Annotated in this window: 49 protein-coding genes (1 of these 49 only partly in view); 14 read left to right on the top strand and 35 right to left on the bottom strand. The window is 55.0% G+C overall.

The annotated features are described in order from the left end of the window. The 9 genes from tuf to fkpA all read right to left on the bottom strand — a co-directional run. The coding region (tuf, locus tag BLU64_RS15015; protein ID WP_074729266.1) for an elongation factor Tu at positions 1-1,157 on the bottom strand (1,157 nt) is incomplete at its 3' end. Positions 1,158-1,225: 68 nt separating this feature from the next. After that, positions 1,226-3,334, bottom strand: a complete 2,109-nt coding sequence (fusA, locus tag BLU64_RS15010) for an elongation factor G (protein ID WP_026744203.1) — start codon at positions 3,332-3,334, stop codon at positions 1,226-1,228. A gap of 95 nt (positions 3,335-3,429) precedes the next feature. Beyond that, entirely contained in the window at positions 3,430-3,900 is a 471-nt protein-coding gene (gene rpsG / locus BLU64_RS15005; RefSeq protein WP_009111198.1) for a 30S ribosomal protein S7, read from the bottom strand. 96 nt (positions 3,901-3,996) lie between these two features. Then, positions 3,997-4,371, bottom strand: a complete 375-nt coding sequence (rpsL, locus tag BLU64_RS15000) for a 30S ribosomal protein S12 (RefSeq protein ID WP_021013355.1) — start codon at positions 4,369-4,371, stop codon at positions 3,997-3,999. A 129-nt stretch (positions 4,372-4,500) separates the two neighbouring features. Then, positions 4,501-4,788 carry a sulfurtransferase complex subunit TusB gene (gene tusB / locus BLU64_RS14995; RefSeq protein ID WP_026744204.1) on the bottom strand — a complete coding sequence of 96 codons (288 nt, stop codon included), beginning with the start codon at positions 4,786-4,788 and terminating at the stop codon, positions 4,501-4,503. Positions 4,789-4,798: 10 nt separating this feature from the next. After that, a complete protein-coding gene (gene tusC, locus BLU64_RS14990) occupies positions 4,799-5,158 on the bottom strand; it encodes a sulfurtransferase complex subunit TusC (RefSeq protein WP_026744205.1) in 360 nt (119 codons plus the stop codon). A 14-nt stretch (positions 5,159-5,172) separates the two neighbouring features. Continuing rightward, positions 5,173-5,562 carry a sulfurtransferase complex subunit TusD gene (gene tusD / locus BLU64_RS14985; protein ID WP_026744206.1) on the bottom strand — a complete coding sequence of 130 codons (390 nt, stop codon included), beginning with the start codon at positions 5,560-5,562 and terminating at the stop codon, positions 5,173-5,175. Next, positions 5,562-6,284 (bottom strand): helix-turn-helix transcriptional regulator, encoded by a 723-nt coding sequence (locus BLU64_RS14980; RefSeq protein ID WP_026744207.1) that lies wholly within the window; start codon positions 6,282-6,284, stop codon positions 5,562-5,564. Before BLU64_RS14980 ends, tusD begins: the two co-directional genes overlap by 1 nt. Before the next feature lie 534 nt (positions 6,285-6,818). Then, on the bottom strand, positions 6,819-7,655 hold the full coding sequence (gene fkpA, locus BLU64_RS14975) for an FKBP-type peptidyl-prolyl cis-trans isomerase (RefSeq protein WP_026744208.1): 837 nt from the start codon (positions 7,653-7,655) through the stop codon (positions 6,819-6,821). A gap of 216 nt (positions 7,656-7,871) precedes the next feature. Between fkpA and BLU64_RS14970 the strand changes: the two genes are divergently transcribed. After that, complete coding sequence (locus tag BLU64_RS14970) at positions 7,872-8,090, top strand: SlyX family protein (RefSeq protein WP_026741328.1); 219 nt, start codon at positions 7,872-7,874, stop codon at positions 8,088-8,090. A gap of 21 nt (positions 8,091-8,111) precedes the next feature. Here BLU64_RS14970 and qhpR read toward each other — a convergent pair whose 3' ends face one another. After that, positions 8,112-9,155, bottom strand: a complete 1,044-nt coding sequence (gene qhpR, locus BLU64_RS14965) for an AraC-like transcriptional regulator QhpR (protein ID WP_074729264.1) — start codon at positions 9,153-9,155, stop codon at positions 8,112-8,114. A gap of 210 nt (positions 9,156-9,365) precedes the next feature. After that, on the bottom strand, positions 9,366-10,379 hold the full coding sequence (locus tag BLU64_RS14960; RefSeq protein WP_074729262.1) for a phosphotransferase enzyme family protein: 1,014 nt from the start codon (positions 10,377-10,379) through the stop codon (positions 9,366-9,368). Between the two features lie 299 nt (positions 10,380-10,678). Between BLU64_RS14960 and eat the strand changes: the two genes are divergently transcribed. Beyond that, on the top strand, positions 10,679-12,046 hold the full coding sequence (eat, locus tag BLU64_RS14955) for an ethanolamine permease (RefSeq protein WP_026744212.1): 1,368 nt from the start codon (positions 10,679-10,681) through the stop codon (positions 12,044-12,046). A gap of 91 nt (positions 12,047-12,137) precedes the next feature. On the opposite strand, the gene slyD is transcribed toward eat, so the two are convergent. From slyD to kefG, 4 genes are all read right to left on the bottom strand, one after another. Continuing rightward, entirely contained in the window at positions 12,138-12,710 is a 573-nt protein-coding gene (slyD, locus tag BLU64_RS14950; RefSeq protein WP_026744213.1) for a peptidylprolyl isomerase, read from the bottom strand. A 90-nt stretch (positions 12,711-12,800) separates the two neighbouring features. Continuing rightward, positions 12,801-13,004 (bottom strand): YheV family putative zinc ribbon protein, encoded by a 204-nt coding sequence (locus BLU64_RS14945; protein ID WP_026744214.1) that lies wholly within the window; start codon positions 13,002-13,004, stop codon positions 12,801-12,803. A 32-nt stretch (positions 13,005-13,036) separates the two neighbouring features. After that, on the bottom strand, positions 13,037-14,848 hold the full coding sequence (kefB, locus tag BLU64_RS14940; RefSeq protein WP_074729260.1) for a glutathione-regulated potassium-efflux system protein KefB: 1,812 nt from the start codon (positions 14,846-14,848) through the stop codon (positions 13,037-13,039). A gap of 1 nt (position 14,849) precedes the next feature. Further along, positions 14,850-15,401: a glutathione-regulated potassium-efflux system ancillary protein KefG gene (gene kefG, locus BLU64_RS14935; RefSeq protein ID WP_074729258.1), complete on the bottom strand. Its 552-nt coding sequence runs from the start codon at positions 15,399-15,401 to the stop codon at positions 14,850-14,852. 127 nt (positions 15,402-15,528) lie between these two features. Between kefG and BLU64_RS14930 the strand changes: the two genes are divergently transcribed. Further along, on the top strand, positions 15,529-17,433 hold the full coding sequence (locus tag BLU64_RS14930) for an ABC transporter ATP-binding protein (protein WP_074729256.1): 1,905 nt from the start codon (positions 15,529-15,531) through the stop codon (positions 17,431-17,433). Positions 17,434-17,473: 40 nt separating this feature from the next. Here the strand turns inward: BLU64_RS14930 and BLU64_RS14925 are convergent, their stop codons facing one another. After that, positions 17,474-18,079, bottom strand: coding sequence for a LysE family translocator (locus BLU64_RS14925; RefSeq protein WP_026744218.1), 606 nt, complete (start codon positions 18,077-18,079; stop codon positions 17,474-17,476). A gap of 108 nt (positions 18,080-18,187) precedes the next feature. Here BLU64_RS14925 and BLU64_RS14920 point away from each other — a divergent pair, with 108 nt between their 5' ends. The 3 genes from BLU64_RS14920 to BLU64_RS14910 all read left to right on the top strand — a co-directional run bounded on the left by BLU64_RS14920 (position 18,188) and on the right by BLU64_RS14910 (position 20,380). Then, a complete protein-coding gene (locus BLU64_RS14920; protein WP_244888430.1) occupies positions 18,188-19,153 on the top strand; it encodes a hydrolase in 966 nt (321 codons plus the stop codon). A gap of 1 nt (position 19,154) precedes the next feature. After that, positions 19,155-19,385, top strand: a complete 231-nt coding sequence (locus tag BLU64_RS14915; RefSeq protein ID WP_026744220.1) for a YheU family protein — start codon at positions 19,155-19,157, stop codon at positions 19,383-19,385. 125 nt (positions 19,386-19,510) lie between these two features. Further along, a complete protein-coding gene (locus tag BLU64_RS14910) occupies positions 19,511-20,380 on the top strand; it encodes a phosphoribulokinase (protein WP_074729253.1) in 870 nt (289 codons plus the stop codon). A gap of 36 nt (positions 20,381-20,416) precedes the next feature. On the opposite strand, the gene BLU64_RS14905 is transcribed toward BLU64_RS14910, so the two are convergent. Next, the gene (locus tag BLU64_RS14905) at positions 20,417-20,824 is read right to left on the bottom strand and encodes an OsmC family protein (protein ID WP_026744222.1); all 408 of its coding nucleotides are present in this window, start codon (positions 20,822-20,824) and stop codon (positions 20,417-20,419) included. Positions 20,825-21,146: 322 nt separating this feature from the next. Here BLU64_RS14905 and crp point away from each other — a divergent pair, with 322 nt between their 5' ends. Further along, a complete protein-coding gene (gene crp, locus BLU64_RS14900; RefSeq protein WP_026741314.1) occupies positions 21,147-21,779 on the top strand; it encodes a cAMP-activated global transcriptional regulator CRP in 633 nt (210 codons plus the stop codon). Between the two features lie 50 nt (positions 21,780-21,829). On the opposite strand, the gene argD is transcribed toward crp, so the two are convergent. The 15 genes from argD to pilM form a co-directional block, all read right to left on the bottom strand. Next, the gene (argD, locus tag BLU64_RS14895) at positions 21,830-23,062 is read right to left on the bottom strand and encodes a bifunctional acetylornithine/succinyldiaminopimelate transaminase (protein WP_074729251.1); all 1,233 of its coding nucleotides are present in this window, start codon (positions 23,060-23,062) and stop codon (positions 21,830-21,832) included. Between the two features lie 115 nt (positions 23,063-23,177). Then, positions 23,178-23,759 carry an aminodeoxychorismate synthase component II gene (locus tag BLU64_RS14890; protein ID WP_026744224.1) on the bottom strand — a complete coding sequence of 194 codons (582 nt, stop codon included), beginning with the start codon at positions 23,757-23,759 and terminating at the stop codon, positions 23,178-23,180. 167 nt (positions 23,760-23,926) lie between these two features. Further along, complete coding sequence (gene ppiA / locus BLU64_RS14885; protein ID WP_026744225.1) at positions 23,927-24,496, bottom strand: peptidylprolyl isomerase A; 570 nt, start codon at positions 24,494-24,496, stop codon at positions 23,927-23,929. A 241-nt stretch (positions 24,497-24,737) separates the two neighbouring features. Continuing rightward, entirely contained in the window at positions 24,738-25,742 is a 1,005-nt protein-coding gene (trpS, locus tag BLU64_RS14880) for a tryptophan--tRNA ligase (protein ID WP_026744226.1), read from the bottom strand. After that, entirely contained in the window at positions 25,739-26,443 is a 705-nt protein-coding gene (locus tag BLU64_RS14875; RefSeq protein WP_074729249.1) for a phosphoglycolate phosphatase, read from the bottom strand. Before BLU64_RS14875 ends, trpS begins: the two co-directional genes overlap by 4 nt. Further along, entirely contained in the window at positions 26,436-27,113 is a 678-nt protein-coding gene (rpe, locus tag BLU64_RS14870; protein ID WP_074729247.1) for a ribulose-phosphate 3-epimerase, read from the bottom strand. The genes BLU64_RS14875 and rpe overlap by 8 nt, the downstream gene beginning before the upstream one ends. Before the next feature lie 120 nt (positions 27,114-27,233). Continuing rightward, positions 27,234-28,064, bottom strand: coding sequence for an adenine-specific DNA-methyltransferase (gene dam, locus BLU64_RS14865; protein WP_026741307.1), 831 nt, complete (start codon positions 28,062-28,064; stop codon positions 27,234-27,236). Between the two features lie 77 nt (positions 28,065-28,141). Next, complete coding sequence (locus BLU64_RS14860; RefSeq protein WP_026744230.1) at positions 28,142-29,161, bottom strand: SPOR domain-containing protein; 1,020 nt, start codon at positions 29,159-29,161, stop codon at positions 28,142-28,144. A gap of 127 nt (positions 29,162-29,288) precedes the next feature. Beyond that, positions 29,289-30,374 (bottom strand): 3-dehydroquinate synthase, encoded by a 1,086-nt coding sequence (gene aroB, locus BLU64_RS14855; RefSeq protein WP_026744231.1) that lies wholly within the window; start codon positions 30,372-30,374, stop codon positions 29,289-29,291. 52 nt (positions 30,375-30,426) lie between these two features. Next, positions 30,427-30,948 (bottom strand): shikimate kinase AroK, encoded by a 522-nt coding sequence (gene aroK, locus BLU64_RS14850; RefSeq protein WP_026741304.1) that lies wholly within the window; start codon positions 30,946-30,948, stop codon positions 30,427-30,429. 316 nt (positions 30,949-31,264) lie between these two features. Then, positions 31,265-32,551 (bottom strand): DNA uptake porin HofQ, encoded by a 1,287-nt coding sequence (gene hofQ, locus BLU64_RS14845; RefSeq protein WP_074729270.1) that lies wholly within the window; start codon positions 32,549-32,551, stop codon positions 31,265-31,267. Then, positions 32,551-32,916, bottom strand: a complete 366-nt coding sequence (locus BLU64_RS14840) for a HofP DNA utilization family protein (RefSeq protein WP_051625602.1) — start codon at positions 32,914-32,916, stop codon at positions 32,551-32,553. The genes hofQ and BLU64_RS14840 overlap by 1 nt, the downstream gene beginning before the upstream one ends. Before the next feature lie 35 nt (positions 32,917-32,951). Further along, positions 32,952-33,500, bottom strand: a complete 549-nt coding sequence (locus BLU64_RS14835) for a hypothetical protein (protein WP_139171518.1) — start codon at positions 33,498-33,500, stop codon at positions 32,952-32,954. Further along, positions 33,497-34,072: a PilN domain-containing protein gene (locus BLU64_RS14830; RefSeq protein ID WP_074729243.1), complete on the bottom strand. Its 576-nt coding sequence runs from the start codon at positions 34,070-34,072 to the stop codon at positions 33,497-33,499. Before BLU64_RS14830 ends, BLU64_RS14835 begins: the two co-directional genes overlap by 4 nt. Beyond that, positions 34,072-34,932, bottom strand: coding sequence for a type IV pilus biogenesis protein PilM (gene pilM / locus BLU64_RS14825; RefSeq protein ID WP_074729242.1), 861 nt, complete (start codon positions 34,930-34,932; stop codon positions 34,072-34,074). Before pilM ends, BLU64_RS14830 begins: the two co-directional genes overlap by 1 nt. Positions 34,933-35,046: 114 nt before the next feature. Between pilM and mrcA the strand changes: the two genes are divergently transcribed. Further along, positions 35,047-37,605: a peptidoglycan glycosyltransferase/peptidoglycan DD-transpeptidase MrcA gene (gene mrcA / locus BLU64_RS14820; RefSeq protein ID WP_074729240.1), complete on the top strand. Its 2,559-nt coding sequence runs from the start codon at positions 35,047-35,049 to the stop codon at positions 37,603-37,605. Between the two features lie 55 nt (positions 37,606-37,660). Here the strand turns inward: mrcA and nudE are convergent, their stop codons facing one another. Then, on the bottom strand, positions 37,661-38,224 hold the full coding sequence (gene nudE / locus BLU64_RS14815) for an ADP compounds hydrolase NudE (RefSeq protein ID WP_026744236.1): 564 nt from the start codon (positions 38,222-38,224) through the stop codon (positions 37,661-37,663). Between the two features lie 388 nt (positions 38,225-38,612). Between nudE and BLU64_RS14810 the strand changes: the two genes are divergently transcribed. The 5 genes from BLU64_RS14810 to pckA all read left to right on the top strand — a co-directional run bounded on the left by BLU64_RS14810 (position 38,613) and on the right by pckA (position 44,677). Next, positions 38,613-40,757, top strand: coding sequence for an intracellular growth attenuator family protein (locus tag BLU64_RS14810; RefSeq protein WP_026744237.1), 2,145 nt, complete (start codon positions 38,613-38,615; stop codon positions 40,755-40,757). Positions 40,758-40,848: 91 nt separating this feature from the next. Then, entirely contained in the window at positions 40,849-41,535 is a 687-nt protein-coding gene (gene yrfG / locus BLU64_RS14805) for a GMP/IMP nucleotidase (protein WP_026744238.1), read from the top strand. A 9-nt stretch (positions 41,536-41,544) separates the two neighbouring features. Continuing rightward, positions 41,545-41,958, top strand: coding sequence for a ribosome-associated heat shock protein Hsp15 (gene hslR, locus BLU64_RS14800; protein WP_026744239.1), 414 nt, complete (start codon positions 41,545-41,547; stop codon positions 41,956-41,958). Positions 41,959-41,983: 25 nt separating this feature from the next. Further along, a complete protein-coding gene (gene hslO, locus BLU64_RS14795) occupies positions 41,984-42,856 on the top strand; it encodes an Hsp33 family molecular chaperone HslO (protein ID WP_026744240.1) in 873 nt (290 codons plus the stop codon). Between the two features lie 201 nt (positions 42,857-43,057). Further along, entirely contained in the window at positions 43,058-44,677 is a 1,620-nt protein-coding gene (pckA, locus tag BLU64_RS14790; RefSeq protein ID WP_074729238.1) for a phosphoenolpyruvate carboxykinase (ATP), read from the top strand. Positions 44,678-44,974: 297 nt separating this feature from the next. Here the strand turns inward: pckA and envZ are convergent, their stop codons facing one another. Together envZ and ompR are read right to left on the bottom strand one after the other, a co-directional pair. Beyond that, positions 44,975-46,348, bottom strand: coding sequence for a two-component system sensor histidine kinase EnvZ (gene envZ, locus BLU64_RS14785; protein ID WP_074729236.1), 1,374 nt, complete (start codon positions 46,346-46,348; stop codon positions 44,975-44,977). Next, positions 46,345-47,064, bottom strand: a complete 720-nt coding sequence (gene ompR, locus BLU64_RS14780; RefSeq protein WP_026744242.1) for an osmolarity response regulator transcription factor OmpR — start codon at positions 47,062-47,064, stop codon at positions 46,345-46,347. The genes envZ and ompR overlap by 4 nt, the downstream gene beginning before the upstream one ends. 249 nt (positions 47,065-47,313) lie before the next feature. Here ompR and greB point away from each other — a divergent pair, with 249 nt between their 5' ends. Continuing rightward, positions 47,314-47,369, top strand: the start of a protein-coding gene (greB, locus tag BLU64_RS14775) for a transcription elongation factor GreB (protein ID WP_074729235.1). The gene runs 427 nt beyond the window's last position; only the first 56 of its 483 coding nucleotides appear in the window; the start codon lies at positions 47,314-47,316; its stop codon lies beyond the right edge, outside the window.

Raw genomic sequence — 47,369 nt, 5'->3', positions numbered from 1 at the left:
GCGCCTACGGTACGACCACCTTCACGGATAGCGAAACGCAGACCATCGTCCATTGCGATCGGAGCAATCAGGTTGACAACCATCTTGATGTTGTCGCCCGGCATGACCATTTCCACGCCTTCCGGCAGTTCGATGGTGCCCGTTACGTCAGTTGTACGGAAGTAGAACTGCGGACGGTAGCCTTTGAAGAACGGAGTATGACGGCCGCCTTCGTCTTTGCTCAGAATATAAACTTCTGATTCGAACTGGGTGTGCGGCTTGATTGAACCCGGTTTAGCCAGTACCTGACCACGTTCAACTTCGTCACGCTTAGTACCACGCAGCAGAACACCAACGTTCTCACCCGCACGGCCTTCGTCCAGCAGTTTGCGGAACATTTCAACGCCGGTACAAGTCGTTTTAGTCGTGTCTTTGATACCCACGATTTCAACTTCTTCACCCACTTTGATGATGCCGCGCTCTACACGACCGGTCACTACAGTACCACGGCCGGAGATAGAGAATACGTCTTCGATCGGCAGCAGGAACGGCTTGTCGATAGCACGTTCTGGTTCCGGGATGTAGCTGTCCAGTGCTTCGGCCAGTTCTACAATCTTCGCTTCCCACTCAGCTTCGCCTTCCAGCGCTTTCAGAGCAGAACCACGGATTACCGGAGTATCGTCGCCCGGGAAGTCGTACTGAGACAGCAGCTCGCGAACTTCCATTTCAACCAGTTCCAGCAGTTCTTCGTCATCAACCATGTCGCATTTGTTCAGGAACACGATGATGAACGGAACGCCTACCTGACGACCCAGCAGGATGTGCTCACGAGTCTGCGGCATCGGGCCGTCAGTCGCTGCAACGACCAGGATCGCGCCGTCCATCTGGGCAGCACCGGTGATCATGTTTTTCACGTAGTCGGCATGCCCTGGGCAGTCAACGTGCGCGTAGTGGCGAGTCGGGGTATCGTATTCAACGTGAGACGTGTTGATGGTGATACCACGTGCTTTTTCTTCCGGCGCGTTATCGATCTGGTCGAATGCGCGAGCAGCACCACCGTAGACTTTCGCCAGTACGGTAGTGATAGCAGCGGTCAGAGTAGTTTTACCATGGTCAACGTGGCCGATAGTACCAACGTTGAGATGGGGTTTTGTACGTTCAAATTTTTCTTTAGACACGGCGTTATTCCTTACTCGAATGCCCCCTCCTCACGGAGAGAGCACGGGATCAATATGTTAAACCCGGATTATTTACCACGGGCTTCGATAACAGTCTGGGCAACGTTGTTCGGTGCTTCAGCGTACTTCAGGAACTCCATGGAGTAAGAAGCACGACCCTGAGTCTGCGAACGCAGGTCAGTAGCATAACCAAACATTTCTGACAACGGAACCTGGGCACGGATAGTCTTACCAGTAGCGGTGTCTTCCATACCTTCGATGATACCACGACGACGGTTAAGGTCACCGATCACATCACCCATGTAGTCTTCCGGCGTTTCTACTTCAACCTTCATGACCGGCTCAAGCAGGACAGGCTTCGCACGTTTAAATGCTTCTTTAAACGCGATAGAAGCAGCCAGTTTAAAGGCCAGTTCAGAGGAGTCGACGTCATGGTAAGAACCGAAGTGCAGACGCACTTTGATATCCACAACAGGGTAACCCGCCATCGGACCCGCTTTCAGCTGTTCCTGAATACCTTTGTCAACGGCCGGGATGTATTCACCTGGAATCACACCACCTTTAATTTCGTTAACAAATTCGTATCCTTCACCACCTGGCTCCAGCGGCATCATATCGATTACGACATGACCATACTGACCACGACCACCGGACTGTTTAGCATGTTTACCTTCAACATCCTTAACGGTGTCACGGATGGTTTCACGGTAAGCAACCTGCGGTTTACCGATGTTGGCTTCCACGTTGAATTCGCGACGCATACGGTCAACGATGATTTCAAGGTGCAGCTCACCCATACCAGCGATGATGGTCTGGTTTGACTCTTCGTCAGTCCATACGCGGAATGACGGGTCTTCTTTCGCCAGACGGCCCAGAGCCAGACCCATTTTTTCCTGGTCAGCTTTGGTTTTCGGTTCTACGGCGATAGAGATAACCGGTTCCGGGAACTCCATACGTTCCAGGATGATCGCGTGATCAGGATCACACAGCGTATCACCGGTAGTCACGTCTTTAAGACCGATAGCAGCGGCGATATCACCTGCACGAACTTCTTTGATCTCTTCACGCTTGTTAGCGTGCATCTGTACGATACGACCAAAACGCTCGCGAGCTGATTTCACTGAGTTCAGCACGGTATCACCAGAGTTAACCACACCGGAGTACACGCGGAAGAACGTCAGGTTACCAACAAACGGGTCGGTAGCGATTTTGAACGCCAAGGCAGCAAACGGTTCTTTGTCATCGGAATGACGCACAGCCGGAGTGTCTTTACCATCGTCCAGAATACCGCTAATCGGCGGAACTTCCGTCGGTGCCGGCAGGTAATCAATAACCGCATCCAGCATTGCCTGAACGCCCTTGTTCTTAAACGCAGAACCACAGGTAACCAGAATGATTTCGTTATTCAGAACGCGCTGACGCAGTGCTTGCTTGATTTCTTCTTCGGTCAGTTCTTCACCGCCGAGATATTTATCCATCAGCTCTTCGGAAGCTTCAGCAGCAGACTCGATCAGGTTCTGGTGCCATTCCTGAGCCAGTTCCTGCATATCAGCTGGAATTTCTTCGTAGTCGAAGGTGATACCGTGGTCAGCTTCATTCCAGTTGATGGCTTTCATTTTCACCAGGTCAACAACACCAGTGAAGTGCTCTTCAGCACCGATAGCCAGCTGAAGTGGAACCGGATTCGCACCCAGACGGGTTTTGATCTGGTTTACCACTTTCAGGAAGTTCGCGCCCATACGGTCCATTTTGTTAACGAACGCGATGCGCGGAACATGATATTTGTTAGCCTGACGCCATACGGTTTCAGACTGCGGCTGAACACCACCTACCGCACAGTAAACCATTACCGCGCCATCCAGTACACGCATGGAACGTTCAACTTCGATGGTGAAGTCAACGTGCCCCGGGGTGTCGATGATGTTGATGCGATGTGGTTCATACTGCTTGGCCATGCCAGACCAGAAGGCAGTCGTCGCCGCGGAGGTGATGGTGATACCACGCTCCTGCTCCTGCGCCATCCAGTCCATGGTGGCAGCGCCGTCATGAACTTCACCGATTTTGTGATTCACACCAGTGTAGAACAGAATACGTTCAGTGGTGGTGGTCTTACCGGCGTCGATGTGTGCACTGATACCGATATTACGGTAGCGTGCAATGGGTGTTGTACGAGCCATTTGTTTCCTCTATTCCTAGGGCGTTCAAAGTAGTAAAAAACCCAAACGGGTTGGCCTTTGAGGCGCCCGCTGGGTTATTAACATCTACGCCGGTATTACCAGCGGTAGTGAGCGAACGCCTTGTTGGCTTCAGCCATACGGTGAACGTCTTCACGTTTTTTAACAGCAGTGCCTTTGTTTTCTGCTGCATCGGAAAGTTCGTTCGCCAGGCGCAAAGCCATGGATTTATCACCGCGTTTACGAGCAGCTTCTACGATCCAACGCATTGCCAGGGCATTACGACGAACCGGACGTACTTCAACTGGTACCTGATAAGTAGAACCACCAACACGGCGAGACTTAACTTCGACAGTCGGACGCACGTTGTCCAGAGCTACTTCAAAGGCTTCCAGGTGGTCTTTACCAGAACGCTGAGCCAGGGTCTCCAGCGCGGTATAGACGATTGCTTCTGCAGTAGATTTTTTACCATCTACCATCAGGATATTTACAAATTTGGCCAGTAATTCAGATCCGAACTTAGGATCCGGCAGAATTTTACGCTGACCAATGACGCGACGACGTGGCATGGAAATACTCCGTTGTTAATTCAGGATTGTCCAAAACTCTACGAGTTTAGTTTGACATTAAAGTTAAAACGTTTGGCCTTACTTAACGGAGAACCATTAAGCCTTTGGCTTCTTCACGCCGTATTTGGAACGGGATTGCTTACGGTCTTTAACACCTGAGCAGTCCAGCGCGCCACGAACGGTGTGGTAACGCACACCCGGCAAGTCTTTAACACGACCGCCGCGGATCAGGATCACGGAGTGCTCCTGCAGGTTATGACCTTCACCACCAATATAGGAGGTCACTTCAAAACCGTTAGTCAGACGAACACGGCAAACTTTACGCAGTGCGGAGTTCGGTTTTTTCGGGGTGGTAGTATATACACGAGTACATACGCCACGTTTCTGCGGGCATGCTTCCAGCGCTGGAACGTTGCTTTTAGCAACCTTCAGTGCGCGCGGCTTGCGTACCAGCTGGTTAATTGTTGCCATTCAAAAAGCTCCTGGGTTTTGCTTCGTAAACACGTAATAAATCGTCTCGTACTCGCACAAGGCAAAGTATAAGGACGCAGAATTTTAGGGCTGCCCGGATGAGGAGTCAAGAAATATACAAAAATACCGCTACCAGGCCATCTGTCCGGAATGCTGGGCCGTGAGTTTCACAAATTCATTATAGCCAACCAGCGCCACATTGCTCGAAATTTGAGCAGTCATTCCCCGCGCTGCGACATCTTCTTTTAGGGCATAAACGGGCACGCCCACTGCCAGTATCGGCACCAGCATCGCAGCACCAGCCTGCGCCGCCGTCACCCCATCCTGAAATAGAAGAATGGCATCTTCGCTTCCGACGTTGCGCAACATGGCATCTATATCGATCTGGTAGGGAGAGCGAGAAAGCGTATGCAGCATAAATGTCTCACTAAAAGGTAAGGACGGTATCGTAGGTTTTCAATGTCTGGGACAGTAATTCCGAAGGCTGTATTTCGACCGGTAGAACCCACTGGGTGTCTTTTGAAATGCCACGCTGCTGCAATGACCGCTCGCAAACATAACATTGGTCGATATCGTATAGTGGCAGGACGCCAAAAGTCGCGATGTAGTCGCGCATGAGAATAACGTCCGGCTGTTGCCCTGGCAGAAGCTGAAAAACGCCGTCCGAGAGGAAAAACACGCCAATATCTTCCGTCAATGCCGACATCGCCAAAAGCGCATCCAGCCCTTCTCTACCAGAAGCGCTGCCGTGTGGGGAATGGGTAAATACAAAAGCGACACGTTTCATAGTATGAGTCCGCGTTAAAATTGCACGACCCTGTCGCAGGTCAGTACGGATTGAGCCAGTTCGCCCAAACCGCTCAAACTGAACCCGGGCTGCAGGTTCGCGCCGTCCAGTTTTAGCTGAGCCGCCTGTTCGCTATCGGTGACGCCGCGGCGTAGCGCAGCCGCGACGCAGACATTCAACGCGACCTGATGCTCCTCATGCAAATGTTGCCAGGCCCGCACGATATCGAATTCGTCGTTGGCCGGGGAGGTCAACTGGTTCGCATTGAGTACGCCTTCCCGATAAAAAAATACGCTTTGAAGGCGATAACCTGCAGCCAGCAGCGTCTGCGCAAACTGGAGTGCGCTGCTGGACTGCTGGGTTCCATATGCCGGTCCGGTGACCAGCAGACAGTATTCCAACATTAACGATCGTGCCCGCAGAGGTCGCCGTTTTTGAACTGGCGAATATAGAGATACACGGTGTGCTTGGAGATATTCAACCGATCGGCGACCTGGTTGATGGCGTCCTTAATATCGAAAATCCCTTTCTCATACAGGTTAAGCACAATCTGCCGGTTCTTGGCGTTATTGGACACATTGCGATCGCTGTTCACCTCTTCGATGGTGAACTCCAGCGTTTGCGTGACCAAATCTTCCACTGAAGACGCAAAGTTAACGGAAGATGCCACCGCTTTAATCTCAGGCGGCATAAATGTTTGCATGATTTGCGAGAACGGCACGTCCAGATTCATGTTCATACACAGCAGACCAATCACTCGCTGCTCACGGTTACGAATAGCGATGATGATTGACTTCATCAGCATACCGCTTTTGGCGCGCGTGAAATACACCTGCGACACGCTGCTGTCTTCACCGGCCATATCATGCACCATCCGTAGCGCCATATCGGTGATAGGCGAACCGATTTTACGCCCGGTATGCTCGCCGTTCGCGATACGTACCGCGGAACATTTTAAATTTTCCAGCGAATGCAGCACGACTTCGCAGTGTTCACCGATTAGCATCGCTAAACCATCAACGACGGCTTCATACGACTTCAGGATTTCGTAATCCGTTTGGGAAAACGGACGTTCATCCAGCAAATCAAGCTCATTCGACTCTGCTGAAAGAAGCGAACTAGACATGGCAAACACCACCTTCAATGTCATTCAATTGATCGTATTGACAGGAGGGATAGTCTAACAAAACTCCTCTCTCTCGTCCCTGAAATTCGCGGCGTCATATCGAAAGGCTGATGCGATGAGACCTCCATGATGCCTGCATTCATCAGCATTTTTTCGCCCCAAAAAGGAACGGGAGGATCAGCTTGGGATTGGCTGCCGCGCTGGAGCAGTATAACGTCTGCGAAGGTTTTTGCCGCCTTTATCACACGGAGGAGAAAGATCGTTGAGGTACGACACGGTGCCCCAATCCGATGACGGAAGATAAAACACGATAGTGCGGACTATTCCGGTACCTGATATCACCATGTACGCGGGCGATAGTTTGCTTCTGCTTATTGAAATTCGCTATCAGCGACAAACGCTTATCGTCATGTCTACGTCATGAACTCGCGAGGTGGGATTTAAAGGCACCCAAGCCTTAGCACCTAAAGGCGCTATGTTCACACACAAAAAAACCGCAGGATGACCTGCGGTTCTTCGTGGCAAAGCGCTGTATTACTTAGCGCTTGGCTGAGCGGCTTTCTCGTCGGCTGGTTTTTCAGCTTTTGCAGCATCAGCCGCTTTCGCTTCCGCTTCAGATTTAATATCCAGCAGCTCTACGTCGAACACCAACGTCGAGTTAGCAGGAATGCCCGGTACGCCCGTTTCACCGTAAGCCAGGGCCGGCGGGATGACCATTTTAATCTTGCCGCCTTTCTTCACGTGTTTCAGACCTTCGGTCCAACCCGGAATGACGCCGTCCAGACGGAAAGAAAGAGGTTCACCGCGTTTGTAGGAGTTATCAAACTCAGTGCCATCAACCAACGTACCTTTGTAGTTCACCACCACGGTATCGCTGTCTTTCGGCACGGCACCAGTCCCTTCCTTGCCTACCTGGTAAAGCAGGCCGGAGTTGGTTTTCTTCACGCCTTTTTCTTTGGCGAAGGTATCGCGGTACTTGGTGCCTTTATCCGCGTTCTCTTTCGCATCCTGCTTCATTTTGGTTTTGGCCGCTTCTTTCACTCGACCTTCAAATGACTGCAGCGTTTTTTCGATTTCTTCATCAGACAGTTTGCTCTTGTCCGCAAACGCGTCCTGCACGCCTTGGATCAGCTGTTCTTTATCCAGCTTGATGCCCAGTTTTTCTTGCTCTTTCAGAGAATTATCCATGTAACGCCCCAGAGAGGCGCCCAACGCGTATGCCGCAGCCTGTTCATCATTGTTGAATTTTGCTGTTGTCGTACTTGTCGAGCTGCTATCGGACGCTTTTGCTGTCTCCGCGGCCATTGCTCCGGTATTCAAAGCCAGTGTCATTGTGGTCGCTAGCAGCGTTACTTTAAACAGTGATTTCATCCATCTCTCCAGCATCCGAGACCCCGTAGGTCCCGGTAATCATTTAAAAAGTCGAAACTACTATAGCTGTGTGTACGGAGACATTACAACGAACACACCCCTATCTTCGATAAAATTCCCTTATGGCGCTCATTGCGCCCTACTCCGACCATTTTTACTACCAGAAGTTTCCGCTTTCTGACAAACTCTACCGCTGACCGTCTGGGAGGAAGTCACATGTCGCAGCAATTACTCGAACAGCGCCTTGAACTACTGGAAAGCCGCATCGCGTTTCAGGAGATAACGATTGAGGAGTTGAACCAAACCGTGGTCCAGCATGAACTGGAGATGGCCAGAGTGCGTGAACAACTGCACTTGCTGGTGGATAAACTGAAGGCGACGGCGCCGTCCCTGATTGCCTCGCAGTCTGAAGAAACGCCGCCGCCGCACTACTAAATACATCGTTCAGCCGTCGTGCTAAGCCTTACGCCACTGGCGCGGACTGATACCAAACCAACGGCGAAATGCGCGGGAAAACGCACTCACCTCCGAGTACCCCAGTAAAAAAGCCATTTCAGAAATTGAGAGCTGCCGCTGCTGCAAATAGTGCGTCGCCATTTCACGGCGCACCTTTTCCACCAATTGAGTGAAGTTGATGCCCACATCCTTCAATCTCCGCTGCAGCGACCAGCTCGACAAACCAATATTCTCCGCCACCTCGTCCAGCGAAGGTTCTCCCTGTGAAAGCACTTGGCGCAGCTGGGCGCGCGCCATATCCACCACGCTCTGGTGCTGCACGTCGCTGTTCAACTGCCGCAGCGAATCCTGTATCACCAGCAGCAGCAATGGATCGTGTTCCGGCATGGCTTTGAGCAAATCGCGCTTGGGAATCAACAACGAGTTGAACGGCTGATCGAAGTAGACCGGCGCATCAAATACTTTGCAGTGCTCATGCCACTGTTCCGGCCGAGGATGTTCGAAATGCACCTCCCGCGGCGCCCAGTGCTTGCCTGCGGCGTGGCGCACAAGGTTCAGAATCATCCCCAACGTCAGCTCGGCATCCTGCCGGCAGTGTAGGATCGCGCCATGACGCACCTGATAGTCGAAACGCCAGCACTCGCCCTTATCAACCAGGCGAACCAGCGTATCGTGCTGATGAAATGGAAAAGCATGGGCAACGTTATGCAATGCCTGCTCGAGGGTGGCACTGCATAACCCAACATAGCCTATCAACCCGAGCGCCTGCGGTTTGAATTGCCTGCCGTAATGCAGACCAAAATTGGTGCAGTCGGAGTAACGCGCCGCCTCTTCCAATACGCGACAGTAGTTGACCAACCCGACACTGAGCGTTGGACAGGCCAACAGCTCCGGATCAATACCGCTAATGCCGAGAATGCGATCGGCATCGCCGCCATTATCTCCGATGAATTGACCCAAGCCTGAAGCCGCTGCTGCCAGTACGCCCCGGTGGCCGAGCGGAATTCCCACCGGCGGAGGAAGCCGAAATGACGGTGTTCCCATAATTTCCCCCTCTGTCATACAAGACGCCAAATCGAACAGAAAAAGCAATTTCCATACCAGCGGATGGCCCCGGTTGACGGCATTAGACCGTTAACCGGGAAAACCGTGGGATAAATTTGGAAGGCCGAAGAATACGGAGGAAGACGCGCCGGCAAAAATCAAAAAAAGCACTGCCGCGGTACAGCAGTGCGTTGCGATGGTGCAAAAATTTCAGGACGACGCGGATGTAGCGCCCACCGGTAGTGCGCCCACCAGATAAAGTCGACACAGCCTGACGGTATCGGGGCACCAACGTTCCCCCATGCTTTTGGCCTGTTCCGTTTGCTGATGGGAACCAATCCAGGCCGTCATCTGGATGCGCCGCTGCACAATTAGCGAAGGGATCACCGCTAAGTCGGCGTCGCTCAGGGGACAGATCTGTTGATAGCCCCTCAACCACCCCGCTACCCATTCAGGCGCACGCGGATGATGCTCCACAAAGCTGATGGCCGCCGCGAGATCGTGCAGATACCAGCCCAAACCGCAGTCATCGAAATCAATCACCCGAGTTTCTCCGCGCAGCAGCAAGAGATTCGTCAAACGCAGGTCCGCATGGATCAATCCGTAGCGCTGGGATGATTTACCGTAGTCGGCCAGCGCCGCGCTCACCCGCTTTATCGTTTCTTCGATAACCGGATGGTCGGACGGAGAAAGGTAGGGCGCATCCTGCCAGCGCCCCCAGTGCGCGTTCGGACCGACCATCGTATCGTGATCCCACACGATACGACGAAAGCCAGCAGGGGGCTGCCAACGGCGGCTGTGCTGATGCAGCCGGGCGGTGATCCGACCCAATTGCTCAAAGGCCACGCCATCCACATCGGTCGTCGGCATCTCGCCCTCTATCCAGTGAAAGAGCACGACGTTGCGTTCCACGCCGTCGCCCAACGACACGGTCTGCACCGCCCTTCCATCCCGCCCCACCAGCGGTTCCGGCACGATGATGCCTTCCTGACGCAATTCAGCCAGCCAGCTCAGTTCGCCATAAATGTCGTCGCGATGGTGATAGCCGGGCCGGTGAATGCGCATGGCATAGCGTTTTCCGTCGGCATCCAGCCGATAGGTCGCATTTTCCGAACGACACAACAGCGTCAGCGTTCCCTGAAGCTCGGCAGAGTAGCGGCCCATCGCTCGCTCCGCCAACCGGTTCATCGTGATGTCGTCAAGCGTATCGTATTGTTCTGCCATCGTAAGATCTCATCAAGGGAAGTGGCTTACAGACCCTCAGCATGTAATGACGGCCATTCCGATGCTTGACGTAAAGGCAGTAAAAGTTGACCGCAGACGACACCTTGCCCTCTCTCCTTTTCTTCTTTGACTCCAGAGCGCAAAAAACACCTCGTTAGTGTCAAGTATCCGCGCCCATAACGGCGTCATCATCGAGCGGATGCAGCCCTACCGCAGAAAACGCCCTTAGACTCCATAACCAACTGTTGTACCAATAAAAATGCGGTTGGTTTCATCCATACTTTAGAGGGGATAACGTCATGACAATGCAGTTGAAACCCACGTTGGGGGCCCTGCATCTTTGGGGGATCGCCGTCGGTCTGGTCATTTCCGGCGAGTATTTTGGCTGGAGCTACGGCTGGGGCGTCGCAGGTACGCTCGGTTTTTTGGTCACGACCCTCATAATCGCCGCCATGTATACCTGTTTCATCTTCAGTTTCACCGAGCTGACCACCGCCATACCTCATGCGGGCGGCCCTTTCGCCTACAGCCGTCGTGCTTTCGGCGAAACCGGGGGACTGATCGCAGGCATGGCCACGCTCATCGAATTCGTTTTTGCGCCTCCCGCTATCTCGATGGCGATCGGCGCGTACCTGAACGTGCAGTTCCCCGATCTGGATCCGCGCTATGCCGCGACAGGCGCCTATCTGGTCTTTATGGGGCTGAATATTCTGGGTGTGAAACTCGCCGCGATGTTCGAACTTTGCGTCACCCTGCTGGCGGTGTTCGAACTGCTGGTGTTTATGGGCGTCGTCGCCCCCGGTTTCAGCTTCAGCCGCTTTGTCGCCAACGGCTGGGCCGGTAGCGATAGCTTCGGGTTGCCTGCCCTATCCGGCATCTTCGCGGCCATTCCCTTCGCTATCTGGTTCTTCCTGGCGATAGAGGGCGCGGCAATGGCGGCGGAGGAAGCCAAAGATCCGAAGCGGACCATTCCCAAAGCCTATATCACCGGCATTATGACGCTGGTGCTGTTGGCGCTAGGCGTGATGTTGCTGGCGGGAGGCGTGGGCGATTGGCGAACGCTCTCCAACATTAATGATCCGCTGCCGCAGGCGATGAAAGCCGTGGTAGGCGCCAATTCCGGGTGGATGCACATGCTGGTCTGGATCGGGCTGTTCGGGCTGATAGCCAGCTTCCACGGCATCATTCTTGGCTATTCCCGGCAGTTCTTCGCCCTCGCCAGAGCAGGCTATCTGCCGAGCGGGCTGGCCAAGCTATCTCGCTTCAGAACGCCTCACCGAGCAATCCTCACCGGCGGCGTTATCGGGGTTGCCGCTATCTTCAGCGACGGCTGGATCAACCTCCAGGGAATGAGCCTAACCGCCGCCATGATCACCATGGCCGTCTTCGGGGCTATCGTGATGTATATCATGAGTATGTTAAGCCTGTTCCGTCTGCGTCGAAGCGCACCCGAGCTGGAACGGACCTACCTGGCGCCCGGCTACCCGGTGATTCCGGCGATTGCCCTGGTGCTGGCCTGTTTATGCCTGTTGGCGATGCTGTGGTTCAACCCCCTCATCGGCACCCTGTTCATTGCGCTGATGGCCGCGGCCTACATCTACTTCCTGCTGACTAAGGCCCAACGATTTAATGCGCCGCAGGATGACATGCTGATGGGAAAAGAGTGATTTTGCAGCCTGACTGCCTTCAAAAACATCAGACGTAAAAAAACCCGGCCTGCATGACGCAGTGCCGGGTTTTTTAGAGATGAAGCCGCCCTTAGTGCTGGCAGCCGCATCCGCCGTGACCGCCGCAGCCGCCGTTACCATGGTCATGATCATGGTCGTGATCATGGCCGCCGCAGCAACCTTCGTGGTCATGGTCGTTTTCGCCATGAACGTGACCGTGCTCCAGCTCTTCCGCCGTGGCTTCGCGAATGGCGACGACTTCAACGTTAAAGCTCAGGTTCTGACCCGCCAGCATGTGGTTGCCGTCAACCACAACGTGCTCATCCTGCACTTCAGTAATTTCGACAGGCACCGGACCCTGGTCGGTTTCAGCCAGGAAACGCATGCCGACCTGCAGCTCATCCACACCCATGAAGACATCTTTCGGTACGCGCTGTACCAGATTTTCGTCATAGTTGCCGTAAGCCTCGTTCGGGCCTACTTTAATATCGAAACGTTCGCCGGCCGCGCGGCCGTCCAGCGCTTTTTCCAGGCCGGAAATCAGCGAGCCGCGACCGTGCAGATAGTCCAGCGGTGCACTCACCGGAGACTCATCAACCAATACACCGTCTTCTGTACGTACCTGATAGGCCAGGCTGACCACCAGGTCTTTTGCTACTTTCATGATATCTCCTACCGTTGGAAATCGCTTTGGCGCAAATTGTAGCTGAAAAACATTTCCATTACTGCACGGAATCCAAAATCGCTACCACGCTTATTCAGGATGAAACATGCCGATAATGTGCCCAACCTGACGCTCCGCATTCTGCTGCTTTGCCTCGGGCCGACTTTGTCGATAGCCGCACTTGACGCAGACCACGACTTCCTCGACATCTTCAATCCCGACCGTCAGGGTATCCTGCGTATGACACTCAGGGCAAACCGCACCGGCAATAAACCGTTTTCGTTGCGTCGACATGATGTTTTTCCGTCCAATCAACCTGTGAGCGATTATGTTTCGTCCCAATCATCCAGCCGCCGGCGCTCATGCTGCATCTCACGCTGGAAGATATCTTCCAGTTCACGACGGGCCTCTTTGACCCGCGAAATCTGAGCGCCTTCGCCTTCGGCCTGACGTTCCGGCATCAGTTCGCGCAGCATACGCATATCCAGACGGCGGAAATGCTGTTGCGATCGATGGGCCTGATGGGGATGCATCCCCAGAGAGACCAGCGTTTTCCGCCCCAGCTCCAACGCACTGGAAAACGTTTCGCGGGAAAATTGCGTCACGCCTGACTGTAAAAGCTCGTGCGCTTCCACACGACCGCGGGCGCGGGCGAGGATTTCCAAATGCGGGAAATGCTGCTGGCATAGATGCACGATGGCCATCGTATCTTCAGGATCGTTGCAGGTGATCACGATCGACTGCGCCTGCTCCGCGCCCGCAGAACGGAGTAAGTCCACCGAGGTGGCGTCGCCGTAATACACCTTATAACCGTAGCTCCTCATCAGACTGACTGCGCTGATATCTCGCTCAAGCACGGTAATCCGCTTTTTGTTCGCCATCAGCAGTCGGCCAATCACCTGACCAAAGCGCCCGAAGCCCACAACAATCACCTGCGGCTCATCGTCTTCCACATAGTGTTTTTCCGTCGACTCTTCCGGGGCGTTGTAACGGCGCGCCAGGATACGGTCGATCAACTGCATCAGTAGCGGTGTCACCATCATCGACAGGGTTACGGTGACCAGCAGTAGCGGCAGTTGATCGCCTTGCAGGACATGCTGAGCCGCCGCCGCGGAGAACAGCACGAAGGCAAACTCGCCGCCCTGACTCAGTACGCCCGAGAACTGTAGCCGTTCCGACGAACGCAGTCCGTAGATCCGCGCCAACACGTAGAGGATGAGGCCTTTAACGGAAACCAGAATCACGACGCCCAGCAGGACCTCAACGATGTTGGCGTACAACACGCCGAGATTAAGCGCCATCCCCACCGAGATGAAAAACAGCCCCAGCAGCAGCCCTTTGAACGGCTCAATGGAAATTTCCAGCTCATGGCGATATTCGCTCTCCGCCAGCAGCACGCCGGCAATAAAAGTGCCGAGCGCCATCGACAGGCCCAGCGCCTCCATAAACAGCGCAGAGCCGAGAACCAACAGCAGCGCGGCGGCGGTAAACACTTCACTCACGCCGGAGGCGGCGATAAATCGGAACAGCGGACGCACCAGATAACGTCCGCCAATCAGCATGCCGCCGAACGCCAGCACCTTCATCACGACATGCTGCCAGTCGTCGATCTGCCCCTGAACGCCCGACAGAATAGGGATCAATGCCAGCGCGGGAATAACCGCCAGATCCTGAAACAGCAAAACGGAAAAACCGAGCTGCCCGGATTCGTTGCGGTTCATCCCTTTTTCACGCATCAGCTGTAGCGCCATCGCAGTGGATGACATCGCCAGCCCAATCCCGCCAATCAGGGCCGACTGCCAGGAAAATTGACTCATGAACAGCACGCCGCCCAGTATCGCAGCGCTAAGCAATACCTGACCCGCACCGATGCCGAAAATAGATCGTCTCAATTTCCATAATTTGGCCGGGTTGAGTTCAAGTCCGATGATGAACATCAGGAACACGACGCCCAGTTCAGAGAAATGAAGAATGGCGGAAACGTCGCGAATAAAACCGAGTCCCCAAGGACCGATAGCGATACCGGCCAGCAAATAGCCCAGCACCGCGCCGATACCAAGACGCGCGGCGATAGGCACCGCCAGTACGGTGACGAACAGGAACAAAACCCCCGCGCTCAGGGTCGAAGCGCTATCCATCTCAGTGCCCTCCCTCAGACAAAGGCGCCGCCAGCCAATCTCCATAGCGATGGGCATGCTCGCGCAACGCGTCGCGAGACATGCGCCGCGCGTTGTAAATCACCAGCGGTTTCATCCAGCGCATGTGGCACATCGTCGCCGTCATCTCGAAAGGACGCAGCACATCATCCATAAATGAGTGCTGGCGGCCTTCCGAGGTGTAGCGGGATTCCGGTTCGCCTGTCGTCACCACGCTGCGCCAGTATTTGCCCGATAAGGCATTACCGCCGGCGCCGTTGGCGAAGCCGCGGCTCAATACGCGGTCGAGCCACTCTTTCAGTAACGCCGGGCAGCTATAAGTATAAAGCGGATGTTGAAACACGATGATTTGGTGCTCTCGCAGTAACTGTTGTTCATGGTGGATATCAATGAAAAAATCAGGATAGTTCGCGTACAAATCGTGTACCGTCACATGTTCCAAACCCTCGGCGGGTTGTAATAACAGCTTATTCGCCACCGAGTCCTGTAATTCCGGATGGGCAAACAGCAGCAGAATCTTGGGTGGCTGCGACATCATTCCCCTCCAAAGCGTCGTCATCGTAGATATTTTCCGCTACCATGCTGCGCAGCGGGGATTACCAGGACGCTGCCGCCCTGAATCTTGATCCATAATTTAACATATTCTCATTATTTGGCGCTTTATGATTGTCTTCTCCTCTTTACAAATTCGACGTGGTACGCGGGTACTGCTGGATAACGCCACGGCGACCGTCAATCCGGGTCAGAAAGTGGGTCTGGTCGGTAAAAATGGCTGCGGAAAATCGACGCTGCTGTCCCTGCTGAAAGGAGAAATCAGCGCTGACGGCGGCAATGCCACTTTTCCTCAGCACTGGTCTCTCGCCTGGGTCAATCAGGAAACGCCAGCGCTGGAGCGTCCTGCAATAGAGTATGTGATAGACGGCGACCGGGAATTTCGCCAGTTGGAGAGCGAACTGGCGCACGCCAACGAGCGCAACGACGGCAACGCTATCGCCACCGTGCACGGCAAGCTGGATGCGATCCTCGCCTGGTCGATCCAGTCTCGCGCCGCCAGCCTGTTGAACGGGCTGGGGTTCAGCCAGGAACAGCTGCAACAGCCCGTCAGCGCTTTTTCCGGCGGCTGGCGTATGCGCCTCAATCTGGCGCAGGCCCTACTCTGTCGTTCCGATCTCCTGCTGCTGGACGAACCGACCAACCATTTGGATCTCGATGCGGTCATCTGGCTGGAAAAATGGCTCAAAAATTATCCCGGCACGCTCGTGCTGATCTCCCATGACCGGGATTTTCTTGATCCTATTGTCAACAAGATTCTGCACATCGAGCAGGAATCCCTGTTTGAATACACCGGCAACTACACCTCTTTCGAACAACAGCGCGCAACGCGGCTTTCTCAGCAGCAGTCACTGTATGAACACCAGCAGGAACGCGTTGCGCACTTGCAGCATTACATCGACCGTTTCCGCGCCAAGGCAACCAAAGCCAAACAGGCGCAGAGCCGCATCAAAATGCTGGAAAAAATGGAGCTGATTGCGCCAGCGCATGTCGACAATCCGTTCCGTTTCAGTTTCCGCGCGCCGCAGGCGTTGCCCAATCCGTTGTTACGGATGGAGAAAGTGAGCGCGGGTTACGGCGACAAGCTGATTCTGGAATCCATCAAGCTCAATCTGGTGCCCGGCTCGCGTATTGGTCTGCTCGGCCACAACGGCGCCGGGAAATCCACGCTGATTAAACTGCTGGCGGGAGAACTCCAGCCGCAAAGCGGCGAAGTGGGTCTGGCGAAAGGCGTTCGACTGGGTTATTTCGCCCAGCATCAACTGGAGTATCTGCGTGCTGACGAATCGCCGCTGCAGCATCTGACCCGCCTGACCGAGCAGGAAACCGAGCAGCAGCTCCGTGACTATCTGGGCGGCTTCGGCTTTGGCGCCGACAAAGTGGTCGAGCCGACCGAACGCTTCTCGGGCGGTGAAAAAGCGCGTTTAGTACTGGCGCTGATCGTTTGGCAGCGCCCTAATCTGTTATTGCTTGATGAACCGACTAACCACCTCGATCTGGATATGCGTCAGGCTCTGACCGAAGCCTTGATCGATTTCGAAGGCGCCTTGGTCGTCGTCTCGCACGATCGCCATCTGATTCGCTCCACGACGGACGACCTATATCTGGTTCACGACCGCCGGGTGGAGCCGTTCGACGGCGATCTGGAAGATTATCAACAGTGGCTGCTGGACGCGCAGAAACAGGACGCCAGCGAATCGACACCGGCCAAAGAAAGCGCCGGCAACAGCGCTCAGGCCAGAAAAGACCAGAAGCGACGCGAGGCTGAGCTACGCACCCAAACCCAGCCGCTCCGCAAGCAAATCACCAAGCTGGAGCAACAAATGGAAAAGCTGAATAACCAGCTGGCGGAGTTGGAAAACCGCCTGGCGGATACGGCGATTTACGACGCCAGCCGCAAAGCGGAGCTGACGACCTGCCTGCAGGAGCAGATCGCCGTCAAAGGCGAACTGGAAGAGACCGAAATGGGCTGGTTGGACGCGCAGGAACAGCTTGAGCGGATGCTGCAATCCTGATAATGCTGGGCAGGCGTCATAGCCAGCCCAAGCGTTTCGGTTAATGCCAAATCATCAGCACGCAGGCGGCGGTCAGCAGCCCCATAAATAGGTTGAATATCCGCCATGACCGGCGACTGCGCAGCATTTTACCGATCATCGTGCCGAACCCCAGCCAGACTATACCGGCAACCAGATTCACGCTGAACGTGGCGATGCTGATGGCGACGACTGAACCCACGTATTCACTCCCGGAAAGGCTGAAACCGGCCACGGCGCCCAGCGCCATCAGCCAGGCCTTCGGGTTCAGAAATTGCAACAGACCGCCTTGATAAAAGGGCATCGGACGCGGCGGCGCCGTTTGCGTGTCGAGCACCTCATAGCGAGCGCTGGCGATCTTGTACGCCAACCACAGCAAATAAGCGCTGCCCAAAATTTTGAGCGCGAGGTGAAGCGAAGGATAGAGTAGAATCAGGCTCCCCAGTCCCAGCGCCACCAGCAGCAGGACACTTTGCATCCCTATCATGATGCCGACCATCAGCGGCATGGAGCGGAGAAAACCAAAATTAGCAGCAGAAGCAGTAAGTAGCATATTATTGGGGCCTGGGGTAATCGCTGCAACCCACAGGAAGCCAAGCATGTAAAGAAACAGATTGAAGTGCGCCATGTAATTGAAAAGGCCTTCTAACAAACGAATTTGCAGTTCTTCAACCTAGCAGCGTGATGTCGCCGGTACAAGCTTTTGACTATGAATATTCATCCCACGACTAGCCAGATGTTTCGTCCCCTGGCCGGTATGAACAACCCCCACTTGCAAACCTTGCTTCCCCGTCTGTTGCGGCGACGCGCGCTGCTCAAACCACTCTGGCAAACGCTTGAACTGCCGGACGGCGATTTTCTCGACCTGGCCTGGAGCGAAGATCCCATGCTGGCTCGCCATAAACCTCGGGTGGTTCTGTTCCACGGGCTGGAGGGCAGCTTCTACAGTCCGTATGCGCATGGTCTGGTGGCCGCCTGCCACCAACGGGGCTGGCTGTCCGTCGTCATGCATTTTCGCGGCTGTGGCGGCACGCCCAATCGCACGCCCCGAATGTACCATTCCGGCGAGACCGAGGACGCCCGCTATTTCCTGCGCTGGCTGAAGTCTACCTACGGCGATGCGCCGACCGCCGCTATCGGCATCTCGCTGGGCGGCAACATGCTGGCCTGCCTGCTCGGTCAGCAGACTGACGGGCCGTTACTAGACGCGGCGACGGTCGTTTCCGCACCGCTGATGCTGGAACCGTGCTGTCGGCATATCGAAAAAGGCTTCTCACGCTTTTATCAGCACTATTTGCTGCGGCTACTGAAGCGCAATGCCATCCGCAAACTGGCGGCTTATCCGGATACGCTACCGGTTCACCTGCATCAACTGAGAAAAATTCGGGGACTGCGGGAGTTCGATAACATTATTACCGCGCGCATTCATGGCTTTACCGACGCCAATGACTATTATGAGCGCTGTAGCGCCTTGCCTATACTGCCGAAGGTCCGGACGCCGCTGTTGATCATCCACGCCAAGGACGATCCGTTCATGACGGAGGATGTCATTCCTGCATCCACCTCGTTACCGCCTAATATTGAGTATCAGCTGACGGAGTACGGCGGACACGTTGGCTTCGTGGGCGGCTCGTTATTAAAACCGAAACTGTGGCTGGAGCAGCGTATTCCCGACTGGCTCACCCCACATCTGGAGCGATAAGGTGATTATTCCCTGGCAAGAACTCGCGGCGGAAACGCTGGAGAATCTGATTGAGTCCTTCGTCCTGCGCGAAGGCACCGACTACGGCGAACATGAGCGCACCCTGGAGCAAAAGGTGGCGGATGTGCGTCGCCAGTTGGAAAGCGGCGACGTGGTGCTGGTCTGGTCCGAACTGCATGAAACGGTCAACCTCATGCCGCTTACCCAGTTTAAAACCAGTCACGATTCATAACGGCATAAACGCCGCCTGCCGATACAAAATTGGCGTGGCGCATCGGCGCAAACAGGGTAACAATGAAGGCCGAATTCCCGGCGTTTCCCGCAGGGTTTTACCGTCAATTGCGGAGTTGCAGCCCTATGTCGCATCAACACCCTATTATCGCCGTGACCGGTTCCAGCGGCGCCGGCACGACCACCACCAGTCTGGCATTTCGAAAAATTTTTCAGCAGTTGAAAATCCGCGCCGCAGAACTGGAAGGCGACAGCTTCCACCGCTATACCCGTCCGGAAATGGACATGGCTATTCGCAAAGCGCGCGATCTGGGCCGCCACATCAGTTACTTCGGCCCGGAAGCCAACGATTTTCCTTTGCTGGAACAGACGTTTGCCGACTACGGCAGCCAGGGGACCGGACAAACCCGCAAGTATTTGCATACCTACGATGAAGCGATCCCCTACAACCAGGTGCCCGGCACATTTACGCCCTGGGAGGCCATGCCCGATCCCACGGATGTGTTGTTCTATGAGGGCTTGCACGGCGGCGTCGTCACCGAGCAGCACAACGTGGCTCGCCACGTCGATCTGCTGGTTGGCGTAGTGCCTATCGTGAATCTTGAGTGGATCCAGAAGCTGTATCGCGACGTCAACGAACGCGGGCACTCGCGTGAAGCGGTCATGGACTCCGTCGTCCGCTCAATGGAAGACTACATCACCTACATCACGCCGCAGTTTTCACGCACGCATATCAACTTCCAGCGGGTGCCGACCGTCGATACGTCCAACCCCTTCGCGGCGAAAGCAATTCCGTCGTTGGATGAGAGTCTGGTGGTCATACATTTCCAGCGCCTGGAGAATATCGACTTCCCCTATCTGCTGGCCATGCTGCAGGGGTCGTATATTTCCCATATCAATACGCTGGTGGTGCCCGGCGGTAAAATGGGGCTGGCGATGGAACTGATTATGATGCCGCTGGTGCAGCAGCTACTGGAAGGCAAGACGATCACGTAAGAGCGTAACAATACGGCCTGAACGGCCGTATCTGTATCAATCGAGGGTAATCACTTCGTGACTGTGCGTGATAGTCACCGACGCGCCCAGCATCAACGCCACCGAGCAGTACTTGTCTGCCGACAAGGATACCGCGCGCGACACGGCTTGTTCGGTCAGCCCTTTGCCGGTCACGATGAAATGCAGGTTGATGGCCGTGAACAGCCGGGGCGCTTCCTGCCTGCGCTCGGAGGTGAGACGCACCTCGCAGTCCGTCACATCGTGACGTCCTTTTTGCAGAATAGACACGACATCGATAGCGCTGCATCCTCCCGCCGACATCAACAGTACTTCCATCGGGCTTGGTGCTTTGTCGCCCGCATTGCCGTCCATAACAATCTGGTGGCCGGAGGCGGATTCGCCGATAAATGTTAACCCTTCAACCCATTTCACCCGCGCTTGCATAGCCTTACACTCCCACTCAACTTTTTTTGAAATTTTATCGCGCTTATGTAGAAAATGCCTGAGTATCAAGGCGTAATCATGCTGAAGCGAGACAACACAAGACAGTACTCTCAACCTGTGTTACAAACAGAGGCAGCATCCGGTGCGTTCTGCGCAATGTTGAAAACAGCAGTTTGCAGAGTCACCTGACAAAGAGGTTTCAGTCAATTCCCTGACAGATTTCGCCCATCGAAATTTGAATTATAACTAGAGTTATCATGCCTTACAGGGAACTCTGGGCCCTGTGATTTACGTAGTGAATTACAACAGAGGATAACAGCGAATGGTTCTCGGCAAACCGCAAACAGACCCGACTCTTGAATGGTTCCTTTCTCATTGCCATATTCACAAGTACCCCTCAAAGAGTACGCTGATTCACCAGGGTGAAAAAGCAGAAACGCTTTACTACATTGTAAAGGGTTCCGTTGCCGTATTGATAAAAGACGAAGAAGGGAAAGAGATGATCCTTTCTTATCTGAATCAAGGGGATTTCATTGGTGAGCTAGGCTTGTTCGAAGAAGATCAGGAACGTAGCGCCTGGGTGCGAGCCAAGAGCGCCTGCGAAGTGGCAGAGATTTCCTATAAAAAATTCCGCCAGCTGATTCAGGTCAACCCCGATATTCTGATGCGCCTGTCATCCCAGATTGCGCGAAGACTTCAGGTCACCTCCCAGAAAGTGGGCAATCTTGCATTTCTTGACGTCACTGGCCGCATCGCACAGACCCTGCTAAACCTTGCCAAACAGCCTGATGCCATGACGCATCCAGACGGCATGCAGATTAAAATCACTCGACAGGAAATCGGCCAGATTGTGGGCTGCTCTCGCGAAACCGTCGGCCGAATACTAAAGATGCTGGAAGATCAGGAGCTGATTTCAGCACACGGTAAAACCATCGTGGTCTTCGGCACTCGTTAGCCTCAACACTAGACTTATGAACAGCGCGCAACGCGCTGTTCACGCTCCGCTTAGAGATTCGATTCGCCCTTAACCACCCGAGCGACCGCTCTCGCAAACAGCGCCATACCCTCATCAATATCGTCCAGTTCAATCACCAGCGACGGCACAAAGCGGATAACGTCAGGACCCGCGACCAGAATCATCACACCCAACTCGGCGGCAGCCGTCAGAAAATCGCGCGCCCGGCCATGCCATTGAGGTTTCAGCTGTGCGCCAAGTAACAGGCCCATGCCGCGCACACCGTCGAATATATCGAATTGTTGATTGATGGCGTCCAGCGCGGAAATAAAGCGATCGTGTCTGGCGGAAACGCCCGATAGCACTATTGGTGTATTAATGACGTCCAATGCCGCTTCCGCCACCGCACAGGCCAGGGGATTGCCGCCATAGGTGGTGCCATGAGTGCCGACCTTCATGACAGAGGCGACGTCCTCGGTGGTCAGCATCGCGCTGATGGGGAATCCGCCGCCCAACGCCTTGGCGGTCGTCAGAATATCAGGCGTCACGCCATAGTGCATATAGGTAAACAGCTCGCCGGTACGCCCCATGCCGCACTGCACCTCATCAAACACCAGCAGCGCCTGATGTTGATCACATAGTTTTCGCACGCCTTCCATAAATGCCTGCGTGGCCGGCAGCACGCCGCCTTCGCCCTGCACCGGCTCCAGTACCACGGCGCACGTATGATCGTCGATCACCGCCTTCACCGCATCCAGATCGTTAAACGGCACATGAATGATATCGGCGGGCTTCGGCCCGAATCCGTCTGCGTACTTCGGCTGCCCGCCGACCGAGACGGTAAAGAGCGTGCGGCCATGAAATGCCTGATGGAAAGCGATAATCTTGGTTTTATACGGACTGAATCGTTCGATGGCGTAGTGACGCGCCAGTTTGAAGGCCGCCTCGTTGGCTTCCGCGCCCGAATTGGCGAAAAACACGCGTTCAGCGAACGTCGCTGCAATCAGCTTGCTCGCCAGTCGCAGCGCGGGTTCGTTGGTGAAAACGTTGCTGGTGTGCCACAGCGTTTCGCCCTGGGTCTTGAGGGCATTCACCAGCGCAGGATGGCAATGCCCCAACGCCGTAACGGCGATACCGCCGGAAAAATCGATGTATTCCTTACCCTGCTGATCCCATACCCGGCTGCCTTTCCCCCTCACCGGTACGAACTGAGCCGGTGCATAAACAGGAAGAATGACCTTATCGTAGGTATCACGCGTTACTGCGGTTTTATCTGTTGCCATCTGCTGCCCCGCTTTAAGATTTCATGTTTAATTTGAAATTATAGTCATCAAATATGCATAAAAAATCAAAGACAGGCAATTATTAATCCGCATGGATAGCCAATAAGCGGCGGACTCATTCTCCGTGCAGAAAATTACGCAACAGCTTATGCCCCTGCTGACTCAAAATGCTTTCCGGGTGAAACTGCACGCCCTCCAGCGGCAGACTCCGATGACGGATCCCCATGATTTCATCCAGGGTTCCTGCGCTATTTTCCGTCCAGGCGGTGATTTCGAAGCAGTCCGGCAGCGAGGCGCCGTCGACGATCAAAGAGTGATAGCGCGTCACCGTCAGCGGCTGCGCCAACCCGGTGAAAACGCCGATGTCACGATGGCGGATTAGAGAGGTCTTACCGTGCATGACTTCGCGTGCGCGCACAACCTGAGCGCCAAAAGCCTGACCCAGCGCCTGATGCCCCAGACAAACCCCTAAAATCGGCAACTGCCCGGCAAAATGACGAATGGCTTGCAGCGAGATGCCCGCTTCGTTCGGCGTACAGGGACCCGGCGATATCACCAGATGCTGCGGCGATAGGCATTCAATCGCCTCAAGACTCAGCTCATCATTACGCTTGACCACTACCTCCTCGCCCAGCTCGCAGAAGTATTGGTACAGGTTGTAGGTAAAGGAGTCGTAGTTATCTATGATCAGTAACATTCATCACTCTGAAACAAGCTGGCGATAGCAGGAAGAGCGCCCTGTTATCGCGCAGAAAGAGGATTCAAGACGGGATAGGGCAACCAAACATGCTCCCGATGAAAACAAACGCCGGGAGCATGCTATAAAAGCCTCGGCGAACAACGCCAGAGCCTTAATGGCCGTAATTATTTGATGATCTTGGCGGACTGGATGACGATCGGCTTGATGGGCACGTTTTGGTAAGGCCCAACGTTCTCCGTCTGCACCTGGGAAATCTTATCCGCCACATCCATCCCCTTCACTACTTTGCCGAAGACGGCATAGCCGAAGTCGCGCTGGCCATGATCCAGAAATGCGTTATCCGCCACATTGAGGAAGAACTGGCTGGTGGCGCTGTCTTTCTCACTGGTACGCGCCATCGATATCGTGCCGCGCAGATTACGCAATCCGTTGTCAGCTTCGTTTTTGATCGGCGGATTGGTCGCCTTCTGTTTAAGATCGCTGGTGAATCCCCCTCCCTGAACCATAAATCCTGGGATAACGCGGTGGAAAACGGTGCCGTTATAGAAACCGCTATCGACATAACTCACAAAATTTTTCACTGACTCGGGCGCTTTTTGATCGTCCAGCGCCAGTTCGATATTGCCGGCCGAAGTGGTAAGCAACACGTGCGTTGATGCGGTTGCAGCAAAGGCTGGCGAGAACGCTGACAAACTAAATACGGTCGCTATCGTTGCCAATATACGTTTTGACATGAAGAATTCCTTTTAGGGGCCAACTACAGAAAGCGTATCGATTGTAAATAGCCGCCTGTCCGCGCGCTACCGATTTACCTTTTTTTACGCAGGACTGAAAATCGGGCTGACAGCCGCAATCCGGCTGATGTGGCGCTTTTCACGGTGGTGACGTCGATATCGCTGACCTGAAACGAAAAAGACGAGCCGCCTGGCTCGTCTTCGGATCTTGTGGATATCCGCGCAACGGGCGTTCTATGGCTTATGGACGAGCGACGAACCCAATGGCGTCATAGACCTTGTTCAGCGTCTGACTGGCGCGCTCACGGGCCTTCTCGGCGCCGTCGCGCATTACCTGCTGCAAATAGGCTTCGTCGTTGCGGAAGCGATGATAACGCTCCTGCAGTTCGCCCAACATGCCGGACACCGCTTCCGCCACGGCGCCTTTCAGGTGACCATACATCTGGCCTTCAAACTCCTGCTCCAACTGCGGGATAGATTTCCCCGTGACGCCAGAGAGGATATCAAGCAGGTTCGACACGCCCGGTTTATTGGCGATGTCATAGCGCACTACCGGTGGCTCATCCGAATCGGTCACCGCGCGTTTAATTTTTTTGGTCACCGCTTTCGGATCTTCCAGCAGGCCAATGACGTTGTTGCGGTTATCGTCCGATTTGGACATCTTTCTGGTCGGTTCCAGCAGCGACATCACGCGCGCGCCGGACTTGGGAATAAACGGTTCCGGCACCTTGAAGGTGTCGCCGTACAACGTGTTGAAACGCTGAGCGATATCACGGCTCAGCTCCAGATGCTGCTTCTGGTCTTCCCCCACCGGGACCTGATTCGTCTGGTACAGCAGGATATCCGCCGCCATCAGCACCGGATAACCGAACAGCCCGGCGTTAATGTTTTCGGCGTAGCGAGCGGACTTGTCCTTGAACTGGGTCATGCGGCTCAGTTCGCCGAAGTAAGTGTAGCAGTTCAGCGCCCAGGCCAGCTGTGTATGCTCAGGTACGTGCGACTGTACGAAGATGGTGCTCTTCTGCGGGTCGATCCCGCAGGCCAGATAGAGGGCCAGCGTATCCAGCGTCGCTTTCCTCAGCTGTTCCGCATCCTGACGAACCGTAATGGCATGCAGATCCACGATGCAATAAATGCAATCATAATCATCCTGCATATGAACCCACTGACGTAACGCACCCATGTAGTTACCAATGGTCAACTCGCCAGACGGCTGCGCGCCGCTAAATACAATGGGCTTACTCATGCTAATACTTCCTGATTATCTGAAATAGACGGTCCGACAAGGGACAAGAGATCCGCAAAGCGATCTAACACCACATTCGGGTGGCTTAGGGCTATCGCTTCGCCATAGTTATAGCCGTAGGTCATACCGACGCTCGGGCAACCGGCCGCCTGAGCGGCTTGTATATCATTACGAGAATCGCCGACGAACAACAATTCGTTCGCTCGCAATCCCAGCTTTCCCAACACCAGATAAAGCGGCGCGGGATGAGGCTTCTTACTCGGGACATCATCGCCGCCAAGCACTAACGTAAAGTAGGCGTCGATCCCGAGCGAACGCAACAACGGCGCCACGAAAGGCGTCGGCTTATTCGTCACCAGCGCCATAGGGACATTGCGAGCAGCCAGCGCGTGCAGCGTATCTTTGACCTCGGGATAAAGCTGGCTGCCAGCATCGACCGTTTGCGCGTAGGCGATATCAAACTGCTTGCGCACGGACTGCATGCGCTCAGGAGAAGGCTCGATGTCGGCCCAGCGCAGCGCTCGCTCGACCACTTTATCGGCGCCGTTGCCGATCCAGGTTGCCAGTAGTGCTTCACCCGGCTCGGGCAGGCCTTGAGACCGCATCGCTATATCCAGCGCCTGAGACAGGCCCGGCGCGCTGTTAACCAGCGTGCCGTCGAGGTCGAAAGCTAGCCCGCGCACAGCGATAAGTTCATCCATGGGACACCTTCGCTAATTCCTGACGCATGTTATCGATTACCGCCTGATAGTCAGGCTGATTGAAAATCGCCGACCCCGCCACAAACATATCCGCTCCGGCGGCGGCAATTTCACCGATATTGTCCACTTTGACACCGCCGTCGACTTCCAGGCGGATGTCATACCCGCTGTCGTCGATCAGTTTGCGCACCTGGCGCAGTTTGGTAAGCGTGGAGGGAATGAACGATTGTCCGCCAAAGCCCGGGTTGACTGACATCAGCAGAATGATGTCCAGCTTATCCATGACGTAATCCAGGCAACTCAATGGCGTCGCCGGGTTGAGCACCAATCCCGCGCGGCAGCCGTGATCTTTAATCAGTTGCAGCGATCGGTCGACATGCTCTGAGGCTTCGGGATGAAAAGTAATGTAACTGGCGCCGGCCTCGGCAAAGTCCGGGATGAGGCGATCCACCGGCTTGACCATCAGGTGTACGTCAATCGGGGCGGTAATGCCGTAATCTCGCAGCGCCTTAAGCACCATCGGTCCCATGGTCAGATTGGGCACGTAATGATTATCCATGACGTCGAAGTGGACGACATCGGCTCCCGCCGCCAGCGCTTTGGCGGTGTCTTCTCCCAGCCGGGCAAAGTCAGCCGACAATATAGACGGGGCGATTAAAAACGGTTTCATTCGCTTCTCCAAACCATCAAGTCTGCATATTGCTGCCGAAGCCACTTCGGGTTCAAAAGGACTCGTACAGCCTCTGTGTTGGCGACAACGCGGGGCTTCACTCAGCCCAGCCTAATGTTTTTACCCTAACTCGACGCCGCGGTACAAAGCCAGCAGTTCGTTCACCTTGCTGCGCCCGGCGATATTGCGGCTAATCGTCCGCCGGGCCTTGACCACGTAAAGGGAAGAGGCCGACTGATACCATTCACGCGTCAGCTCTGTATCGTGATTGGATATCAGAACCGGTATTTGGCTTTCCGCCGATAGCTGTTCCGCCAGCTGCGCCAAACCGCGCTGATCGTCGTGATTAAAATTATTGGTGTGGTACGCCGTAAAATTCGCGGTGGCGGACAGCGGCGCATAAGGCGGATCGCAATACACCACCGATCCCTGCTTCGCCTTCGTCAACGTGTCCCGGTAGTGCTCGCAAACGAACGTGGCATTTTGAGCCTTTTGCGCAAACCAGCGCAGTTCGTCTTCGGGAAAATAGGGTTTCTTGTAACGCCCGAACGGCACGTTGAATTCGCCGCTCATGTTATAACGGCATAACCCGTTGTAACAGTGGCGGTTCAGATAGAGGAACAGTAGCGCGCGTCGGTAGGCGTTATCACAAGCATTAAATTCACTGCGCAGCAGATAAAAAACCTCCGAGGTATTCATTTCTTGCGTGAATAACTCGCGGGCATCGCGGATGAAATGTTCCGTTTTGGTTTTAACGATATCGTAAAGATTAATGAGATCGCTGTTGATATCAGCCAGGATGTAGTTGTCGTAGTCGGTATTGAGAAACACCGAGCCGGCACCCACAAAGGGTTCGATTAAGCAATCTCCCGCTGGTAGATATCGGCGAATCTCTTCTACCAGCGGATACTTACCACCAGCCCATTTTAAGAAAGCGCGGTTTTTCTTCATGCCGTCGTTAGTTACTCATACTTTTCAGAGCCGCGGATTGTACTCTGTTTCAGACAGCACATCAGGGCTAATTGGTGTTACTTACTTAAGTCCTGCTTCACCTGTCGGATCGGCTTAACCCATGGTTTTTTGGCCTGAACATCGGCAGGCAGTGATGCAACGGCGCGTTTGGCTTCATCCGAGGAAGCGTAAACACCGCTCACAAGCACATACCAGGGTTTGCCATCCCTTTGAGTCTGATAGACCCAGTAATTCGTCAGCCGCTGCGATTTAGCATAGGCCTGCAACGAACTCTCGCGGGACGCACCGCTAAGCTGAAGCGTAAAGTGGCTGGCTGACGCGTTTTGAATCGAACCATTCGCCTGGCCGCCGCCAGCCGATGCAACCGGTTTGCTTGACGGCGCTGGAGTGATAGCCGTCGTCGGTGCTTTGGATACGCTGCTGTTTTTTGCGGGAGCTTTATGCGACAGGCCATTGGCATCCGTATGGCGAGATTTCTCCGTGCCGGGACGCAACGGCGTCGTTGTCTCACGCGGAGGGCGCGCTTTGCCGCCTGGTAACACCGAAGCCGGCGACGTCGGCAAAGTCACTTCTGAGCCAGCGCTGTTCTGCGCCACCGCATTCAACTGCTGCTGTTGCTGCGGCTGAGAGAGCGTATCCATCATATTGCCCGACAGCTCAATACGTTGCTGGTTCTTGTTCTGAGCGGGTAACGGCGCCTGAGTGGGCGCTTCCGCGACAGGAGGCGCACTCAACGACTGCGGCTCGCCAGCTGGCGTCTGGCCGGGAACCTGCGTTTGAGGTGAGGCCAGCGCGGTGGAGCCGGTGGTTGAAGCCGAAGGCGATGCAAGCTCAATGCTCTTCGAACCGCCGCTAGAGGAAGCGCGCGGCGTCACATCCTGACTCGGCGACTGAAGCGCGGCACCAACGGCAACAATCAGCAGCACCAGCACGATAATGCCGACGCCAATCATGACATGCTGTTTGGATAACGCCATGCTGGGCAGAGTGAACCCCTGTTTTCTTTTTTGCTGGCGCTGTGGCCGACGATCGCTGGTATCCGGCTTCAGCTCGTCTTCCGGATTGAACTCACCCATCTATACCCCTCCCATTGAACGGCAGCTGCTCGTGGTGATGCAACCGCCGCGAATAGCTATATCATCAGGTATCATAGTACAAATAAAAACCATCGCCCCTACAGGGAGACTTCTCACTAAGTCTATGTCAGGGAAGACAATCAGCAATGGAAGCCAGAACCACATCATGGGCGACGCCGCTGCGTATTTCAGCCTGGCCGATAGCCATAGGCAATATCAGGCGCAGCTCACCACCCAATACTTTTTTATCGCGCATCATGTGCGGCAGATAAGACTCGGGAGTCATTGAAGCCGGCCCCGTGATCGGCAGTCCGGCTCGCGTCAATAACGCTTTGATACGATCAACCTCTGCCGAACCCAGCAGGCCGAGACGATATGCGGCCTGAGCGGCCATGACCGTACCGACCGCCACCGCTTCGCCATGCAGCCAGTTGCCGTAGCCCATTTCCGCTTCGATAGCATGGCCGTATGTGTGGCCTAAATTCAGCAAGGCGCGCAGGCCGTTTTCGCGTTCATCGGCCGCGACGACTTCCGCCTTGAGTTCACAGCAGCGTCGAATACAGTAGGCCACAGGGGCGTTTTCTAACGCGCGCACTGCGTCGATATGTGTTTCCAGCCAGGCGAAAAAGTCGCTGTCGAATACGATGCCGTATTTGATGACTTCGGCCAGACCGGAAGAGAGTTCGTTGGCAGGCAGCGTTTTCAGACAGTCGATATCTATCACCACGGAGGCCGGCTGATAGAAAGCGCCAATCATGTTTTTGCCTAGGGGATGATTCACCGCGGTTTTACCGCCGACGGAGGAATCCACCTGAGCCAAGAGAGAGGTCGGAACCTGAATGAAGCGAACGCCGCGCTGATAGCAGGCCGCTGCGAAGCCGGTCAAATCACCGATAACGCCGCCGCCCAGCGCCACCAACGTGGTGTCCCTGCCATGGGGTTTCTCCAATAGCGCGGAGAAGACCTGATCAAGTATCGTCAGAGATTTATACTTCTCTCCGTCGGGAAGAATCACCTGATCAACCCGCACCCCTACATTTTCCAAAACGGTCCGCACGGCGTCCAGGTAGAGCGGCGCCAATGTATCATTGGTCACCACCATAACCTGATCGCCCGCCTTTAACGGCAAAAAAGAGTCTGCGTTGCTGAATAATCCAGCGGCTATCGTAATGGGATAACTGCGTTCCCCGAGAGTGACGATAATTCTTTCCATGCGCGTTCCATGACCTGTCGGAAGCCCGTAGAGTGCAGGCGGCTATACAAAATCAGTTGTTTTCCAGCATGCTGATGATCTGGTTGGCAACTACCTTGGCGCTTTGTTCATCGGTGCGAATCGTGATGTCTGCGATTTCTTCGTACAGTGGATTACGTTCTCTCGCTAACGCTTCCAGTACTTCGCGCGGAGGGGCCTCAACCTGCAACAATGGGCGCTTTTTATCACGCTGAGTGCGGGCTAACTGCTTCTCGATGGTGGTTTCCAGATACACGACAACGCCTCGCGCAGAAAGGCGATTGCGGGTTTCGCGTGTTTTCACCGAACCGCCGCCGGTTGCCAGCACGATCCCTTGTTTCTCCGTCAATTCATTAATGACTTTCTCTTCGCGCTCGCGGAAGCCTTCTTCGCCTTCCACATCAAATACCCAGCCCACATCAGCCCCGGTACGTCGCTCAATTTCTTGATCGGAGTCGAAGAACTCCATGTTGAGTTGCTGAGCTAACTGACGGCCAATAGTGCTTTTGCCGGCACCCATAGGCCCAACCAGAAAGATATTGCGTTTCTCTGCCATTTTTTTGGTATTACTAAGAAATTCGTTAATGATAACCCGCCCCGCCATGTAACCTGCGGCGGAACCTAAACTGAAACCTCATGAGCGATAGTGCGAGAATCAGACGAAAAATTATCTCAATACTCAGGGTAGTTTGGCAACCTAATAAAATTTCACATTATCCAAACAAGGATGATGTAAGTTATCGTCATCGCCGGTGGAACGACACTTCAGTACTCAATTCGCTAATCCTTGTATGCTAAAACCGCCGCATCGTCAAACGGTGAAGGGAATTATTGATAAAATGCGCAGTTTTCCCTCATCACTATCGATAAAGCTATAACTCTGTCTGTGGCGCGTCGTGAATGAGCGTCGGCGTGATGAAGATCACCAGCTCGCGCCGGGTGTTTTGCTGACTGCGGCTTTTAAACAGCCCGCCGACGACTGGCAACTGACCCAGTCCGGGCACGCGATTTTCAGCCTGATTTTTCTGCTGCTGAAAAATACCGCCTAAAACAATTGTTTCACCATCGGTGACCGTGACCTGCGTTTGAATTTCCTGCTTATCAATCGCCAATATTTCTCCTTCGCCCTGTTTAATGGCTCTTCCCGGCATGTTTTGGCTAATAAGCAGATTCAGGCTGATGCGGTTTTGGGGCAGCACGCGCGGCGTCACCTCCATACCCAATACCGCTTCTTTGAACTCTATCGACGTCGAACCACTCGCGCCGCTCGACACCTGATAAGGGATCTCTGTCCCCTGCTTGATGCTGGCCGTCTGCCGGTGCGCTGTGAACAGCCGCGGACTGGCAATAATCTCGACCGCGTTTTCCTGTTCCAGCGCCTGTAGCTCCAGATCGAGCAGTCGGCCATCAAGTCGGGCGAGGTGGATGCCAGCCTTAATCGCGGGCGTCGTGATCGGCAAATCGATATTGAAGTTGTTCACGCTAAGGCCTTTACCCGGCCCCACGCGCTCGCCCAGACCCCAGTTCACGCCCAACGATTCCAGCTGTTCGCTGCCGATCGTTACGATGTGAGCCGTCAGTCGAACCTGAGCCAGCGGTTTATCCATTTCGCGAATCCAGGCTTTAATCTCCGCTACCGCCGCCGCTTCGTCCCTTATCAGCAACGTATTGGTACGTTTATCCGCCGTCACCCGGCCGCGTTCACTCAATAGCGTGCCGCGTTGCCCCTGTAAACCAGCGGCAACGTCGCTCGCCTCCGCGTATTGCAGCATTAGAGATGCATTTTTCAAGGGTTTCGTATGCTGCACCTCCCGCTCCGTCTGCGGCACGTCTGAGAACTTCCCGCGGGTGTACACCATCAGCACATCGCCTTCCCTCTCCAACGTCAGATCGGCCATTTTTAACGTGATGTCTAACGCCTGCTGCCAGGGAACGTTATTCAACTGCAGGCTGATGTTTCCCTCCACGCCAGGCGCGACAACAAGGTTCAATCGCTGGTGGTCCGCCAACGCCTGTAACGCGCGCGCGACCGGCACATCATCAAAAGCCAGCGAAACCGGGAGCGCCTCCTGCGCCATGACAGGTTGATGGAAGCAAAGACACACCAGCAGCACATAGCGAAACGTCGCTTTCCGCATGCATAAAACACGACAAAACATCATGGCGCGCCTCCTTGTGCCCAGTTGAAAAAAGGTAGAGACAGCGGAATTTCCGACACCGGACAATCGCCTTGCGGAGGAAAAATCCGTAGCGTTCGATGCGCACGATCCAGCCGCACCTTCAAGCCTTCAGTTGGGGTCGCCGTCTCGTCGTACCTCACCCTCAGCCATCCATTTTCCGCCTGCTTTACCCATCCCACCCAGCGCGACATATCGCCAACCAGCCCCAGCAGCCGCCATTGCTCCAGGGACGCAGGCATAGCGCAAGGCACAGTCTGCGGTTGAAACGGGTCCCTTTCCGTCGCCGGAGGAGGAGTCCGCGCAGCGCCCGAGTTCAATGCCAGCAACAGGCAAGCCATCGCCATGCATGATTTTCCGTTGAATAACACTGACGCCACTGTCATCGCGGACCTCCCGTTTTCGGCACGGCGGTACGCAGTAGGAGTTCGGTTCGAATGCCCTCACCGCCCCCCGTCATCACCAGTCGATCGATGCGGGGGACGGTAGTGGAGCCGTTCAGCCGGCTAATGAAGCGCCGTATGCCCACATAGTCTGCATTAAAGACCAGCAGCCATCCGCTTTCGTCGCTCTCATTGACGTCAGGCGACAATGGGGACCAGGAGATAAGCTGGCCGCCGGACTCACGCAGCGCCTCCGTAGGTAAAACGATACCCTGTTCCCAACGCGTCTCCGCCAACGGCCGCGACGCTGAACGCGGCGGCAAGGCGGCCGGAGCAGGTAACGCCGTCAGCCTTTTCTGCCACTGTGCTACCGCCTTCTGCTCTCTTTGCCGCTGTTCCTTCAGTAACGCCGTTTGCTGCCGCAATCCGCTGTTCACCGAGCCCCAAATCACCAGCGAAAGCGCCGCTACCAATCCACACTGCGTCGTTAACAGCGCTCGCATCGGGGTATTGAACCATCGACAAACGAATGGGGAAACCTGCCTCATTTCTCTCTTCTCCCAACAGGCGACATCCCACGGACGTTCTCCATTTCTCCCAATTGCAAGGTGAACTCCAGCAACGCCGCATTCTTCGAATGGCGGCGGGTTTGTCGAAGCTGGGGGGCTGCAGCCAGCGGGTGTCCCGCCAGACGTCTGGAGAAATCGACAACCGTCTGATAATGATGACTCACCCCCGACAGCAGCAGACCGCGCTCGCTGTCGCTGATTTCCGTCAGCCATAGCGCATCCGGCATCAGCCGGGGGAGATATTTCAAGAGTTCCTGATAGCGCCGATTATGCCGTTTCCCCTGCTCGCTTAACGTCTGTTGGGCCTGTTTGAACGCTTGTTGCTGAGTGGTCAGGAGAACGCGTTGATACTGCGTCTCATACGACTGCCTGGCTGATTGCAGTTGGGTAATGCGCTGCGTCAGCGTCGCGTGCCGTCGTTGAGAGGCCAAGTAGTCTCCCGCGATGATGAACGCCGCAATCGCAAGCTGCACGGTCAACAGGAGGCTCCAGAGGCGAATACGCCGCATGAGCCGACGGCGCCGCCACGGAAGCAAGTTGATAACCGGCATCAGTCATCCCCCGGACGCAGCGCCAACCCGGCCGCGATAGCGAATGTCGACGGTTCCATCGGCAACGGCGCTTGCTGATAGTTGAACGCCACCAGCGGCGACCACGGGATCAGCCGTTCCGTTTCGCCGACATCCCTATTCGAGACCGACGAACTCAGGTAAATCGGATAGTGTGCTGAAGCCGGGAAGCGCTCGTCTATCTCACTGATGCAGTCGAGCAATGTGGCATGTTCGCCCCGGTCTTGCGAAGTGAACGTACCAAAGTGCAGCGGCTGTCCGACCGGAGAGATCCACAGCCAGCTATCCTTAAAGCGGTGCAGCAGCGGCGCATGAGGAGAAATACCGACTTGTCTGGCTACGCAGCGAAGGGCGCAGGGACTGATATCCACCACATCGGCATACAGACCGGCTTTGGCCAGACAGGACAACCATGCCGTCAGCGCTGTTTTTCTGGCGGCCGTCACCAGCACGGTATCCGGTGTATGCGGGTCGTCGCGATAGTCGAGCGCCAGCGCTTCCACACTCACCGGAAGCGTCTTCGACGCCATCTTTTCGATATATCCGCTGCGTTCCGGCTCACGCAACCGGGGATCGGGAGCCACCATTCGGTGTTGGAATATCAGCGCTGGCGGTAGTGCGATGCGCAGAGAAATGAAGCGCGGCAACTCACGCCGCCATTGATGAAGCACCTCACAAAGTGAGTCTGGATCATGTAGACTACCTGCGCGTAACGTATCGCCCGGCAACGGTAATTGCCACCAGTGGCGCAGTTGCCAGCCATCGCGGCGACGTTGCACCGCCAGAGCGCGCACGACGCCATTTTGTATATCCAATCCAACCCGCCAGATGTGGTAAGCCATGTTCGATCTCCTTATCGTCAGCCAAAAGAACGTGTTCTCAGCGCTGGCTTACCTTTATACTTAGCGCCCGATTGCTTATAAACTATTCAACCGCTACTGAATGGAAAATCTCAGGTGAAGCTCGTAAAGTATTTATTCATCCTTGTAGTAACTTGCATTCTGCTGGGAGCCGCCTCGCTCTATGGCCTTTATCGCTATATTGAGCCCCAGTTACCCGATGTCGCGACGCTCAAAGACGTTCGTCTGCAAACCCCGATGCAGGTATACAGCGCCGACGGCGAGCTCATCGCTCAATTCGGCGAGAAACGCCGCATTCCGTTGCAGCTGTCCCAAATCCCGCCCGAGCTGGTACACGCCTTTATCGCCACTGAAGACAGCCGCTTCTATGAACACCACGGCATCGACCCCCAGGGCATCCTGCGTGCGGCATCGGTTGCGATGTTGTCAGGCCATGCGTCCCAAGGCGCGAGCACCATCACTCAGCAGCTGGCGCGTAACTTCTTCTTAAGCCCGGAGCGCACGCTGCTGCGTAAGGTCAAAGAGGTCTTTCTCGCCATTCGCATCGAGCAGATGATGACGAAGGATGAAATCCTCGAGCTGTATCTCAATAAAATCTATCTGGGGTATCGCGCATACGGCGTCGGCGCGGCAGCTCAGGTCTATTTTGGCCGCACGGTGGATCAGCTGACGTTGGGAGAAATGGCGATGATCGCCGGCCTGCCCAAAGCGCCGTCGACCTTCAACCCGCTCTACTCGTACGACCGCGCGCTCGCTCGCCGCAACGTGGTTTTGTCACGCATGCTGGATGAAAACTACATCACTCGGGGCCAGTACGATTTGGCACGAAGCGAGAAATTGGATGCCGACTACCATGCGCCCAAAATCGCCTTCTCCGCGCCATATATGGCGGAGATGGTGCGTCAGGAGATGGTGAAACGGTATGGCGACGGCGCCTATAACGATGGCTACAAGGTCTATACCACCATTACCCGGAAACTTCAGCAGGCCGCTGATGAAGCCGTGCGCAACAACGTGATCGACTACGATATGCGCCACGGTTACCGCGGCGCAGACCAGGAATTGTGGAAAGTCGGTATGCCGGCCTGGCCTGAAAAGAAAATCGTTGAAACCCTGAAAAAACTGCCGGTCTACGGGCCACTGCAACCGGCGGTAGTCACGGCCTCCGCCGCCGATCAGGCCACCGCGACCTTATCATCAGGCGAAAAAGTCGTTCTGCCGATGGAAACCGTACGCTGGGCCCGCCCATTCAAAACCGACTATTTGCAGGGAGCCGTACCGCGACGCGTGACGGATGTCCTGCAGGCAGGTCAGCAGATCTGGGTGCGTAAAGTCGACGACGTCTGGTGGCTGGCTCAGTTGCCCGACGTCAATTCAGCGATGGTGTCTTTAGACCCGAACAACGGCGCCGTGCTGGCATTGGTGGGCGGCTTCGACTTCAACCAGAGCAAGTTCAACCGCGCCACTCAGGCTTTGCGCCAGATCGGGTCGAACATTAAACCGTTCCTCTATACGGCGGCGATGGACAAAGGGCTGACGCTCGCGACCCTGCTAAACGACGCCCCGATTACCCGCTGGGATCCGGGCGCCGGTTCCGACTGGAGTCCGAAAAACTCCCCGCCGCAGTACGACGGCCCCATCCGACTTCGTCAGGGTCTCGGACAGTCGAAAAACGTCGTGATGGTACGCGCGATGCGCGCGATGGGCGTGGACTATGCGGCCAACTATCTGGAGCGCTTCGGTTTTCCACAGCAAAACATTGTGCACACCGAGTCGCTGGCGCTTGGCGCCGCTGCATTCACTCCGCTACAGATGGTTCGCGGCTATTCGGTGATGACGAACGGCGGCTATTTGGTCGACCCGTACTTCATCAGCAAGATCGTCGATGACTTTGGTAATACGCTGTTCGCCGCCGAACCTAAAATTGTCTGCAATACCTGTAATTTGCCGGTGATTTACGGTGAAACCCAACGTTCCGTCGAGCTGTCTCCAGATTCAATGGAAAATGTTGCCACGTCGCAGGAGCATCCACAGCCCAACGCCGCGCCGCAGCCCGACCCGATTACTCCGCCGGAAGCGGCACGACAGGCCAATCAGCCTTATGCGCCGCACGTCATCAGCACACCGCTGGCCTTCCTTATCAAGGATGCCATGAACAGTAATGTCTTCGGCGAACCAGGCTGGATGGGAACCGGATGGCGCGCAGGAAAAGTGCTGCAACGCCATGATATCGGTGGGAAAACGGGGACGACTAACAACTCCAAGGATGCTTGGTTCTCCGGCTATGGACCAAATATCGTGACGTCCATCTGGATTGGCTTCGACGATCATCGTCGCGATTTGGGACGTTCGACCCTCTCGGGTGCGATCCGCGATCAGATTTCCGGATACGAAGGGGGCGCCAAGAGCGCGCAACCGGCCTGGGATAGCTTCATGAAAGTCGCACTTAACGGCGTACCGGAGCAGAAAACCTCGCCGCCGCCGGGCATTACCACCGTCACTATCGATCGCATCACGGGCATGCTGTCAGACGGGGGCGGTAACAGTCGTCAGGAGTACTTTATTGATGGGACGCAGCCGACACAGCATGCGACTCATGATTCCGGCACGACGTTGTACGACGCCGGCAGCGGTCAATCCGAGGAGTTATTTTAATTCCGCTATCAGGCAGGCGCGCTGTCACCAGCGCGCCTGCCTGTAGAGTGCGACGCTATTTCAGGGGAGACGGCGAAAAGAGGTGGGCATGCGCCAGGAATAGCGCACTAACGTTGCGAGCCTCCCGAAAATCCGCCTCCTGCAATAGCGACATCATCCGCGCCTGCGGCCAACGGACAGGGATCAACGGCTCCGGCTCATCGCCTTGTAAGCGCTGAGGATAAAGCCCACGGGCAATGACGATATTCATCTGACTGGAAAAATAGGAAGGGGCCAGCGTCAAGGTCGCCAGTAGTTCGAAATGCTCCGCACCAAATCCGACTTCTTCCTTCAATTCTCGGTCAGCCGCTTCAAACACCGTTTCCCCCGCATCGATCAGCCCTTTGGGAAAGCCCAGTTCATACTGTTCGATCCCCACCGCGTATTCGCGGATCAGCAGCAGGTCATCGCCGATAACCGGCACAATCATCACCGCCTCCCGTCCGGAAGGACGCATCCGTTCATACACGCGGCGCTCGCCGTTGCTGAACTCTAGATCCACCGATTCAACATTAAACAGACGCGAGCGGGCTACGGTTTCAACCCCGAGAATTTTGGGTTTTTGCAGGTTATTTTCCATAGAAGCCCCGGTTACAGAGGAAATTGACTGACGCTGACCGCACAGTTGGAAAAATACTGGTACTCTTCACAGCAGGGGCCACATGGGCATTTTGCGGCAATCGCGTTGCTGCCTGCAACTTTACCATACCAAAACAACAATATTGCAACACCTTAAAAACATAAGCTTCACTTATGTAAACCAGATAGGCACTTGGATGAAAAAAAATAGGATTATCCTCATTTTTGTTCATGTCTGGCCTTGTTAGCATCCAAGGATCAAGACAAGAATATATAAATTCAGTTAGCAAAGGCAGCCAGCAAAGCTAGATGGGATAATTTAGCCTATGTATCTTTGTTAGTATCCAAAAAAAAACAGAGGAAACCTGACGCTATTGGATGGTAATGATATGAGTACAATACTCATCATATTGTCTGTATTGTTAGCCTGTCTGATTGCGGTAGGGGGTTTCATTGGCTATCGCATGTATCGTCGTTTTCTTTTTGCCAAACGCCTGCCCGTAGTCTCTGGACATCGCCAGCTGACCTCGACGGAACGCAAGGCTGTAGAACAATATTTGGTGTCGAGAGATGCTGGCAATACGCTGCCGCTTACCGCGTCGGCGTCTTCCCCACGTCTGACCCGTTCTCTGCTCAGCAACCGTGTATATCCCATTACGCACAGTATTACCCGCTATGGGCTTAGCACCGATGCGCCGAATAAATGGCGATACTTCATTGATACACAAGAAGTTCACCTCCCTCCCAGCTGGGAACAATACATCACACAGAATAACGAGATCGAACTGATCACCACGCGTTCGATGCCGCTGGTCATTTCGCTTAACGGACACTCGATCACGGAATATATCAACAACAGAGATTTCTCGAACAACCGTGAACTGCCGATCGGCAATGCGTCGATTCTCCCGGAGGAAAACGAGCATACCGAACTGCTTTCCGTGCGGAAGGAAACGCGGGAAGAGTACGCCACGCATCGTTCTCGCGGGATTAAAGACGCCGCCATACTTTGCTGCGCCTTTTTGCTTTTGGTCTTCAGCCTTAACAGCCCGCTGGCAGTGCTACCGTGGCTGGCTGCCACAGCCTGTATCCTGGCCGCATGGAGCTGTTGGCAGCTATTTCGAGCTCCCCGTGAAAAAGAGCTGCAGGATGTTCACTGTCTGAATGGCACGCCACATTGTCTAGGACTTTTCGGCGAATCGAACCAAAGCCGTCTTGGCAACATCTCTCTCGGGAACATTGATCTGATTTACCCGCCGCACTGGCAGCCTTATATCGGTCACGATTTGGGGAAAAAGACTGATGTGGACATTTACCAGAATCGGCAGGTCGTTCGACAGGGAAAATATCTGTCGCTTCATAATGAAGTGAAACGCTTTCCCTTGCAGAAACGCGGCAAAAATTTGGTGCTGGCCTGCGGCGCGCTGTTCAGCCTTTTGCTGCTGTTGAGCTACGTTCCGCTCGATCTACCGCTTAAGCTCAGCCTCGCTTGGATCAAAGGCGCGAATAACATCAAAGTCACACAGGTCGACGAACTGGAGAAGATGCCGCTCCATGTCGGCGATACCTTGCAGGTGCGTGGCACCGGCATGTGTTACGTTCCGCCGGTCGATCACGGCCCTACGCCTCCCAGCACGTCGGCTTTCCAGCCCTTCGACTGTTCCGCCATCTATTGGAATAAAGCTGACCCGCTACCGCTGCCTGAATCCGATATCATCGAAAAAACCATCGCCCTGCGCGCCACAGTCAACGAACAGCTGCATCCCTCAACAAATGGCGACGGGGCTAGCTCACCGTTAGCCAGCGCGATTCAGAAGTCCGGCATGATTCTGCTCAATGATTTTTCCGACATCGTACTGAAAACCGAAGACTTGTGCGAAAAAGAAGAGGACTGTACGCGTCTGAAGAACGCGCTGATCAACCTCGGCAATGTGAAAAGCTGGAACGTTTTGGTCAGGCGCGCCAGCTCTGGCGCGCTGAAAGGCACCAGCGTGATACTGCGCCCCGTGAGTGCCGAAACGCTGGATACTCTGGTCAACAACGCCACGGACTACTTTTATTTGCAAGAGCTTCGCAACGCCACCAATGCGTTGAACAGCCCACCGCCGGCCGGGTTCCTGATCCGTAGCGATGAAGGCAACCAATTCGTCACCCACCCAGAACCGATGACGCCGCTGGTCGAGTATCGGCCAGCGGAACAATGGCAGGAATTGCAGCGTTTGTCCGCGATGCTGCTGCACACTTCCTTTGAAGCCAGCGGCGTGATCACGGCGATCGCGTTGGACGCCAACGGCACTCGCCATATCTCCCTTCATAGCGAACCCGATGCGGTCACGCTGTGGCGCTACCTCGGCAGCAGCGTGCTGCTTCTGCTGTTTACGAGCGTGTTTATTATTAACGTCGTGCAGTTGGTCATGAAACACCGCCGCAGCAAACAGCGTATTGCCGATATTCAACAGTATTACGCCAGATATCTGGCGCCGGAGACCTCCGCTACACCAGCGTTACACGGCAGCGCCTCTCGCCCGTCGTGAAATCATCAGCCTTGAACCGGTATACTGGCGTACAGACAACCTCAGCCTGACGGCCGCTTCCGGCGGCAATGGCCTTTTTGCCGGAGAGATGATGATGTCCGAACTCGATTGGAAAGAGATAGATACCGTGCTGCTGGATATGGACGGCACCCTGCTTGATCTCGCTTTCGACAGCTATTTTTGGCTCCAGTTGGTGCCGCAATCGCTCAGCGAAAGGCGCGGTATTTCGCTGGAAGAAGCGAAGGAACTGATGGCGCACGAATATCAGTCCGTTCAGCACACGCTCAGTTGGTACTGCCTCGACTATTGGAGCCAGCAGTTGGATCTGGATATACGTCAGATGACGCGCGACATCGCTTCACGCGCCCGGCTGCGGGACGACACCGCGCCGTTTCTTCGTGCATTAAGGGATAGCGGTCGCCACACGGTTTTGCTGACTAACGCCCATCCGCACAGCCTATCGGTCAAAATTGAACGCACGGGACTCGATCAGCACCTTGATTTATTACTTTCCACCCATACTTATGGCTTTCCGAAAGAAGATCAGCGTTTATGGCAGGCGGTACAAACTCAAATCGGATTCGACCCGGCAAGAACCTTGTTTGTGGATGACAGCGAACCCATTTTGGATGCGGCCAAGACGTTCGGGATCGGCTATTGTCTGGGCGTCAGCAACCCAGACTCCAGCCTGCCCGAGGGCAAAATGTTTCATCGTCATCCCGCCACCAACGATTATCGGGCGCTGATCCCCGCTTTGACAGGCGAAACCGGTTTTTGAGGAGCATATATGAGCAAAGCCAGCCAGCATGAAGACAACGCCGCGGTCCGGCTGGACAAGTGGCTATGGGCGGCCCGAATTTACAAAACCCGCGCCATCGCCCGCGATATGGTTGAAGGCGGCAAGGTTCACTATAACGGTCAACGCAGCAAGCCCAGCAAACTGGTCGAGCTGAATGCCGAGCTAAAATTACGTCAGGGCAACGACGAACGCACCATTGTGATCCTGGAAATCTGCGCGCAGCGCCGTTCCGCGCCTCAGGCGCAGGCGATGTACCAGGAAACCGAGGTCAGTATCGAAAAACGGGAAAAAATGGCGCAGGCAAGAAAAATGAACGCGCTGTCCATGCCCCACCCCGACCGTCGCCCAGATAAAAAAGAGCGCCGGGATTTGATTAAATTTAAATACAGCGACGCGGACTAACCCGCCGTCGCCGCGAGAAAATATTATGTCCACACACGATCAATTGCACCGTTACCTGTTTGAAAGCCACGCCGTTCGCGGTGAACTGGTCACGGTCGGCGACACGCTCCAGCAGGTGCTGAAGAATCATGATTACCCGGCCCCCGTGCAAACCCTGCTCGGCGAACTGCTGGTGGCTACCAGCTTGTTGACCGCTACGCTGAAATTCAGCGGTGACATCACGGTTCAGCTACAGGGCGATGGCCCGCTCAAACTGGCCGTCATCAACGGCAACAACGCTCAGCAGATGCGCGGCGTGGCTCGCCTGCAGGGAGACATCGCCCCTGAAAGCTCGCTGCACGACATGATCGGCAATGGCTATCTGGTGATCACCATCACGCCCACCGAAGGCGAGCGCTACCAGGGTGTCGTCGGCCTCGAAGGCAACACCCTGTCCGCCTGCCTGGAAAACTACTTCCAGCAGTCAGAACAGCTGCCGACGCGCCTGTTTATCCGTACCGGCGAGCACGACGGCAAACCTTGCGCCGCCGGTATGCTGCTGCAGGTGCTGCCAGCCCAGGAAGGTCACCGAGACGACTTCGATCATCTCTCTCAGCTGACGACCACCGTGAAAGGCGAGGAACTGTTCTCTCTGCCCGCCAACGAAGTGTTATATCGCCTGTATCATCAGGAAGAGGTGACGGTGTATGAGCCTCAGTCGGTCAGTTTCCACTGCCACTGCTCGCGCGAACGCTGTGAGAACGCCCTGCTAACACTGTCGGAAAGCGAAGTGGACGATATTCTGGCACAGGACGGCAACATCGACATGCATTGCGATTATTGCGGTAGCCATTACGTCTTCAACGCGGCCGACATTGACGATATTCGTCAGTCCGCCTCACGCACCCACCTGCACTAATCCCACCGCTGAAGAGGGCGCCGTCAGACGCCCTTTCTTTCTCATTCTGTGCTCTCTATCACATTTTTATTACTTTTGCGTCACAAGATTAAGCAAAGTTATTAAAGAATTTATTTAATTTTATGATAGTTCTCGTAGTTAAAATAAGCTCTGGCCCTACACTAAGAGGCAGTTGGACAATACCCATTGAGGAGTAGCCACATGGAGATTAACGGCCAGATGTCACGGGCGCTTTCCGCTTACGGCATTCACGACATCCGCGAACTCGTCTATAACCCGAGCTACGATTTACTGTTTAAAGAAGAAACATCTCCTACATTAGAAGGCTACGAACGCGGCGTCGAAACCGAGCTGGGTGCTGTCGCCGTCAACACCGGTATTTTCACCGGCCGCTCCCCTAAAGATAAATATATCGTCCGTGATGACGTGACGCGCGATACCGTCTGGTGGTCCGATCAAGGCACTGGCAAGAATGACAACCATCCCCTCAGCCAGGACGTCTGGCTACAGTTGAAACAGCGAGTCGGCGAGCAGCTCTCCGGGAAACGCCTCTTTGTCGTTGATGCCTACTGCGGCGCCAACCCCGACAGCCGGCTGAAAGTCCGTTTCATTACCGAAGTCGCCTGGCAGGCGCATTTCGTGAAAAACATGTTTATCCGTCCCAGCGACGACGAACTGCGCGATTTTGTCCCAGACTTCACCGTGCTGAACGGCGCGAAGTGCACCAATCCTAACTGGCGGGAACAAGGACTCAATTCAGAGAACTTCGTTGCTTTTAACCTTACCGAAGGCATCCAGCTGATCGGCGGAACGTGGTACGGCGGCGAGATGAAGAAAGGGCTGTTCGCCATGATGAACTACCTGCTGCCGCTAAAAGGCATCGCCTCCATGCACTGCTCCGCCAACGTCGGCGAAGCGGGCGACGTCGCAGTCTTCTTCGGCCTTTCCGGCACGGGTAAAACCACCCTGTCCACCGATCCAAACCGCCAGTTGATTGGCGATGACGAACACGGCTGGGACGACGACGGCGTCTTTAACTTCGAAGGCGGCTGTTACGCCAAAACCATTAGGCTCTCCAAGGAAGCCGAGCCGGATATCTACGGCGCCATCAAGCGTGACGCGCTGCTGGAAAACGTGACCGTGCGCGCGGACGGCAGCATCGACTTCGACGACGGTTCGAAAACCGAAAACACCCGGGTTTCTTATCCGATCGATCACATTCCAAATATCGTCAAACCGGTTTCCAAAGCGGGCCATGCCACCAAGGTCATTTTCCTGACCGCCGACGCGTTCGGCGTGCTCCCGCCCGTATCTCGCCTGACGTCCGATCAGACGCAGTATCACTTCCTGTCCGGCTTCACCGCCAAACTGGCCGGGACTGAGCGCGGCATTACCGAGCCAACCCCAACATTCTCCGCCTGCTTCGGCGCCGCCTTCCTCACGCTGCATCCCACACAGTATGCCGAAGTGCTGGTGAAAAGGATGCAGGCCTCCGGCGCACAGGCCTACCTGGTAAATACCGGTTGGAACGGCACCGGCAAACGCATTTCTATCAAGGACACGCGGGGCATTATCGCCGCCATCCTGAATGGCAGCATTGAGGAGGCGGAAACGAAAACGCTGCCTATCTTCAATCTGTCTGTCCCGACCGCGTTGGCCGGCGTGGACCCATCGATTCTGGATCCGCGCGATACCTATGAGAGCGCCGCACAGTGGCAAGCGAATGCCGAAGATCTGGCTCAACGCTTTATCGCCAACTTCGACAAATACACCGATACCCCGGCAGGAGCTGCGCTGGTCGCCGCCGGTCCGAAGATCTGATCCGTCATCAGCGACTCCACAACGAATGCCTGCAACCGCAGGCATTTTTTTCCAAGGAACAGAACGAAGATCGACGTCATCCAATTCAATGAGCGTTGAATATCAGGGAGAATGGCAGGGGAGCTGCGGGAACGAAGTGGCGCAGAAATGACGCTCGCTATCTCTGCGTACACAACCCTCCAGTACAAAGCCCATCTCGAAATGAGCAGATTAACCGGAAAGCGAATTTAACGACGAGCAAAACGCAGAGGTATCGCCGGTAGGGAAACCGGCAATAGAGATAAAAGCGCATTATCTTTAGGCCCCGGGGAGATTATCCGCCGTGTCGACCGGTTCGAGGACCGTTCTGCTGTAGGTCATCGGCAGATAGACCCTAACCAGCAGTCCCCCTCGTTCGCTACTGCCCACTTCCAGTGAGCCGTGATGCGCGTCAATGATGCGCTGCACAATAGCCAGCCCCAGGCCGGTGCCGCTGGTACTACGGGCGCTGTCGCCGCGGACAAACGGCTGGAACAGATGTTTGAGGTTCTCGGGAGCAATGCCTTCTCCATCATCCTCCACCTGGAACCAGGCGCGCTGGAGTTCGCTGCCGCTGCTGACGCGGATCCAGCCATTGCCGTAACGGGTGGCGTTGACCACCAGATTCAGCGCCGCGCGTTTGATGGAAAGCGGACTGGCATTGACTAACAGTTCCCCCTCCCAAAACTCGCTGTCGATTTGACGTTCATAACCGCTTTCCGAAGCGACGACCTCACCCAGAATACTATTGAGGTCGGCGATCTCCATCTGCATCTCCTGACCGGTACGCAGATAGTCGATGAACTGTTCGATGATGGCGTTGCACTCTTCGATGTCTTTATTGATCGACTCCGCCAGATACTCATCCTCTTTATCCATCATCTCCGTCGCCAGACGAATACGCGTCAGCGGCGTGCGCAAATCATGGCTGACGCCCGCCATCAGCAGGGTGCGATCGTCCGCCAGGAGCTTGACCCCTGCCGCCATCTGGTTGAAGGCGCGCGTCACCGATCGGACCTCAGACGCGCCATACTCCCGCAGCGGCGGCGGAATAATACCTTTCCCGACCTGTAACGCTGCGTGCTCCAGCTCCACCAACGGTCGGTTTTGCACCCGGATAAACAACCAGGCGCCGCCAATCACCAGCAGCATAATCGCCAGGGTATAACGGAAGAGCGGCGAGAAATCGCCCTGATGAATTTCGGTCAGCGGCACGCGTACCCAGATGTCGGGAGACAGCCAGGTTTTCAGCCATACCACCGGGGTATTTTTACTGACTTCGACCCGCACTTCCGTCGGACCGCCCAGCTGCTGCGCCATCTGCTGGCTCAGAAACTGGTAATGCTGCGCCCAGCGCAACCCGCTCTCTTCCGCTGCGGCATTGGTGTACAGCGAAATGCCCAGCTCCCGGTAAATTTCACGCCGAAAGGCCGGCGGCACTTCCAGCGTAGAACCGTCTTCCAGCTGCAGCTTATCGGTCATCAGCATTCTGACCTCATAGGCCAGCACCTTGTTGAACTGCTGCAAACTCGGCAGGATGGCGAAGTTCAGCACGACAAGATAGGTGGTCACCAGGCTGACGAACAGCAGGGTGACGATCAGCAACAGCGTACGGGCGAAGGAGCTGCGCGGAGAGAAGCGCCAGCGTCTCATGCCTTACTGCCGTCCGGGACGAAGACGTAGCCCAGACCCCAGACGGTCTGAATATAACGTGGGTGCGCCGGATCTTCCTCGACCATGCGGCGCAGGCGGGAAATCTGTACGTCGATGGAACGCTCCATCGCGCTGTATTCGCGACCACGGGCCAGATTCATCAGCTTATCGCGAGACAAAGGCTCACGCGGATGGCTGACCAGCGCCTTCAATACGGCGAACTCACCGCTGGTGAGCGGCATCGGCTCGTCGTCGCGGAACATCTCACGCGTCCCCAGGTTCAGCTTGAATTTGCCGAAAGCGACAATCGCTTCTTCCTGAGACGGCGCGCCCGGCAGTTCGTTCGCCTGACGGCGCAGCACCGCACGGATACGGGCCAGCAGTTCACGCGGGTTGAACGGTTTTGGAATATAGTCGTCCGCGCCGATTTCCAGTCCGACGATGCGATCGACTTCTTCCCCTTTCGCGGTCACCATGATGATCGGCATCGGGTTGCTCTGGCTGCGCAGGCGACGGCAAATAGACAGGCCGTCTTCGCCCGGTAGCATCAGGTCCAGTACCATCAGATGAAAGGACTCGCGCGTCAGCAGACGATCCATCTGTTCCGCGTTGGCGACGCTACGTACCTGAAATCCTTGTTCGGTCAGGTAACGCTCTAATAGCGCACGCAGACGCATATCGTCATCAACGACCAGAATTTTGTAGTTCTCTTGCATTTTATTCTCCAAAGACGGGATGAACGCCTATGTTGATATTGTTCAAAACTTGTTAAACACTGGACAATCTTTTCTGGTTTATATTCTAATCATAATTGTTACAAACCATATAAAAATACGTTGTAATCAAACATTTCCTTTGTCCATATTCGAAGATAATGACATATAGACAACATGAATTCCGTTATCGTTGACAGACGTGCCGTCGTGACACCGAGATTTAATAACATAGATTTTTAACCGAGACGTATGAAAACCGATCTTATTACCCGAGAAGGATATGAGTCCCTGCATCAGGAGCTCAA

Origin of the sequence: Lonsdalea quercina (genome assembly GCF_900107885.1) — a bacterium.
Lineage (GTDB): Bacteria > Pseudomonadota > Gammaproteobacteria > Enterobacterales > Enterobacteriaceae > Lonsdalea > Lonsdalea quercina.
Note: the sequence above shows the minus strand (reverse complement) of the source record. Positions and strands in the feature narration are given on the sequence as shown.

Coding starts and splice junctions, on each gene's coding strand:
- BLU64_RS14840 (WP_051625602.1), bottom strand. CDS start 32,916: ATGGCGATGGCTTGCCTGTTGCTGGCATTGAACTCGGGCGCTGCGCGG.
- BLU64_RS14960 (WP_074729262.1), bottom strand. CDS start 10,379: ATGGCAGAACAATACGATACGCTTGACGACATCACGATGAACCGGTTG.
- envZ (WP_074729236.1), bottom strand. CDS start 46,348: ATGAGACGCTGGCGCTTCTCTCCGCGCAGCTCCTTCGCCCGTACGCTG.
- crp (WP_026741314.1), top strand. CDS start 21,147: ATGGTTCTCGGCAAACCGCAAACAGACCCGACTCTTGAATGGTTCCTT.
- ppiA (WP_026744225.1), bottom strand. CDS start 24,496: ATGTCAAAACGTATATTGGCAACGATAGCGACCGTATTTAGTTTGTCA.
- hofQ (WP_074729270.1), bottom strand. CDS start 32,551: ATGTTTTGTCGTGTTTTATGCATGCGGAAAGCGACGTTTCGCTATGTG.
- pckA (WP_074729238.1), top strand. CDS start 43,058: ATGGAGATTAACGGCCAGATGTCACGGGCGCTTTCCGCTTACGGCATT.
- rpsL (WP_021013355.1), bottom strand. CDS start 4,371: ATGGCAACAATTAACCAGCTGGTACGCAAGCCGCGCGCACTGAAGGTT.
- hslO (WP_026744240.1), top strand. CDS start 41,984: ATGTCCACACACGATCAATTGCACCGTTACCTGTTTGAAAGCCACGCC.
- fusA (WP_026744203.1), bottom strand. CDS start 3,334: ATGGCTCGTACAACACCCATTGCACGCTACCGTAATATCGGTATCAGT.
- BLU64_RS14875 (WP_074729249.1), bottom strand. CDS start 26,443: ATGGATGAACTTATCGCTGTGCGCGGGCTAGCTTTCGACCTCGACGGC.
- BLU64_RS14890 (WP_026744224.1), bottom strand. CDS start 23,759: ATGTTACTGATCATAGATAACTACGACTCCTTTACCTACAACCTGTAC.
- aroB (WP_026744231.1), bottom strand. CDS start 30,374: ATGGAAAGAATTATCGTCACTCTCGGGGAACGCAGTTATCCCATTACG.
- qhpR (WP_074729264.1), bottom strand. CDS start 9,155: ATGGGAACACCGTCATTTCGGCTTCCTCCGCCGGTGGGAATTCCGCTC.
- kefB (WP_074729260.1), bottom strand. CDS start 14,848: ATGGATAGCGCTTCGACCCTGAGCGCGGGGGTTTTGTTCCTGTTCGTC.
- eat (WP_026744212.1), top strand. CDS start 10,679: ATGACAATGCAGTTGAAACCCACGTTGGGGGCCCTGCATCTTTGGGGG.
- BLU64_RS14860 (WP_026744230.1), bottom strand. CDS start 29,161: ATGGGTGAGTTCAATCCGGAAGACGAGCTGAAGCCGGATACCAGCGAT.
- tusB (WP_026744204.1), bottom strand. CDS start 4,788: ATGCTGCATACGCTTTCTCGCTCTCCCTACCAGATCGATATAGATGCC.
- BLU64_RS14905 (WP_026744222.1), bottom strand. CDS start 20,824: ATGCAAGCGCGGGTGAAATGGGTTGAAGGGTTAACATTTATCGGCGAA.
- BLU64_RS14835 (WP_139171518.1), bottom strand. CDS start 33,500: ATGAGGCAGGTTTCCCCATTCGTTTGTCGATGGTTCAATACCCCGATG.
- BLU64_RS14830 (WP_074729243.1), bottom strand. CDS start 34,072: ATGCCGGTTATCAACTTGCTTCCGTGGCGGCGCCGTCGGCTCATGCGG.
- fkpA (WP_026744208.1), bottom strand. CDS start 7,655: ATGAAATCACTGTTTAAAGTAACGCTGCTAGCGACCACAATGACACTG.
- BLU64_RS14810 (WP_026744237.1), top strand. CDS start 38,613: ATGAGTACAATACTCATCATATTGTCTGTATTGTTAGCCTGTCTGATT.
- kefG (WP_074729258.1), bottom strand. CDS start 15,401: ATGTCGCAGCCACCCAAGATTCTGCTGCTGTTTGCCCATCCGGAATTA.
- BLU64_RS14980 (WP_026744207.1), bottom strand. CDS start 6,284: ATGTCTAGTTCGCTTCTTTCAGCAGAGTCGAATGAGCTTGATTTGCTG.
- BLU64_RS14970 (WP_026741328.1), top strand. CDS start 7,872: ATGTCGCAGCAATTACTCGAACAGCGCCTTGAACTACTGGAAAGCCGC.
- rpe (WP_074729247.1), bottom strand. CDS start 27,113: ATGAAACCGTTTTTAATCGCCCCGTCTATATTGTCGGCTGACTTTGCC.
- pilM (WP_074729242.1), bottom strand. CDS start 34,932: ATGGCTTACCACATCTGGCGGGTTGGATTGGATATACAAAATGGCGTC.
- argD (WP_074729251.1), bottom strand. CDS start 23,062: ATGGCAACAGATAAAACCGCAGTAACGCGTGATACCTACGATAAGGTC.
- BLU64_RS14930 (WP_074729256.1), top strand. CDS start 15,529: ATGATTGTCTTCTCCTCTTTACAAATTCGACGTGGTACGCGGGTACTG.
- hslR (WP_026744239.1), top strand. CDS start 41,545: ATGAGCAAAGCCAGCCAGCATGAAGACAACGCCGCGGTCCGGCTGGAC.
- slyD (WP_026744213.1), bottom strand. CDS start 12,710: ATGAAAGTAGCAAAAGACCTGGTGGTCAGCCTGGCCTATCAGGTACGT.
- yrfG (WP_026744238.1), top strand. CDS start 40,849: ATGATGTCCGAACTCGATTGGAAAGAGATAGATACCGTGCTGCTGGAT.
- dam (WP_026741307.1), bottom strand. CDS start 28,064: ATGAAGAAAAACCGCGCTTTCTTAAAATGGGCTGGTGGTAAGTATCCG.
- aroK (WP_026741304.1), bottom strand. CDS start 30,948: ATGGCAGAGAAACGCAATATCTTTCTGGTTGGGCCTATGGGTGCCGGC.
- tusD (WP_026744206.1), bottom strand. CDS start 5,562: ATGTTGGAATACTGTCTGCTGGTCACCGGACCGGCATATGGAACCCAG.
- BLU64_RS14910 (WP_074729253.1), top strand. CDS start 19,511: ATGTCGCATCAACACCCTATTATCGCCGTGACCGGTTCCAGCGGCGCC.
- ompR (WP_026744242.1), bottom strand. CDS start 47,064: ATGCAAGAGAACTACAAAATTCTGGTCGTTGATGACGATATGCGTCTG.
- tusC (WP_026744205.1), bottom strand. CDS start 5,158: ATGAAACGTGTCGCTTTTGTATTTACCCATTCCCCACACGGCAGCGCT.
- BLU64_RS14920 (WP_244888430.1), top strand. CDS start 18,188: ATGTTTCGTCCCCTGGCCGGTATGAACAACCCCCACTTGCAAACCTTG.
- rpsG (WP_009111198.1), bottom strand. CDS start 3,900: ATGCCACGTCGTCGCGTCATTGGTCAGCGTAAAATTCTGCCGGATCCT.
- BLU64_RS14945 (WP_026744214.1), bottom strand. CDS start 13,004: ATGTCGACGCAACGAAAACGGTTTATTGCCGGTGCGGTTTGCCCTGAG.
- BLU64_RS14925 (WP_026744218.1), bottom strand. CDS start 18,079: ATGGCGCACTTCAATCTGTTTCTTTACATGCTTGGCTTCCTGTGGGTT.
- trpS (WP_026744226.1), bottom strand. CDS start 25,742: ATGAGTAAGCCCATTGTATTTAGCGGCGCGCAGCCGTCTGGCGAGTTG.
- nudE (WP_026744236.1), bottom strand. CDS start 38,224: ATGGAAAATAACCTGCAAAAACCCAAAATTCTCGGGGTTGAAACCGTA.